The organism is Streptomyces sp. NPDC090088, assembly GCF_044747345.1.
Classification (GTDB): domain Bacteria; phylum Actinomycetota; class Actinomycetes; order Streptomycetales; family Streptomycetaceae; genus Streptomyces.
On sequence record NZ_JBIVDZ010000008.1, the window covers coordinates 416520 to 473116 of the forward strand.

The following is a 56597-nucleotide window of genomic DNA, read 5'->3' on the forward strand; positions in this document are numbered from 1 at the left end:
AACGGGAGCCGCAGTCGCATGGCCGGAAGCCGCGGCCGTCTGGACGGGAGCCGCAGTCGCATGGCCGGAAGCCGCGGCCGTCTGGACGGGAGCCGCAGTCGCATGGCCGGAAGCCGCGGCCGTCTGGACGGGAGCCGCGGTCGCGTGGACGGTTGCCGCGGTGGCAAGGACGGTGGCTTCGGTGGGCCCGTACGCGTTGAGTATCCGGGTGCCGGGCATCGCCTCCCGGATCCGTGCGGCGAGGGTCGCGGGGAGTGCTTCGCCGGTCATCGAGAGCGTCGTGGCCGACACCTGGAGACCGCCGGTCCGCAGCAGCTTGGCGAACACCGAAGGGATGGCGCAGAGCAGGCCGCCCGACCAGCGCGGCGGGTCGCCGTCGAGCAGCGACAGCAGACTGTCGACCACCTCGACGCTGCCGCCGCCCGCCAGCGCCGGAAAGATCTCGGCCACCGACACGTCGAAGCTGAAGGAACTCGCCGCCAGCACGTGTGCCAGCGACGCGGCGCCGAACTCGGCCGCCGCCCAGTCCACCAGCGCGACCACGCCTCGGTGCTCCACCACGACCCCCTTGGGCGTCCCGGTGGAGCCCGAGGTGTAGATGACGTACGCGGGATGCGAGGGCCGCAGCGGCTCTGGGCGGTCGGCGTCGGACGGTGCCGTGGGCGGGAAGTGCTCCAACTCCCCCGTGATCGCCGGGTCGTCGAGCCGGACGGTCGTGGTGGACCGGTGTACGGCGTCCGCGAGAAAGGAGCCGGTGGCGGTGTCGGTCAGCACGCAGACGGGTTTCGCGTCCTCGATCATGAAGCGGAGTCGTTCGGCCGGGTAACCGGGGTCGAGCGGCAGATACGCGGCACCGGCCTTGAGCACCGCGAGCATCGCCACGAGTGTCCCGGCACGCCGAGGGAGCAGCAGCCCGACGACCGACTCCGGCCCGGCACCCCGGGCCAGCAGGAGCCGGGCCAGCCGGTTGGCGCGCTCGTGGAGTTCCGCGTAGGTGAGGCTGCCGTCGGCACCGATGACGGCGATCGCGTCGGAGTGGCTCCGGGCCGCGCTGTCCAGCAGGTCGGTGACCGTTCGGCGGGGTGCTCCGGAGGCCGGGCCGCCCGTCCGGGGGCGAACGGCCGCCCGCTCGTCCGCCGCCGGCAGGTCCCAGGTGGCCGGCGGGTGCCCCGGACGGGCCGCGGCCAGCGCCAGCAGGTGTCCGAAACGGCGGGCGTGCGCGTCGAGTTCGGCGGCGGAGTAGCGGTCCGGGGCGCCGCTGAAGACGACCCGCAGCCGCTGGTCCACGGGGTCGTCGTCGAGTACGACGCGGATGTCCTGGACCGGCTCGGGAACCAGGTCGTGGACCGTCGCGGACAGTTCACCGAACCGCACCGGGGTCCCCGGGGCGCGGAGGTCGGCGATCGGCCCGGACAGCCGGGGCCGGTCGTCCGCCGCCCCGGCCTCGCGACCCGGCTCCCGGTGACCCGGCCGCTGGTGCCGGACCGCCTCCCGTGCCTCCCGGGCGACGTCCTGGACGAGTTCGGCGAAGGTGGCGGTGGGCCGTACGGTCAGCCGGAGCGGCACGAGGTACTCGCTCGCGTCCGGGACACGCCTGCTGACCCGGGTCGGCCGGCCGTCCGTGGGCATGCCGATCACCATGTCCGTGGCACCGGTCAGCCGGTGGGCGTAGGCCGCCACGGCGGCGCACAGCACCGACCGGGCCGGCACCCCGTGGTACCGGGCGGTGGCACGTACGCGTTCGGTGGCGGCGGTGCCGAGCGTCACCGGGCGGGAGTTCACCGGTGCCCGCAGCAGGTCGGCGTCCCGGGCGGGAGCGGACGCGAAGGTCACCGGCTCGGGGAGGTCGGCGTACCGCCCGTGGGCGCGGTCGGATTCCCGCGACGCGGAGGATCCGGCGTACCCGGCCGCTGCCGAGGCCGACCGGGCCCGGGTGGCGGCCAGGGCACCGGCGGCGGCCGGGCGGCCCTCGGCGAGCGCCGTGTACACCTCGGAGACCCGACGGGTGAGCAGCGCGCAGCCGAAGCGGTCGACAGCGGCCCGGTGGTGCCGGTGGAACCAGTGATGCCGGTCCGGGCCGAGCCGCAGCAACGCCTGGGCGGACCAGAGCCGCCCGGTCTCCTCGCCGCCCCGGGCGAGCGCCGCACGGGTCCACGCGTCGGCCGCGCCCCGGGGGTCCGCCTCCGCGCTCAGGTCCACCACGGGCAGCGGCGGGGGGTCCGGGAGGCCGGGGCCGGGCGGTCCCCCGTCCGGGAAGCACGTGGTGGTCTCGGCCACGACCTGGGCGACCGCCCTGCCCAGCGCGGAGACGTCCAGGGCGCCGCGGATCTCCACGAGCTGGGCGAGGTGGCCACCGGGGGCGGCGGGCGCACCCTGGCCGTCAGCCACGGCCGGTTCCTCCCCGTGCGCCGAGGTGCCGGGACGAGTACGGGTAGAAGCCGCTGCCCGACTTGCACCCCACGTTGCCCTCGGCGACGAGACGGGCCAGCAGGGAGCAGGGCCGGAAGCGTTCGTCGCCGGTGTGCCGGCGCAGCACCTCCAGCGAGTCGGCGATGGTGTCCAGACCGATCAGGTCGGCCGTGCGCAGCGGGCCCATGGGGTGGCCGAAGCAGTCCTGGAAGACGCGGTCCACGGTCTCGGCGTCGGCGGTGCCCTCGCCCAGCACGGCGGCCGCCTCGTTGAGCGTCAGCATCAGCACCCGGTTCGTGACGAAACCGGGGGCGTCGCGGACCACGAGGGCGTGCTTCCCGAGACGGGCGAGGAATGCCACCGTCCGCTGGACGGTCCGCTCGCTGGTCTCCGGCGCGCGGATCACCTCCACCGCGTCCTTGAGCGGCGCGGGGTTCATGAAGTGGGTGCCGATGACCCGGTCGGGGCGGGCGGTGAAGGATCCGAGGTGACCGATCGGGATGCAGGAGGTGTTGGACGCGAAGATCGTCTCGGCCCCGCAGATCCGGTCCAGGTCGCGGAGGACGCCCTCCTTGACGTCCTCGTCCTCCCGGGCGCACTCCACCACCAGGAGCGCGGGCGCCAGGTCGGCGAGCTCGGCGGACCAAGTCACGAGGGACTCGGCGCGGCGGGACGCGGACGCCCCCTGCGGCTGCCGGTACCCCGGGCGCAGCAGCGCGGCCGTCCTGGTCCCGGCGCGGAGCCGGGCCGGCCCCGAGGCCAGCGCGCCCGGGTCGTTGTCGACGACGACCACGGGGTGGCCGGCCTCGGCGAAGCACTGCGCCACTCCGGTCCCCATCGTGCCCGCGCCGACGATGCCCACCAGGGACCCGGCCGGAGCGGTCTGCGCGGTCTCTGCGGTCTCCGCGGTCTCCGCGGTCTTCGCCGTCCGCCGGACGTCTGTCTGATCGCTCACTGTCGCAGGTCTCCTTCGTCGGCCGAGCCGGGTCGGTCGGTGTGCGCGGACCACGCCGTGGCCGGGTCCGCGGAGCTGTCGGCGCCGGTCGTCGGGTGGCGGGGCGAGAGGGTGGACAGCGGGGCACCGGGGGCACAGGTGGCCGCACGCACCATGGCGAGCAGTCCTTCGAGGAGAGCCAGGGCACTCGACCGGTCGAAGAGCTCGGTGCGGTAGTCCAGCGAGACGGAGAGTTCGTCTCGTCCCGGCCCTTCGACGACGGACCAGGCGAGGTCCAGTTCGCTGTGGAGGGGCGGCGGTGTGAGCCGTCCCGCGTCCGTGCCGGGCCACCGCACGGGGGCCGCCGCCGGGCCCGCCTCCGGAGCCGCCGCCGATCCGGGTGCCGCCGGCAGCGCCTGGTAGGTGTACGCCACGTCGAACAGCGGTGCCCTGCCGGGCTCGTCGGGCAGTCCGGCCGCGCGCGCGATGTCGGCGAGCGGTACGTCCCCGTGCTGTTCCGCTTCGGTGACGGCGCGCCGTACCCGGTCGGTGAGCGCGTCGAAGGACGGGTCGTCGGCCAGGTCCAGACGCAGCGGCAGACTCCGTGCGAAGGAACCCACCCGGAGGCGGGCCGCCGCGAGGGGAAGCGCCATGCCGGTCAGCCCGATGAGCACCTCGTCCGCCTCGCTCTGCCGGGCGAGCAGGGCGGTGAGGGCCGCCAGCGCGCTCTCCCTGGTTCCGGTACGGCTCAGCTCGTGGGCGAGGTCGTGGGGGATCCGGGACCCGACGGTGGCGGTGGCGCGGGTGCCGTGGGCGGGCCGGGCCCGGTCCGGCCGTGGCGCGCCGTCGGCCAGTCCGGTCAGGGTCTCTCTCCAGTAGGCGAGTCGGTCCTCCCTCCGGCGGCCGGTCCAGGGCTCGGTGTGCTCGCCGGACGGCGTGGGAAGCTCGGGCAGCCGGGCCCGGCGTCCGTCCGGACGCGCGTCGTACAGAGCGAGCAGGTCGCGGAAGAACACCTCCGGCTGACCACCGTCGTAGGCCCGCGGGTGCGTGCTGACCAGCAGGACGTGTTCGGCCGGGCCCGTCGTCGCGAGGAGGGCGTGGAGCCGGCGGCCGGACGCCGGATCGAGTACGCGTGCGGACTCGGCCCGCGCGATCTCCCTGGCCACGGAGAGGGGCTCGCTCTCGCCGGACACGTCGGCGGTGGTGAGGAAGCCGTCGCCGAGCAACGAGCCGGACCCCGCCGCTTCGGCGGTCCCGGCCCGCAACACCTCGTGCCGCGCGGCCAGTTCCTCCAGTGCCGTGCGGAGCGCGGGGAGCCGCACCTCACCGCGCAGCTCGACGCAGCCGACGACAGGGGTGGCGGCCGGGGCCACCGGGGCAGGGCCCGCGGGAAGGTCACCGAAACGCGTGTCCGCGTCCTTCGCGACGGCGTGCAGCAGGTCCAGGAACGCCTCGCACAGGGCGGCGATCGTGTCGGCGTCGAAGAGCCGCGTCGCGTACTCCATCATGACCACGATGTCGTCCTCGTCCGCCAGTTCGCCGACGACCATCGAGAGGTCGAACTTGGCGGTGCCGGGGGGCAGTCCGGGGAAATGCGGGATGATCTCCGGGTCGTGCGCGGGACCCGTGCCGATCCCGCCGAAGTCGGCGGCCGGTGGCAGCGTCTGGTGCACGTACATCACGTCGAAGAGCGGGTTGCGGCTCGGATCGCGGTCGGCCGCGACCTCCCGCACCACCCGGTCGAACGGGATCTCCTGGTGGTCGAGGGCGCCGAGCACCACCCCGCGCACCTGGCGCAGCAGCTCGCGGAAGCCCGGGTCACCGGACAGGTCCGAGCGCAGTGCGACGGTGTTGTTGAAGAAGCCGAGCAGACCCCACAGTTCGGGCCGGTTACGGCCGATGGTCGAGGTGCCGACGACGATGTCCCGCTGGCCCGACCAGCGTGCGAGCAGCACCTTGAGCGCGGTGAGCAGCACCATGAACAGCGTGGCCGTCTCCTGGGCGCCCACCTCGCGCAGCCGCCGTACCAGCGCGCCCGGGACGGTGAACCCGTGGGTCGCCCCGGCGAAGTCCATCCGGCCGGGGCGCGGCCGGTCGGTGGGCAGCTCCAGCGCGGGCGGGTCGCTCAGCCGCTCCACCCAGTAGTCCAGTTCACCGTCGAGGCGGGAGCCGGCCACCAGTTCCCGCTGCCAGCGCGCGTAGTCCGGGTACTGCACCGGCAGCGGCTCGACGCCGGGGGCCCGGTTCTCCAGGCGGGCCGTGTAGAACTCCGACAGGTCCTGTTTCTGGATCTCCGGGGCCCAGCCGTCGTTCACCGCGTGGTGCATGCACCAGCAGACGATGTGGTCGTCGTCGCCGAGCCGTACGACGGTCACCCGGACCAGCGGATCGGCGGCGATGTCGAAGACCCGGCGCATGGCGGCGGTGACGACCGGGCCCGCCGCGGCCTCCGGGTCGTCCTCGCCCGAGACGTCCAGGTAGCTGAAGAAGTCGCCCAGTTCGGGCCGGATCACCAGCTCGGGCCTGCCGTCGGCCTCGACGAGGTTGGACCGCAGCACCTCGTGGCGCCGGGCCAGGTCCTCCCAGGCGAGCCGGAACGTCCCGACGTCCAGGGGGCCGCGGTACCGGGAGGCGCCGGGGAGGTTGTAGAGCGTGGTCGCCGGGTCGAGCTGGTGGTGGAACCACATGCGCTCCTGCCCGTACGACAGCACCGGCTCGCCGCCCCGGACGATCGGCGGCAACTCGGCGTCGGGCGCCTCGTGGACGGCCGGGGCGGTCGGGGCGGTCGGGGCGCCGGCGCCGTTCGGCGGTTCGGGGGTGGGCGTGTGCGGCGCCCGGTCGTGAATGGCCTCCGCGAGCGAGCTGACGACGGGGTGGTCGTAGACGTCCGCCAGCTTGAGGCGGACCCCGTGCCGCCGTCGTACCCGCTCCACGAGCTGGAGCGCGATGACGGAGTTGCCGCCGATGGAGAAGTAGTCCGCGTCGGCCGGGACCTCCTCCGCGTGCAGCAGTTCGACGAGGGTGCCCCGCAGCCAGGTCAGTACGTTCCCGGGTGCTTCGGTCCGTTGTCCGTCGGATGCGCGGACCGGCTCCGCCTCGGCCGGAGCCGAAGTCGGGGCCGTGGGGCGCTGGACCTCGTCCGAGAGCACTTCACCCAGTGGCCTGGCCCAGCAGCGAACGCCGGTGAACGGATGTCCCGGCAGCGGCACCCGGCCGGCCGACGGGTCGGCCCGCAGCGCGGACCAGTCCAGGTCGACGCCCTCCTCGTACAGCCGGCCCAGCAGTTCCAGGACGGCATCGTCGACGGGACCGGACCGCAGCCGGAACACACGGGCGTCCGCACGGTCGTGGAGGTGAGCCGTCAGCCGGTCGCTCAGTCCGCCGCGGGCGGCCAGTTCCACGAACACCACGGGACCGTCGGAGAGTTGCTCGTCCGCCGCCGCGTGGAGCTGCTCCACCCGCAGGGGGTCGCCCGCCACCGCGGGGTCCTGACCGCTGTCCGCCCGCCGCAGGGCGGCGGTGTCCTCGGCGCCGAGACCGCCCCGCAGGTAGCGGGCGGTGTAGCGGGAGATCCCCGAACTGATCAGCCCGTCCGGTGAGACACCGGCCCGGACCAGCCGCCGGTGGGCCGCGAGCTGTCCGCCGACCATCGCGGCGCAGTCGGCCGGTGCGGGCAGTTCGTCCGGCAGCCCGTCCCCCGCCCGGTCGTCCGGCTCCGCGGGTACGGCGTCCGCGGAGAGCAGGAAGACCACCCGGGGTGCGGCCACGGCCCCGGTGCCGGCCGGCTCGGCCGGCTCCCCCGGACCGGGCCGGCGCCAGGTGACCTCGGCGGCCAGCCGGGCCGCGAGCTCGGAGGTGTCCCGGGCGACCACGGACGCGCGGTGGGCGTCGTGGTCCCTGCCCTCGTTCAGCGTGCGCGCGACGTCGGCCAGCGGGTGTACGGCGTGGCGCAGTTCGCGCGACAGCCGCTCGCACTGGGCGAGCAGGTCCGCCCGGCTGCGGGCGGACACCGCGACCAGTCGCGGGGAGCCGGCGGCGGGGCGTGCCGGAGCGGTCACCGGGGGCCGCTCCACCACGCAGTGCGCGTTGACACCGCCGAGGCTGAACGAGCTCACGCCCGCCCGGCGCGTCTCGTCGTCCCACCGTTCCAGCGAGGTGACGACCTCCAGGCGGGCGCCTTCGAGGTCGACCTCGTCGGCGGGCGCCTCGAAGTGCAGCGAGGGGTAGAGCTCGCCGTGGTGCACGCTGAGTACCGCCTTGACCAGCCCGGCGATCCCCGCCGCGTGGTCCAGGTGCCCGATGTTGGTCTTGACCGAGCCGACCTTCACCGTGCGGTCGCCGTCGGGGCGGGCCAGGGCCAGTCCCTCGGCCTCGACCGCGTCACCGAGCCGGGTGCCCGAACCGTGTGTCTCGATGTATCCGGCGGTCTCCGGGTCCAGCGCGGCGTCGCGCCACGCCTTGGTGATGACCCGGGCCTGTGAGCGGGCACTCGGGGTGCTGATGGTCGCGGAGTGCCGGCCGTTGTGCACCACGGCGCTGCCGCGGATCACGGCGTGGATGAACGAGCCCTCCGCCACCGCCCGTTCCAGCGTGGTGAGCAGCACCACCGCGCCGCCCTCACCGGCGCCCGCGCCGTCCGCGGCGCGGTCGAACGCGCGCGACCGGGCGGTCGGCGAGGCGATGCCGGGGAAGTCGGCCACCGCGGCCGCCGGCTGGACGACGTGGCGCAGCTGCACCCCGCCCACGACGGCGTAGTCCGCGTCGTCGTCGGCGAGTTCCCGGCACGCCTGGTGGACGGCGACGAGTGAGCCGTTGCAGCCGGTGTCCACGCCGTAGCAGGGGCCGGTGAAACCGAAGAGATGGGAGATCCGGGCGGGCAGGGCGCAGGGGATGTTTCCGCTCATGCCGAGGGTGCCGTGCTCGCGCACCAGAGGCGCGTAGCCGTTGCTCGGCGAGCTGAAGATCACCGCCGTCCGGCTGTCCCTGAGCCCGGACGGGGCGTATCCGGCGTTCTCCAGCGCCTCGTGGGTGAGCTGGAGTGCCAGCCGGTGCTGCGGGTCGGTCACCTCCGCCTCACGGCGGGACATCCCGAAGCGCTCGTGGTCGAAGAGGTCGATGCGGTCGAGGTAGCCCTGTTCCGGATAGTCCTGCCGGGGATCGAGCCCGGTGCTCCGGATCCGTTCCGGAGGGATCGGGCGCACCGAGTCCCTCCCCGCCCGCAGGTTCGCCCGGAAGGCGGTGAGGGAGTCCGCCTGCGGGAATCTCGTGGCGATGCCGATCACCGCGACGGCCGGCCTGCGCGGTGTCACGCCCGTACCGCTCATGTCACCTCTCCGTTTTCTCCGTTCACGCGTGTCAGAGCTCGTAGGTGGCCGGTGGGGCGGGTTCCGCGTCCTGGGCGCGCTCGCCGAGGCGGTCGGCGATGCGCTGTGCCTGGGTGGCGATGGTGATGTGGTCGAACAGCTCGCCCACCCGCAGCGCGCCGGGCCATCGGCTGTCCAGCCTGTCGTGCAGCTCGACGACCTTGATCGAACTCCCGCCGACGGCAAAGAAGTTGTCGTCCGGGCCCGAGCCGGAGTGCCCGAGGACCTCCGCCCAGATCCGGCGGACGGCGAGCCGGTGGCCGCTCCAGTCCCCGCCCGGGGTGCCCCCGGAGGCCCGCGGGTCCGTCGGGATCAGCGCGCGGAGCGCGGCCCGGTCCGCCTTGGTGCTGCGGTCGAGCGGTATGCGGTCGACCGGTACGAACAGGGTCGGGGTGGCCTGCTCCATCAGCCGGCCCCGGCAGTGTTCGCGCAGCTCCGAGGCGTCCGGCGGCTCGTCGCCGGGGGTCGGCAGTACGAAGGCGACCACCTGCGGCCCGTCCTGCCCGGCACGTTCGCAGAGCACCACGGCCTGTTCCACACCCGGATGGCGTTCCAGCACGCTCTCGATCTCGCCGGGTTCGATCCGCACCCCGCGGACCTTGGCCTGGTCGTCCGTTCTGCCGTGGTAGTGCAGCGCGCCCTGCCCGTCGGCACTGGCGATGTCCCCGGTGCGGTAGAGCCGCCCGCCCGGCCGCCCGTACGGGTCCGCGACGAAGCGCTCGGCCGTACCGGCCGGCTGGTTCGCGTAGCCGAGCGCCACGAGGGGGCCGCCGACGTAGAGTTCGCCCCGTTCCCCGGCCGGGACCTCACGCAACCGCTCGTCCAGTACCAGGGTCCGCGTCCCCGGCCAGGGCCGTCCGATGGGGACACGTTCCCGGGCCGGGTCCGGATCGGTCGCCACCGTGCAGGCGATGGTCGTCTCGGTGGGCCCGTACTCGTTGGCGATCCGGACCCCTGGCAGTCGCTCGTGGTGCGCGCGTACCACCTGCGGGGTGCACGCCTCGCCCCCGACGACCACCAGCCGCAGGGTGTCGGGCAGGCCGCCGGGATCCCGGAGCACCGCCCGGTAGTAGGAGGGGATGTTGAACAGGTGTGTCACCCGGTGTTCCCTGGCCAGCCGGGTGAACTCCGCCACCCGCGGCAGCTGCCGGGCGTCGGGGAGCACCAGCGTGTGGCCGCCGGTGAGCGACCAGAACATGCCGCCGAGGATCCCGTCGAAGGACAGCCGCAGCGCGATCAGGAAGACGGACTGCCCGGTGCCGTACACCGGCCCCCGGCAGCCGATGGACGCCGCGAGCTGGCCCCGGCTGACCATCACGCCCTTGGGCACACCCGTGGATCCCGAGGTGTAGGCGACGTAGGCGGGGCTCTGCTCGGGGACCGGTGGGCACGGGACCGCCGACGGGTCCCTGCCCGCCTCGACGAGCCGGGGCAGCGGGAGGTCCGCCGCGTCCACGACCTCCGGCGGGGCGGGCATCGCCGAGAGCGCGGAGGCCGGCACGGCGTCGGCGCCCTCGCTCACCACCACCGCGCAGTCGACGTCCCGGCACAGCGCCTCGAACCTGCCGACGGGCAGGTCCGGTTCGAGGACCGCCCAGGCGGCACCGGTGCGCAGCGCGGCGAGCATGGCGACCACGGACAGCGCGCTCTGCCGCGTCCGGACGCAGACGACCCGCCCCGGCCGCAGCCCGTGCCGCCACAGCAGCCGCGCCAGACCGGCCGAGGCGTCGTCGAGCTCGCGGTACGTCAGCGTGTCCCCGCCGATGACGAGCGCGGTCGCCTCGGGCGCCCTGACCACCTGGCTCCGGAAGGCGGCCCACACCGGCCGTGCCTCCGCCGGGGCCAGGTCCTCGGTGTCACCGGGACGTCGGGTCATCGGGGACTCGCCTCCTCCGCGGCCGGCACCGCACCGGCGATCACCCGTGTGTGGCCGGGAGCCGTGGGCAGCGGGCGCTCCGGGTCCACGGCGAGGACGAGGCGGTCCGCGTCGCCGCCCGTCGCCTCGTAGCCGGCGAAACGCATCGTGACCAGCAGATTCCGGTTGGCCTCGGTCGGGATGAAGTGCGCGACGGGGCGCCGGCCCGCCGCCCGTGCCCGCTGGATCAGATGGTGCAGCAGCACGCTGCCCGCACCGCGCGAGGCGACTCGGCAGGACATCAGCATCAGCCGCAGGACCGCGTCCCGCCCGACGAGCGCGGTGACGGCCAGGCCGATGATCCCGTAGTCGCCGAAGCGGTCGCGGAGCGTGGCCAGCAGCACCTGGTGGTCCGGTGCGCAGCTCAGCCGGCGCAGTTGGTCGATGTCGTACGTGAGTCCCGTGCTGTTGAGCTGGTGTGTGCGGACGGTCAGCTCGCTGGCCCGGGACAGGTCCTCCTCGGTGGCCGGGCGCACCTCCATGACCAGGTCGAGGGAGTCGAGGAACGCCTGGCGCCCGTCACCGAACTCCTGCTCGGCCTCGTGCCGTTTCCACTCGGCCTGGTAGAGCCGGCGCCGCCCGGTGGCCTCCGCGGTGATGTGCGCGGGCCGGAACTCCCGGTATTCCGGCAGCCGTCCGACCTCCGCCGCCGCGTAGCAGCGGACCATGGGGAGTTCACTGGCGACCTCCGCCCGCTCCACCGGGTCGTTGTCGACGAACGCGACGGTGTCCAGGCCGATGTTGAGGGCCTTCGCGATCCGGCGCACCGCGGCCGACTTGGCGCCCCAGCCGACCTCTGTCGCGCAGAACCAGTCCGTCAGCCGATGCTCCGTCAGATGACGTTGCGTGACGTCGTGTTCGCCGCGGCTGGCGGCGGCGTGCAGGATGCCGCGACGGTCCAGCTCGGCCAGGGTCTCCAGCGCCGCGCGGAAGGGCGCGGGATCGTCGCCCTCCAGCACCACCCCGTCCCACAGGGTGTCGTCCAGGTCCCACACCAGGCACTTGACGGTGGGCGTGCCCGCTGCCGCCGTCACGGCGACTCCTCGGGACGCCGGGGTCCCGCGGTGCGGTCCGTGCCCCGCGCGGCGGCACCGAAGCGCCGCAACAACCGTTCGGCTATGTGAAGTTCGGACACCTGCTGCGCTCCTTCGATGATCTCCATGACCTTGGCGTCCCGGAAGTGACGGCCCGCCCTGCTGTCGGGCGCGCAGCCGGCCGAGCCGAGCACCTGCACGGCGGCCCGGCTGCCCTCGGCCGCCGCGGAGGCGGCCGCGTACTTGGCCATGAGCGTCTCGGACACCCCGTGACCGGGGCCCGCGGCCCGGGCCTTCGCGGCCCCGCGGGCGAGTTGCCGGGCCCCGGCGGCGTCCACCGCGGCCCGGGCCAGCAGGGACCGCACCAACTGGTGGTCTCCCAGCGGGATGCCGCCCTGCCGACGGACCGCGGCGTGGGTGGCGGCGTCCTCGACACACGCCTCCGCCATGCCCACGCATCCCCAGGCGACCGTGAACCGGCCGTGGTCGAGCGCGGTGCCGACGACATGGGAGAGGCCCAGGCCGGGAGGGGCGACGAGCTGGCGCCGGGGCACCCGCACACCGTCGAAGGACAGATGGGCGATCCGGGCGGCCCGCATGCCGAGCTGTCCGTGCACCGGCTCCCGCTCGACTCCGGCGCGGTCCGCGTCCACGAGCACGGCGGCCGGTTTCCCCTCGAAGGTGCCGAGGACCAGGAACACGTCGGCGACCGCACCGAAGGTGACCCACCTCTTGTGGCCGCTCACGACCAGTTCCTGATGGTCCGACCGGCCCGGCGCCTCGATCCGGGTCTCCACCGACCCCAGCGCGCTCCCGGCGCCCTGCTCGGTCGCCGCGAAGCCCGCGGTCAGCTCCCCGCCGGCCAGCCTGGGCAACCAGTCGGCCCGCTGCGCCTCGGTGCCCCAGCGCAGCAGCGCCGCCGCGACCATGCCCTGCACGGTCAGCAGCCCGCGCAGGGCACTGCACTCACCACCGATCCGCGCGGTGATCTCCCCGAGGGCGAGCGGGGCGAGGCCGGCGCCGCCGTACCGCTCGGGCAGGTCCGCGGCGAGCAGTCCCGACGCGGCGACCTCCCTGCGCACCGAATCGGGCAGTCCGCCGTCCTGGTCCCAGCGGGAGGCGCGGTCATGCGCGTCGGCCGCCAGCTCGGCCGCGACCCGGAAGAGGTCCACGGGCTCCGCGGCCGGCGGATCCGTCGTCGCGGCGCCGGGGCCGCTTTCAGAACCCCTCGGCATGGGCCTCCCCCCGCTCGGGCGCCGCGGTCTTGCGCAGGACGAACTCCGTGACGCGGTGGGCGGTCCTGAAGCTGTCCAGATCCAGGTCCTCGACCTCGACGGTGAGGGCGAAGCGGCTCTCGACGAAGGTCACCAGCTCCAGTGCGAACAGTGAGTCGGCGAAGCCCTGTGCGAAGTAGTCGTCGTCCGGCTCCACCTGCCGGCGCAGAGCCGTGCTCAGAAAGCCGGTGATCTGCGAGGTGATGTCGTTCATGCCGTGTCCTCCTGTGACCCGGTCTCGACCAGCAGCAGACTCCAGGCGGCCACCGGGCTCACGTTGATCAGCACCGCGAGGTCGCCGGGGACCAACTCCCCGCGGTCCACCGCGGTGCGGAGATTGAGGAAGACGTCATTGGGGCCGAGGTGTCCGTACTGCCGGAGGTTCTCCCGGCACGCCGGGAGCAGTTCGACGTCCAGGGAGTCCTCCAGGAAGGTGAAGCTTCCGGCGGACAGGTTCTGGCTGACGAAGCCGGCGACGTCCCCCCGGCCGATTCCGTTGCGACGCAGCAGGTCGTCCAGCATCGCGGCGAGGCGGTTGCGCGTCTCCATGGCCAGGCGGAAGGAGTAGGTTCTGGGCTCCGTGCACTGTTCGCGCCACTCGGCGGTGGGGCGGTCCCGGTAGTCGATGTGGAAGAGGTCCCAGTAGCGCCCGTTGGTCAGTTGGGCGATGTCGAGGATCCGGGTGCTCCCGCCGCGGGAGAGCAGCAGCGCCTGCCCGCCGTCGCCGTTCACGGTGACGGGGTGGCGGTAGCGCAGGGCCGTGGCCGGTTTGCTGCCGTGCGCGACCAGGACATGGTCCAGGGCGGGGTCCGCGGCCAGCAGCCCGCGGGCCGTCAGCAGGGCCGGGGTGACCGAGACGCAGCCGAGCCCGCCCACCGAGAAGGTGGTGGCGTTGTCGGCGCCGAGCAGGTGCTGGAGCCTGGTCGCCTCGGAGCTCAGCAGCGTCTCCTGCGCCCGCGACTCCACCATCACCAGAGCGCCCAGGTCCCGGGCGTCCAGCCCCGCCCGTTCGAGCGCCCGGCGCGCGGCGCGTTCCGCGAGAGCGACGGAGTCCAGCCGGTCGTCCGCCCGGACCGTGTCGATGCCCAGGGCGTCGCGTGTGGCGCGCTCGGTCTCGTCCAGCGTCCGCACATCGGTGATCGGCAGAGCGTGCTCGGGCAGATACCAGGCGGCGCTGCGGATGGCGACGGGCGCCGAGGCGTGCTTGAACGCCTGCTGGGACACGGTCATTCCCTCTCGTCTGCGGCAGGAAGTCCGGACTGTCAGCCGATCTCCGCGACGTACCGGGCCGAGGCGGAGTCCTGTCCCAGGGGCCCTGCGACGGCCATATCGCCTCCAGATGAACGCGTTCGTCGGGACGCCCCTGATTCTCCCGAGGGCAGCTGACGCCGAACTGACGCGTCGCTGACGCGGACCCGCCGACCGGCCGGTAGTGCGCGAGCACCAGATCACGTGCGTGACCGGTCCCGTCGCACCAGAGCGGGACGGTGACTTGGCACGATGCCGGGTGGGACACCGGAGGGAAGGGTGGGAGGCGCGTGCCTCTCACGCGTCCCCTTCCTCGACGGTGTCCGGAGTGATCAACAGATGGCGACGCCTCTCCACCGGCTCGTGGCTGGGCAGCGGCTGGATGTCCTTGGTCGCCGGACCGGACCGGTCATGGGCATGGACTACGAGGTCTTCCGCCTCACCCGGATGCGAGAGGCGTACGTCCATGGCGCGTCCCCCGGCGAGGCGATCACCGTCGGCCTTCGGTACGGCGGACGTGTGGTGGCCTCGGCGGCGGTCATCATGATCGGCGTATCGCCGGACGCGTCGGGATGAGCGCCACCTTCGCCTCCTTCGCCTCCTTCGCCTTCATCGCCTCCTTCGCCTTCATCGCCTTCATCGCCTTCGTGGTCCGGAGGGCGATCGCGCCTGCGCTGCCGGAACCGCTCGGCGGCCACCGGGCCTGGTGGCCGCCCCGTATCCTGAGGCGCGTGCTGCCGAATGCCGATAGCGAGGGTGAGGCACTGGGACGGGGGCGTGTCCCGGCCCCCGCGACCGAGCCGGACGCGGCGATGTCATGACGCACACAGGTGGCGACGGCCCACGCGCACGCGGCGCATGGCGGCGGGAGGCGGCGGTCACGGCGACGGCGTTCGCCCTCTGTCTGCTCGGCGGCGTGGTGCGGGTCGACGACACGTTGGCACCGCCGCCCGCCGCCGCCTACGTGGTCGCCGTGGTGTCCTGTGCCCTGCTGCCGATACGGCACCGGGCACCCCTGGCCGCCCTGGCGGCCACGACCGCCGTCGGCGTGCTGGTACCGACCCTGGGTCTCCTGCTCACCCCGCTCATCGTGGCCCCCGCCGTCATCACCGCCTACGCCTACGCGCTCGCCGCGCGTTCCGAACGACGTGCGGCGAGCGCGGTGTTGCTCACTTCCGCCGTACTGGTCGTCTGCATCCCGCTGTTCGGGGACTTCTCGTGGAAGGACGCGAGCCGGATGGGTGTGGTGGCGGTGTTCCCCCTGGCCGCCGGGGTACTCGGGCACTCGGTGCGGAACCGACGGGCCTATCTGGCGGCCGTGGAGGAGCGGGCCCGGCGGGCCGAGGAGAGCCGGGACAGCGAGGCGCGCCGGAGAGTGGCCGAGGAACGCGTACGGATAGCCCGTGAACTGCACGACCTGGTGGCCCACCAGATCACCCTGGCGAACGCGCAGGCCATGGTCGCCGCCCATCTCTTCGACGCCCGTCCGGAGCAGGCCCGTAGGAGCCTGGGCGAACTCGTCGAGACCACCGGCGACGCGCTCGACGAACTGCGGGCCACCGTCGGTCTGTTGCGTCAGTCCGGCGACACGGCCGCGCCCGCCGAACCGGCACCCGGGCTGTCCCGGCTTCCCGCGCTCGTCGAGTCCTTCCGCCGCGCGGGGCTGGACGTGTCGGTGCACCGGGAGGGGACGGCCAGGCCGCTGCCGCCGGGAGTCGACCTCACCGCCTACCGCATCGTCCAGGAGGCACTGACCAACGTGACCAAACACGCCGGAACCGGTAGCGCCCGGGTGGGCTTCGTCTGGAACCGCGATCACGTGACCGTCACCGTCGCCGACGACGGAGGAGGCGCCACCGCCCGTACGACGCCGACCGCGTCCCCGGCACCGGACCGGCCGACCGCGTCCCCCGTGCCGGACCGGCCGCCCGGTTACGGTCTGATCGGGATGCGGGAGCGGGCCACGGCGGTCGGGGGACAGCTCTCCGCGGGCAGGCGGCCGGAGGGCGGCTTCCTGGTCTCCACCCACCTGCCCCTCCCGCCAGCGCGAGACACGACGCGGACGGCCGACGGAACGACGGTTGACGGAACGACAGTTGACGGAGAGACGGTTGACGGAGAGACCGGGGGTGCGCCGTGACGCTGCGGGTGCTCCTCGCCGACGATCAGGCCCTGCTGCGCGGCGCCTTCCGGTTGCTTCTGGACAGCGCCGACGACATCACCGTGGTCGGCGAGGCCGGCGACGGCCGGGAGGCGGTGCGGCTCACCCGGGAACTGCGCCCGGACGTGGTGCTCATGGACATCCGGATGCCCGAGGTGGACGGTCTCACCGCCACGTCGGAGATCTGCGCGGATCCGGAACTGCGGGCCAGCCGCATCCTGATCCTCACCACGTACGAGACCGACGAGTACGTCGCCCGGGCGCTGCGCGCGGGGGCCGGCGGATTCATCGGCAAGGGCATCGGTGCCGATGATCTCCTGGACGCCGTACGTACGATCGCCACCGGCGACACCCTGCTGTCCCCCGCCGCGACCCGCTCCCTGGTCGCCCGCTTCCTGGCCGCACCGGACGACACCCCACCGCACCACGCCGGACGCCTCGCCGTGCTCACCCCGCGCGAACGCGAGATGGTGTCCCTGGTCGCGACCGGCCTGTCCAACCAGGAGATCGCCGAGCGGATGTTCCTCAGCCCGTTCACCGTCCGCGCCCATGTGCAGCGCGCCATGACCAAGCTGGAGGCCCGCGACCGCGCACAACTCGTCGTCATCGCCTACCGGACGGGCCTGGCCCGGGCCACGCCCGACGCCCCGGAGTAGCCCGCCCCCTCCGGCACAAGGGCCTGCCCCGCTGCTTGCGTTCACTTCTGGGCGAACGCGGGCAGCGCAAGGGCCGAGTGGGCCGGTCGTGCCGTCGCGGTGGGCAGCGTGTCGAGGTCGCGCAGCAGGGCGTCGCGTCGTTCCAGGGCTCGCTCCGTGGTGGGGAAGAGGGTGGCCGCGCTGTCGTCGACCAGTGCCTGGTTCATGGCCACGAATCCACGAACGGCGTGCTCGTAGGCGGCGAAGGCGACGGTGTGGTCCCGATTCGCGGCCAGGGCGTGGGCGAGCATGTAGGCACCGACCAGTGCGAGGCTCGTGCCCTGTCCGGTGAGGAACGAGGGGGCGTACGCGGCGTCGCCGACGAGCGCGACGCGGCCGCTGGACCAGTGGGGCATGCGGATCTGACCGGCCGTGTCGAAGAACAGGTCGTCCGCGTCGCGCATGGCGTCGACCATGCCGGGGACCTCCCATCCGGCGCCCGCGAAGACGGTGGCGACCAGGTCCCGCTGGGCGTCGGGGCTCCGCAGGGCGTCGAACGGCGGTTCCGGTCGGTGGAAGTTCAGGAAGGCGTGCAGTTCGTCGTCGTCCCCGACGGCGTAGAGGGCCGCGGCTCTGCCCGGGGTGTTCCACAGCACGAGTTCGTGGGAGAGCCCGACGGTGTTCGGCATGGTGAACAGGGCGAAGCAGTGGCCGAGGTAGCGGTGGAACTGCTCTTCGGGGCCGAACAGGGACTCCCGGGTACGTGAGTGCGTGCCGTCGGCACCGACCACCAGGTCGAACGTCCGCCGTCGCCCGCCGCGGAAGGCGACGTCGACCCCCGCCGCGGACTGGTCCAGGGCGTCGACGGAGTCGTCGAACACGAACTCCACGCCGTCGCGAACCAGCGCGTGGAGGGTCGCGGTCAGATCCCCCCGACGCACCTCCAGGTCCGGTCCCTCGACACCACCGGCAACGGCGCGGGTGGGGACCGAGGCCACCGCACTGCCGTCGGCCCTGAGGAAGGTGCAGCGCCGCGAGTCGACCTGCGCCTCCCGTAGTTGCGGCAGTACGCCCATCCGCCGGACCACCTCCACGGCGGTTCCGCGGACGTCGATCGGGTAACCGCCGTCCCGCAGTGCGCAGGCCTTCTCCACCACGGTGACCGCACAGCCGGACCGGTGCAGCCAGTACGCCAGCGCGAGTCCGGAGACACCGGCCCCGGAGATCAGGACTTCACGCCGCACGGCGGTCCTCACATCCGTCGTCCCGCCCACCGAGGTCATGCCTGCGCTCCCTTTGTCGTGAGACGGACGACGAACAGCGACAACACGGCGACGAGGCCGGCGGCCGTGAACCCGGTGACGAAGGCCGATTCGGCCGGCAGGCCCGTCATCGGCTCGGCGCCGGCGTCGAGGACCGCGCCCGCGGCCTGGGCGCCCAGGGCGACGCCGATCACGCGCGTCACCACGAGCAGGCCGGTGGCGATGCCGATGTCGGTGGTCTCGATGGCGGTGGCGGTGCCGGCCAGCAGCGTCGTGGTACCGGCACCCGCGGCGAACGCGGTCAGCACCTTCGCGAGGACGAGCTGCCACTCCGCGGTGTGCAGCGACGCCAGGGCGATCATCGTGCCCGCCGTGACGACGGCACCCACGACGACCACGGCACGCGGACCGAAACGCCGCGCCGCGATCCCGCCGACCGAATCGCTCACCGCCCCGGCGATCGCACCGGGCAGCAGGAACAGTCCGATGTCGGTGGTCCCGGCGCCGAAGCCGTACCCGTCGCCCGACACCCCGAACAGCTGGGGAAGCAGGAAGGCCGCCATGCCGAAACTGGTGGTGATGACGAGGGTGAGCACGCACGCATGCCACATCGCGGGCTTCGCCAGCATGCGCAGATCGACCATCGGCGAGACCGCCCGGCGCTCCACGGCGACCCATCCGGTCGCGAGGGCGGCCACGAGCAGCGCGACGGCGCAGACCGCGAGGGGCGGCAGGCCGCCGTCCCGCGTCGCCGTCACGAGCCCGAGCATGAACGCGAGCAGTGTGCCGCTCAGCAGCAACACACCCGGCCAGTCGATCCCATGGCCCGACCGGAGCGGCGGATCGTGCGGCAGCAGCCGCGCCACGGCCGCCGTCGCCACGACGACAGCGAGCGTCGGCAGCGCGAACATCCCGTGCCAGGAAAGGCTTTCCGCGATCGGCCCGGCGATCAGCGTTCCCACGATGCCGCCGCCCGTGAACAACGCGACGACCAGTCCGATCGCCACCTGTGACGCCCCCGCCGGGAGGTGTTTGCGCACCAGGATGAACGAAAGGGGCAGCGCCCCCACCATGGCGCCCTGCAGTACCTGACCGAGCAACAGCACCGGCAGGTTCGGTGCCAGGGCCGCCGCCACACCACCGGCCGAGACCACCGCCATCAGCCGCACCAGCACCCGCTTCCCGCCATAGCGGTCGCCGAGCTTGCCCGCGACGGGCGTGACGACCGCGCCCGTGACGAGTAACGCGTTGCCGACCAGCGCCCCTTCGGCAGGACTCACCCCCAACTCACGCTGCAGCAGCGGGAGCGCGGGCTCCACCACCGACTGCAGCGTGCCGAGGGCGAGTGCCAGGATGCCGAGGGCACCGATCGACAGCCTCCCGATACGGACCGGCGCGAGTACATCGCCGGACCTGGACATCGTTTTCCTCACGTGCTGATCACTCCAGACACCGCTGGGACAGGGAAACGCGTGAGATTCACGCACCCCCCACCCTCCCCTCCGACGCCCCACCGGACGTCGTCCCCAGCCCCCGTCCTCCCCTGGTGCGACCGGACCAGCCCCTCACCCCACCTGGTCTCCGCGCACTACAGCTCATCCCCGGTGTTCCTCCGCGTAGCCCAGGAGGTCGTCGCCGTGGAGTCGCTTGGTGGCGTTGCCGACCCGGACCCAGAGATCGGTGGCGCCGTCGCCACCCTCGGCCGGGTTCAGCGTTCCGCCGGCTCGACTGCGGACAGCCTGGAATTCGGCCGCCTCTGCCCGTCCCCTCACTTGCATGCCAACTCCCGTACTGCGCAAGGTAATCTCGCCGAGGTGAACGCTCTCGCGCCCATTGGTCCACCGGAGTTGCTCGCTTCGCAAGGTGTGTCCTCCCGGCTGCACGAGCACCCTGACGTGACCTGTCCGTGGGAGATCCGCGCCGCGTTGGGCGCTCCCCCGCGACGGACCGCCAAGACCTTCGCATTCATCACCCCCGAGGACCGTCTCCTACTGGCGGCGCGGGCGGGGACGGGGACGCGGCCGATCGCCGGCCTCCCGGCGGACGTGTCGGCATGACGGTCGTCCGCGATGCCACGCCCTCGGACGCCGATGACGTCTACGGTCTGCTGATCGGGTTCGTGACGAGCTACCGGCCCGACCGGGCGGTCTTCGGCGACGTCACGTTCCCCCGGGTCATCGAGGCCGCCTCGGACGGCAGGGCCGAGTTCCTGGTCGCCGAGCAGGACGCGTGCGTGGTCGGATACCTGCTCGCGCCGCGCATGCCCACCCTGTTCGCCGGCGGAACGGTCCTCGAACTGCTCGAACTCACCGTGGCCGAGCCGCTGCGGGGCCGCGGTACGGGTTCCGCGCTGATCCGGGCCGCACAGGCGAGGGCCCGGGAGGCGAAGGACGTCGAGGTGACCGTGCCGACCCGCAGAGCGGCCGACTTCTATCGCGCTCTGGGCTTCCGTGAGACCGCCGTTCATCTCAAGTGGTCCACCGCGTGACCGGGAAACCGCCGACGAATCGGCCGGACGAGACGGGGAATCCATGCGGATCCAGGGGGCAACGGCACTGGTGACCGGCGCGAACCGGGGCCTCGGGCAGGTGATGGCCCGGCTGCTCCTGCAACGCGGCGCCCACCGCGTCTACGGCGGGGCCCGTGACCCCCGGTCGGTCCGCGAACCCGGCGTGCTCCCGGTTCCCCTCGACGTCACCGATCCCGCCCAGGTAGCCGCCGCGGCCGAGACGTGCTCCGGCGTGACCTTGCTGGTCAACAACGCCGGCGTCCTCACCGACAGCCCCCTGCTGGCCGCGCCCGACCCGGACGCCGCCCGCGCCGAGATGGAGGTCAACTACTTCGGCACCCTCGCGATGTGCCGCGCCTTCGCCCCACTGCTCCACAACAACTCGCCCGGCGCCATCGTCAACGTGCTGTCCATCGCGAGCTGGCTCACCAACCCTGCGATGGGCTCCTACAGCGCCTCCAAGGCTGCCGCCTGGGCCCTCACCAACGGAATTCGCGGCGAACTCCACGACACCGGCGTCCTCGTCGTCGGCGTGCACTGCGGTTACATCGACACGGACATGGCCGCCCATGTCACCGGCCCCAAGAACCCTCCGGAAGCCATCGCCGAGCAGACCTTCGCCGCCGTCGAAGCGGGCCGGACGGAGGTCCTCGCCGACGAACGCACCCGGCAGGCCAGGGCGGCCCTGGGAGCCGTTCCCGGTGCGGCAGATTCCGTCCGGCGTCCGTAACACCCCGCGCGGGGTGGGGAACGAGATCGGGCGCAGGGACCTGGCCAAGCACCGGTGGGGAATTCCATCGGTCGCGCCCCCGATGAAGGAGAGGTCCGTCCCGACCTCGGCGAGGACGATGTCATGTCCGGCCCTGATTGACGCCGCCCGCGCATCCCCAGCCCTGTACGGGCCGGCCGTCCTGTCCGGAGGTGGGAGCATCGGCGTCGCGCAGTTCAGGAGCTCTTCCCCACCGGCCGAGTCGGTAATCGCCACCGACACCCACCAGCGGTTCACTTCAGCCTCGTCACCGCACTCGGCAACAGCAAGCCCTCAGGACCCGGCTGACCATCCTGGAGACCGTCTCCGCCCTCGGCTGAGCCGCACGTCAGCGCAGTGCGATCGCGTTGGCGGGTGATCCCACGCCACCGACGATCGACAGCGGCGCGGCGGTGAGGAGGAGGGACCAGCGGCCGTCGGCGGCACAGGCCGCGGCCAGGGCGTCGAGGTCCCAGAGCTCGCCGAGCGGCATGCCGAGCAGGCCGATCAGCGCCCGGTGCATGATGCCGGAGTGCGGATCGCGGTGGCCGTCCTCGCGTTCGGCGCGGGTGAGGAACGGGCTGTCGGATCTGGCCGGCCAGCACTCGAAGGCGAAGTTGTCCGCCGCGGCGAGGCTCACGCGCCGGTCCCACAGCCAGGCGAGGACGTCGTGCGACTGGTCGAGGCCGGGGTGCACCAGGGTGTGCCTCAGGTTGGCGCGGGTCTCCTCGGTCGCCGTCTCGCGGTACCAGGTCAGCCAGCCGAACCGGATCAGCACGATGTCGCCGGGGTGAAGGGTCGTACCCTGTGCAGCCCGCGTGTTCTCCAGGTCCTCGGCGGTGACGGCCTGGCCGCCCTCCTGGTCCAGCGGACGCCCCGCCTGCCGGAGGAACCGGTCGACGTCGAGCAGCACGGCGCGGCCCGCGATCGGCACCGCGGCGAGGTGATGGATGCTCAGCAGGCCGTCGCCGGGGGTGAGGCGGGCCGGGTCGGCGCCGTTGTAGAAGCCGTGTTCCGGGTGCGCGATGTGGCGCAGGCCGTCGAGCTGGGAGCCGTACTGCGGGTAGAAGCGGTCGAGCCACTCGTCGCGGTGGAAGGGGGTCCGCTCGAAGATGTGGTGCTCCGCGGGGCTGCGCGTCGGGGCCAGTGAGGTGGAGAGCGCCGTGGACGGCAGGTCCAGGGAGAACGCCTCACCCGTGCGGACCTCGGCCGCGGCGGCGGGCAGTGAGTTGAGCCGCAGCAGATTCAGGGTGCCGAGCTGGTCGTCCGTTCCGAACAGGTGCCAGCTGGACCCGGGAGGGCCGTCGGTGCGGGCGAGCAGCTGCTCGTAGGTCGGCAGATCACTCAGGTCGGGTGTCACGTTCACCAACTCCGGTTCATGCGGGCGGATGTGGATCCGTGACGGGCGTCCGGCCGCCGCCGATGGCCTCGCTGATCCGCCGGGCGGCGCTCAGCAGGGGCGGCAGCAGCTCGTCGACGAGCCGGTCCATCGAGCACTCGACGGTCCCGCAGGACAGGGCGAGCGCGGCGACGACCCGGCCGTCGGCGTCGACGACGGGCGCGGCGGCGGACCGTCGGCCGATCTCCAGCTCCTGGTCGACGGCGTCCCAGCCGCGCCGCCGGACGAGTCCGAGACGGGCGCGCAGCGGCTCCGCCTCGGTGACCGTCCGGTCGGTGAGCGCCGCACGCGGCGTTCCGGCCAGGTACTGCTCCAGCCCGGCCGGTGCCAGGTCGGCCAGCAGGACGTGCCCCATGGAGGTCGCGTGCGCCGGAAGCCGGGTCCCCACGGCGAGATTGATGCTGGTGACCCGCTGCCGTTGCACACGGTCGACGTAGACGACGTCCGCGCCGTCGAGGGCGGCGAGCGAGGTTCCGATGCCCAGCTCGTCGGTGAGGGACTCCATGATCGGGCGGGCCACGTCCGTGAGCCGCACCGACGACAGGTAGGCGTACCCCAGGCCGAGCACCTTGGGCGTGAGCGCGTACAGGTTGTCCTCGCCGCGCGCGTAGCCGAGGTGCTCCAGGGTGAGCAGGATGCGCCGGACCGTCGGCTTGGTCAGCCCGGTCAGTGCCGCCAGTTCACCCAGTCCGAGCCGGGGTCCCCGGCCGGAGAACGCTGCGATCACCGACAGGCCTCGTTCCAGGGTCTGCAGGTGGTCGCGCCGCTCGTCTGCCATGCCCACTCCTTGACAACCACGTATCCACACGGTGACGCTGACAGCGTTCGCAATGCATGTCAACCGTACGCATAGCGTACACCACTCTGGGGCGGGTCGCCCCAGGAAGGTGAGACCCCATGAGCAACGAACGCGCCCGTCTCCTCGTCGAGGACTTCGAGAAGACCGTCGTCGAGTTCATCCGCCGGCACGGCGTCACCCACGACGAGTACCGGGTGGCCACCGACTTCGTCATCAGCGAGGTGCGGGCGGGCGAGGCCAGCCTCGCCTTCGACGTCCTCTTCGAGGCGGAGGCGACCGACAACGCCAACCAGGGCCGGAAGGGCAGCATCGAGGCGATCGAAGGGCCCTTCTACCTCCCCGGCGCGCCGCTGCTGGAGGGGCCCCGGTCCGTGATGCCGCAGCGGTCCGACGAGCGGGGCATCCCGCTGGTCTTCCACGGCCGGATCACCACGACCGACGGAGAACCGCTGGCCGGCGTGGAACTCGACATGTGGCACGCGGACGCGGAGGGCAAGTACTCCCAGATCCACCCGGGCATCCCCGACTGGAACCTGCGCGGACGCTTCACCAGCGAAGCCGACGGCACCTTCGTGGTCACGACGATCGCGCCGCCGCCGTACGAGATCCCCAAGGACGGGCCCACCGGCCGGCTCCTTTCGGTGCTCGGCAGGCACTGCTTCCGGCCCGCCCACCTGCATGTCAAGCTCCGGCACCCGTACTTCGGGGAGCGGACGTCCCAGCTCTACTTCGAGGAGGGCGAGTACCTGGAGAGCGATGTCGCGAACGCCGTGCGGGACGGCCTGGTCCTCAGGCCCGTGCTGGTCGAGGCGCCGGACCGGATCAAGGCCCACGGCCTGACGGAGAGCTTCGTCGACGCGCGCTACGACTTCGTGATGTCGCCGGCGCGCGCCGCGTCGGGAGTGTGACATGCCGGCGAGTCCGCGGCGGGACCGGCCCGCCCTTCCCGTCACCGCCGTCGAGACGACGGTCCTCGACATCCCGCTGCGCCGGCCGCACCGGTTCTCGGTGGCCACCATGGACACGCAGGGCGTCCTGCTGGTCCGGCTGACCACCGCGGACGGGATCACCGGCTGGGGCGAGGGCGTCGTCCCGGGCGGGCCGTGGTGGGGAGGCGAGTCGATCGAGGGCATGCAGGCGCTCGTCGAGCGTCACCTCGGCCCCCTGCTCGTCGGCGAGGACGCGTTGCGGGTGGATCGTCTCGGGCGCCGTCTGGACAGACTCGTCTCGGGGGCGCCGTTCGCCAAGTCCGCCGTGGAGATGGCCCTTTGGGACGTCGCCGGGCGGGCCCTGGGCGTCCCGGTGTACCAACTCCTCGGCGGTGTGCACCGTACGACGCTGCCGGTCACCTGGGCGCTCGGCGCGGAACCGGCCGGCGTGGTCGTCGAAGAGGCCCTGTCCAGGATCGAGGACGGCTCCCACCGCTCCCTCAAGCTGAAGATGGGGGCGCTCCCCCCGCCGGAGGACGTCGCCCGGATCGCGGAGATCGCCGACGCCCTGGCCGGCCGCGCGCCCCTCGCCGTCGACCTCAACGGCGCGTGGGACGAGCGGACCGCCCGGCGCCGGCTGCCCGCACTCGCCGCGGCGGGGATCAGCCTGGTCGAACAGCCCCTGCCGGCGGCCGACGTCTCCGGCGCGGCCCGCCTGCGCGCCGGTACGACGGCCGCGCTCATGGCGGACGAGTCGCTCCGGACGCCCGCGGACGCGCTGCGTCTGGTGACCGAACACGCGGCGGACGTGTTCGCCCTGAAGATCGCCAAGAGCGGCGGCCTGTCCACCGTGCGGCGGATCGCCGCCGTCGCCGAGGCCGCCGGCATCTCCTGCTACGGCGGTACGACGATCGAGACGTCGCTCGGCACGGCGGCGGCCACCCACCTGTTCTGCGCCACCGCGTCCCTGACGGCGGGCACCGAGCTGTTCGGTCCGCTCCTGCTCGCGGACGACATCGTGGAGAACCCGGTGTCCTACGCCGACGGCGAGCTGCTCCTCGGCGACGGACCGGGCTTCGGGGTCACGGTCGACGAGGCGAAGGTGGCGAAGTACGCACGTAGGTGACGCCGTATGCCGGGCCGGCGAACGCCACAGGCCGGGCGGGCGAGGCCGTGCATGTGCTGGTGGCTGCCCGTGCACCCAGCGGCACCTTCCCGGCGGCGGTTGGCGCGAAGGTCGTGGGAGTCCCGTACCGACACCGGAGCGGGCGCCGGATCGCCAGGAGAGTACCGATGGACCATCGCCACGAGCACCTCTACATCGGCGGGGAGTGGGTGCGCCCCTCCTCCAGCCGCGTCATCAGCCCGGTCAACCCGAGCACGGAAGCCGTGCTCGGCAGTGTGCCGGAGGCGCTGGAAGCGGACGTGGACACCGCGGTCGGCGCGGCGCGCCGGGCGTTCGACGAGCCGGGCGGCTGGGCGAGTTGGGAGCCGGAGCGCCGGGCCGACGTGATGGAACGGTTCGCCGCCGAACTGGAGGCACGGGCCGAGCGCATCGCCCGGCTGGTCAGCGGCCAGAACGGCATGCCGGTCGCCATGTCCCGGCAGCTGGAGGTGGGTTATCCGACCGCGGTGCTGCGCTACTACGCCGGTCTTGCCCGTACGACGGAGTTCTCCGAGGTCCGTTCCGGGCTCCTCGGCGGCTCGATCGAGGTGCGCCGGACGCCGGTGGGCGTCATCGCGGCGATCGTCCCGTGGAACTACCCGCAGGTCCTGTCCATGTTCAAGATCGCACCGGCGATGGCGACCGGCTGCACGGTGGTGCTGAAGCCCTCCCCCGAGGCGGTGCTCGACTCGTTCGTGGTCTCGGAGGCGGCCGAGGTCGCCGGTGTCCCGGCCGGGGTGCTCAACATCGTGCCGGGCGGCCGGGAGGCGGGTGCCCACCTCGTCTCGCACCCGGGCGTGGACAAGGTCGCGTTCACCGGCTCCACGGCGGCCGGCCGGGCCATCGCCGAGACCTGCGGGCGGCTGCTGCGGCCGGTCACGCTGGAACTCGGCGGCAAGTCGGCCGGCATCGTCCTGGACGACGCCGACCTGGACCCGGCGAAGATCGGGCAGGACCTGGTGGCCGCGACCCTGACCAACAACGGCCAGACCTGCTTCCTCAGCACCCGCATCCTGGCCCCGCGCAGCCGCTACACCGAGGTCGTCGACCTGTTCACCGCGCTGGCCGGCAGCCTGCCCGTCGGTGACGCACTCGACGAGAACACCCTCATCGGCCCCATGGCCACCGCCCAGCAGCGGGACCGGGTGGAGCGCTACATCGCGAAGGGCGTCAGCGAAGGAGCCCGCCTCACCACCGGCGGCGGCCGTCCCGCCGGCCTGGATCAGGGGTGGTTCGTGGAGCCCACGGTCTTCGCGGACGTCGACAACCGGTCCGTCGTCGCGCAGGAGGAGATCTTCGGCCCGGTGCTGTGCGTGCTGCCGTACGACGACGTCGACGACGCCGTGCGGATCGCCAACGACTCCGACTACGGCCTCGGCGGCACCGTGTGGACCTCGGACCCGGACCGCGGTGCGGGCGTCGCGCGCCGCGTGCTCACCGGCACGATCGGCGTGAACCGCTACCTGCCCGACCCGGTGGCGCCCTTCGGCGGTGTCAAGGGCAGCGGCCTCGGCACCGAACTCGGCCCGGAGGGACTGGAGTCGTACCTGCGGACGCAGTCGCTGTACCGCTGACGCGCACCACGAGGGCGGCCGGGAGGAGCAACTCCTCCCGGCCGCCCTCGTGTCGGGGTTCAACCGCTGATCGGGCGCTCCCCTCGGACCGCCCGCTCCAGCAGACCGGTCAGCTCCTCGGCGGTGGGGGTCCGCGGGTTGGCGTAGGGCGCTGCCACGACCTGGCGGACCGCCTCCTGGATGTTCTCCTCGCCCATGCCGATCTCGGACAGGGACGTGGGTGCCCCCAGGCTCCGTGCCAGGTCCCGGAGCGCGGTCGCCGGGTCGCGGGTGCCCAGCACGCGCTCCATGGCCATGGCCGCTCCGGGGGCGGCGGGAGCGTTGTAGGCGAGGACGTGCGGCAGTACGACCGTGTGCACCTCTGCGTGCGGCAGGTCGAAGGTGCCGCCCAGGACATGGCAGAGCTTGTGGTGCAGCGACATCGTCGTGGCGCCCAGGACCGACCCGCACAGCCAGGACCCGTACAGGGCCCGGGTGCGGGCCTCGATGTCCGCGCCGTCCTCGGCGATCCGGGGCAGCGCCTCGACCAGGGCCTGTGCCCCCTCCCGCGCCAGCAGCGAGACGACCGGCGAGGCGTCCGGGGCGTAGAGTCCCTCCACCGCGTGGGCGAGTGCGTTGAAGCCGCTGGTCACCGAGAGGGCGGTGGGCAGGGTGAGGGTCAGCTCCGGGTCGTAGACGACGCTGCGCGGCAGGACGGCGGCATCGCGTCCGGTGCGTTTGACGCCGTCCTCGGTCAGGCCCCAGATCGGGGTCATCTCCGAGCCCGCGTAGGTGGTGGGTACGGCGATGACCGGCAGCCGGTGCTTCAGGGCGACGGCCTTGCCGAGGCCGACGGCGGAGCCGCCGCCGACCGCCACACAGCCGTCCGCGTCCAGTCGGCGCGCGGTCGCCCAGGCCGCCTCGGCCGTCTCGGCGGGCACGTGCATCCGGGCCTCCTGGAACACCCCGGCCGTGTGCCGCCCGAGGGCGTCGGTGACGAGCCGGACGTGCTCCTCCTGGCCGGGGGTGGCCAGCACCAGGACCCGTTCCAGGCCCAGCCGTTCGGCCTCCTCTCCCAGCACGGCCAGCCGGCCCGCGCCGAAGGCGACGCGCATCGGCAGCGCCTGGTAGGTGAACTCGTTCCACATGGGGTGAACTCCTGTGTACGCGCGAAGCGTTACGGCCGCATCAGCACCGACGCCGAGGGGAAGCTCTCGGCGAAGTGCGTCGGCAGCGGGGTGATGAAGACGTTCTCGGTGCGGGTGCGGGTGATCTTCCAGACGCCGTCGATCCGGCGGAAGGCGTTGTTGAGCCGGCTCGACCGCAGCAGGGACCTGCCGTCGGAGAAGAGCCAGGGCTGCATGTGGATCCACTGGCCGGTCGCCTCGTCGCCGTCGACGTGGATCTGCTCGGAGGTGAGGTAGTGCGCGTTGAGCAGCAGCGCCGGATCCTGCTTCTGCCCCCAGAAGCCCTCGAAGTGGGTGCGGATCGCGGCGGCGCCCTCGGCCCGGCCGAACTGGTTGTCGTAGTACTCGCCGACGCCCTCCCAGACGGCGTCCTCGGCGTAGAGGTCCATGATCAGGTCGATGCGGTGGCTGTCGTCCCGGACGCCGAACTCCGGGCAGGGTGTGTCGCACAGGAACATGTAGCGCGCCTGGAGGCGGCGGATCTCGGCTTCGGACTCCAGGACCTCGACTCGGCGGGCCAGTGCGGCGAACGTGGCTGGTGTGGCTTCTTCGGTGGTCGTCATGGGGGTTCCTTCACAGGGCCGACGGGTGCTGGGCCAGCGGGGTCACGGTGACCGTCAGGTAGGGGAAGAGCGGCAGGCCCCAGAGGACCTCGTTGAGCCGGTCGTTGTCGGCGACGTCGAAGACGCTGAGGTTGGCGTACTGACCGGCGCAGCGCCACAGGTGCAGCCACTCCCCGGCATGCTGGAGCTGCTGCGCGTACTCCTTCTCGGCTGCGAGCGTTGCCGCACGGACCTCGGGGTCCATGTCGGACGGCAGGTTCACGGTCATCTGGACGGCGAAGAGCACGACCGGCTCCCCTTCTTCTGCACGTGCGGTCAGGAGGCCGGGGCGAGGACGAAGTCGTAGGTGACCTCGTTGCGGCCGTCGGCGACCTGCTGGGGGTCGAGGACCAGCTCCGGCTTGACCGCGGAGGCCACGTCGTCCCCTATGTGCTCGCCGTTCTTGAAGTACAGCTGCGTGGTCAGCGACTCGTGGCCCGGGGCCGACACCTTGAGGTGGAGGTGGGCGGGGCGCCAGGCGTGCCAGCCCGCGGCGGCGATGAGCCGGCCGCAGGAGCCGTCGGTGGGGATCTGGTAGGGGGCGGGCTGGACGGTGGTCACCGCGAACCGGCCCTCGGCGTCGGCCACCACGCTGCCCCGCAGGTTCCACTCCGGGATGCCGGGCGCGAACTGGGCGTAGAACCCGGCGTCGTCGGCCTGCCACATCTCCAGCAGCGCACCGGCGATCGGCGCGCCCGAGACGTCGGTGACCTGGCCCTGGAAGAGCAGCCGGGTGCCGGGCTCGTCCTCGCGCATCGGCAGGGTGGTGACGCCGGGCAGCGTCGGGGCGCCCGGAGCGTAGTACGGGCCCTCGATGGTCCCCTTGCTGCCCTCTCGGCCGGCGTGGGCGACCTCTTCGACGACGTGCTCGACCCACACGTCCAGGAAGAGCGGCCACTCGCCGTCCTGGCCGACGGCGATCAGCCAGGACTTGAGGACGTTGTACTCGTCGTACGTCACCTCGTGGCGGCGGATCACGTCGTGCAGGGCGGTGATGACCTCGGTGGCCAGGGTGTTGACGCGCGCGGTGTCGGCTGCGGCCGTCGCGGGTGTGCCGGTCTTGTCGGCGAGGAAGCGCTGGGTGGCCGAGGCGCCGGATGCGGCGGCGGTGGCCTTGAGCGTGGTGTCGGTCATGATGTGCGGCTCCTTCGGAGGGAGTTCCCGTGCGGGGCTGGTCAGTCGTCCTGGCGGTAGCGGGACAGCTTGTCCTCGTCGATCGCGACACCCAGGCCGGGCCGGTCGCCCACGGCGAGCGTGCCGCCGCTGATGACCAGCTGCTCGGTGAGCAGGTCGTCGCTCATGTCGAGGAAGTTGGAGAGTTCGCCGGCCCGGCGGGACGAGGCGGCGTGGGCGGCGCCGAAGGCCGCGGTGCACACGGTGCCCAGCTGGCCGTCGACCTGGTTGCCCATGACGACGTCCACGCCCATCCCCTCGCACTGGAACAGCACGCGCTGGGACCCGGTGAAGCCGGTGCGGGCCGTCTTGATGCTGATGGCGGTGGCCGCGCCGTCCAGGAGGGAGCGGGTCACCTCGGCGGGCGTGGTGGCGGACTCGTCGGCGACGAAGGGGACGGGGCTGCGCGCCACGAGCCACCTGCGTCCGAGCACGTCGTCGGCGGGGCACAGCTCCTCGGCGAGGGTGATCCCGAGGGGGTCGAGTTCGCGCAGGGCCGCGGCCGACTCCGCCGCGGTCCAGCCCCGGTTGCCGTCGACGTACAACTCGGCCTCGTCGCCGAGGGTTTCCCGCAGGATCCGGCACACGTCCAGGTCGAGCCGTACCGGGCGGCGGCCGACCTTCACCTTGAACACGGTGATGCCGTAGGTGTCGCGCATCCGCTCCGCCTCGGCGGCCATCCGCTCCGGTGCGTCGAAGCCGAGCATGTGGCTGACGCGCATCCGGTCGGTCCAGCCGCCCAGCAGCCGGGTGACCGGCTGCCCCAGGGCCTGGCCCGTGATGTCCCAGAGCGCCATGTCGATCGCGGACTTGGCGGCCGGGTTGCCGACGGTGCGGTGCAGCCGGGCCCGGACCTGCTCGCGGGTGAACACGTCCGTTCCGGTGAGCTGCGGGGCGAAGACCGTCTCGATCACGCCGATCACGGACGCCTGGGTCTCGCCGTAGGTGTAGGGGCGGGGTACCGCGTCGGCGGCGCCGGTCAGCCCTTCGTCCGTGTGGACGCGCACGAGGACGTGTTCGGCGACGTGCACCTCGCCGCTGGCGAACTTCACCGGCCTGGCGTAGGGGATCGCGTACGGGACGGTCTCGATCCTGGTGATCTTCATCCCGCGCTCTCCTCGACGACCCTCTCGGTGTGCCGGGCGATGCCGAGCAGTCGGCCCACGCGGCCGGGGTGGCCGATGAGCTGGAGGCCCAGCGGCAGGCCGTTCTGGTCGCGGTGGCCGGGGACGGTGACCACGGGCAGGCCGAGCAACTGCCAGGGGCGGCTGAGGATCGGTGTGCCGGTGGCGCCGAGTCCGTGCGGGGCGGGGCCGGGGGCGGCGGGGCCGAGGATGGCGTCGACGTCTTCGAGTACGTCGAGGATCCGGGCGCGGGCCGAACTCCTGAGGGCCAGTGCGGCTTCGTAGTCGGCCGTGGGGGTGTCGCGACCGCGCCGGATGAGGTCGTTGAGGTGGTCGCTCAGGGATTCGGGGTGCTCCGCCTCGGGGGCGAGGGCGCGTGCGGCCTCGTACGCCATGACGGTGGCGTGGGTCTCGGCGAGCAGCGGTGTGCGGGCCTGGTCGCCGAGTTCGCCGGCGGCGAGAGCTTGCCCGGTACGCCGTAGTGCTTCGAGCATCTCCGGGGCGACTTCGGTGAGTTCGGTGCCGGGCCAGAGCAACACCCTCGGCGCTGCCGGCGGATCTTCGGTCCGCGTGCCGTCGACGGCCTCGATCACTGAGGCAAGGTCAGCGACGTGGGCGGCGAGCAGCCCCGGGGCGTCGAGGGTCTCGCTGAGTCCGGCGAAGCCCGTGGTGGGCCAGGCGCCGACGGGGGCGACGTACCCGGCGACACCGCAGAAGGACGCGGGCCGGGTCAGCGAGCCCGCCGTCTGCGAGCCGAGCGCGAGGGGGACCACACCGGCCGCGACGGCGGCGGCGGAGCCGCTGGAGGAACCGCCCGGGGTGTGGTGGACGTTGTGCGGGTTGCGGGTCGGGCCGGGCTGGAAGTACGCGAACTCCGTGGTGACGGTCTTGCCGAGCGGTACGGCACCCGCCCGGCGCAGCCGGTCCACCAGCCAGGCGTCGGCCGCGGCGATCCGCCCGCGGCGCAGCGGGGAGCCGCACTCGGTGGGCAGGCCGGTCACGTCGATGATGTCCTTGACGCCGAACGGCATGCCCCGGAGCGGTCCTTCGGGTGCCCGCCCGGCCGCCGCGCGGGCACCGTCGGCGTCGACGCGGACCCAGGCGTGGATCTCGGGTTCGGTCTTCGCCAGCCGGCGCAGTGCCTCCTCGACGGCGTCGGGGCCCCTCACGAGACGGCTTCCGGGAACGTCGTGGCGTCGAGGCGGTGGAAGGCCCGGTTGTAGTAGACGAGGCTCTGGCCGCCCGAGCGGGTGCGGAGCTGCTCGACACCCACGAAGAGCACGCTGTGGGAGCCCCTCGGGACGGCGTCCTTGATGGTGCCGACGGCCGTGACCAGGGCGTCCTTGAGGACCGGCACATCGTGGGAGTGGTCCCAGATGTCCCAGGTGAAGCGCTCGGCCATGGGCACCTTCGTGGCCCCGGCGAAGTGCATCGCCAGTTCCTGCTGTTCGCCGCCGAGGACGTTCACGCACACCCGGCCGTTGGCCTGGAAGACGTCGTGCATGGCGCTGGAGCGGTTGACGCAGACGAGCAGGGTGGGCGGGTCGTCGGTGACCGAGCAGACGGCACTGAGGGTGATGCCGCAGCGGCCGTTCGGGCCGTTCGTCGTCAGGATGTTGACGGCCGCCGGGAGATGCGCCATGGCCTCCCGGAACTCGGCCTGGTCGGGATTCATGGCGGTTCCTTTCCTCTCCTGTTTCGGTCGGGTCTCGTCCTGGTTCCTTCGGCTCTCGCTCACCACAGCTCCACCACCAGCCGGGGTGACTTCGCGCGCGAGACACAGGCGGCGATCTGGTCGCCGGCCGCCTTCTCCTTGGCGGTCAGGCAGTGGTCGCGGTGGTCGGGTTCGCCCTCGATCACCCGCAGGACGCAGGTTCCGCAGATGCCTTCGCGGCAGGAGGTGTCGAGGGGGACGCCGTTCTCCTCCAGCACCTCGGCGATGCTCTTGTCCGGCGGCACGGTGTAGACCTCGCCGGTCTCCAGTGCGACCTCGAAGCTCGCGCCGCCGACCGGGAGTTCACCGGCCTGGAACAGCTCGCGGTGGACGTGGTCCGCGGGCAGCGCCCGGGGCGCGAGGGCGGCGACCTGGTCCATGAAGCTCTGCGGGCCGCAGGTGTAGACGTGCGCGTCGGCCGGGAGCGCGGCCAGTTCCGCGGCGAGCAGCTCGGCGGCGGCCTCGCGGCCGAGACCGAAGTGGAAGACGGCACGGTCCGCGAAGGCGCTGCGCTCGATCAGTTCGGCGAAGGCCGCTTCGGCCCGGCCGCGTGCCACGTAGTGCAACCTGAACTCCGCGCCACGGGCGTGGAGTTCGTACGCCATCGCCAGCAGCGGGGTGATGCCGACCCCGGCGGCCACCAGGTGGTGCTGCCCCGCCTCCTCGGCCAGGCCGAGGAGTTGCCGGGGGGCACCGACAGTCAGCCGTGTGCCCGGCTCGACCTTGTCGTGCAGGGCCTGGGAGCCGCCCCGGGAGTTCTCGTCGCGCTTGACCGCGACGGTGTACGCGCCGGTGTCCTCCGGTGGGCCGCACAGCGAGTACGGGCGGGTGATCCCGGTGGGTCCGGTCACGTCGACGTGCGCGCCCGCCGGGTACGGGGGCAGGGGCGTGCCGTCGGTGGAGACGAGCCGGAGGACCTTGATGGTGTCCGTTTCGTCGGTGATCTCGGTGACGGTGACAGGGAACATCGGTCCGCCTTCGCGTTCATGAGGGTGGAGCTGACCGCAGCGTCAGCGCATGTACAGGCCGCCGTTGGCGTCCCAGCAGGCTCCGGTCACCGCGTCCGCGTGCTCGGCCGCGAGCAGCAGGCACATGTCGGCGATGAACCCGGGGCGGCCGAGCCGGCCCACCGGGATCGACGCCTCGATCTGCGCGAGCCGGTCGGGGGTGACCGATTCCCGGACCACCGGAAGGTCCTGCGGTCCCGGCGAGACCGCGTTCACCGTCACCCCGTGCGGGCCGAGTTCGCGGGCGAACACCTTGGTCAGCGTCGCCACCCCGCCCTTGGCCGCCGCGTAGTGGGCGCCCGTCGCCGTACCGCCGTTCTGGCCGGCCAGCGAGCCGACGTTGACGATCCGTCCGTAGCCGCGTTCGGCGAAGTACGCGCCGAAGACCTGGCAGCCGAGGAACGGGCCGTCGAGGTTGGTCCGCACGACCGCGTCGAAGCTCTCGGGGCTGATGTCCATCAGCGGCTCGACCTTGGAGTGTCCGGCGTTGTTGACCAGGACGTGGACCGCGCCCCAGCGCTCGACGAGCCGGTCGCGCACCCGGACGAAGGCGTCCTTGTCCCGGACGTCCAGGGCGAGACCGACCGCGTTCTTCCCGGTGGGGTCGAGTGCGGCGGCCTCCTTGGCGGCGGCCTCCTCGTCGAGGTCGGTCAGCGCCACCCGGTAGCCGCGGTCGAAGAAGCGCCCGGCGATGCAGGACCCGAGGCCCCCCGCCGCGCCGGTCACCAGCACGACCCGGTGGGTGTCGTCCTCCCAGGTCGCTCCGAATCCCTGCGGGCTCACAGCAGGAACCCCGATGCCGTGACCGCCTCGTCGGAGTTGACGAGCCGCACGACCTTCCGGGAGATACGGGGCCCGTCCGCGCCGAACACGATCCGGTGGGTGACGTCGGCGGCGAGGACGAAGGTCTCCTCGCGCTTGTAGCCGACCAGGATCTGCGCCGCGCAGACCTCGATCGCGTCGTCCTCGCGGCCGGTGACCACGAAACGGGACACGGAGCGGACCGTACGGGCGGCCGCCGATGCCGAGATCGAGAAACCTCCGGTGAGGCGCTCGACGCGCATCCGGCGCATCCGGTCGTCGTCGTAGACCAGGTTGAGGGCGGAGGCGAAGTCGGTGGTCTCCCGGTCGATGGGGACGACGTACTCGCCGCCCTCGGCCCAGAGCCCGTCCCACTCCGCGTAGCGGCGGGCGTCGAGCAGGTGGGCCTCGCGCCAGATCAGGGAGACCGCGGCGAGTGCACGCGGGTCGTCCAGCGGGAGCTCGGCAACGGCCGGGCCGAGAGCCTCAGTTGTCATCGGTCATCATCCTCTTCCACATCGCGTACGCCTCCCGCATCCCGGTCTCGTCGGTCGCGTGGGAGGTGGGCTGTCCCAGGTCGTCGGGCTTCTCGCGGCCGAGGCCGCGGTTGACGAGGATCGGCAGGTCGGCCCCGCCGGCCACGCCGCGCTGGACGCGGTTCCACGCCTCGGCGTCGTCGGGGCTGCCGAATCCGAACGGGCCCTGGAAGTGCTCGTGGATGCGCAGCCGTTCGCGGTTGACGATCTCCGGGCCGCCGTCCAGGCCGAGCGCCATGTGCCGGATCTCCGTCTCCCCGACCGAGACCGGCCGCAGCACGCGGAAGAAGGCCATCGACATCGCGACGTTCGGGAACAGGTTGAGGTTGAAGCCCACGCCGTGCATGGCGCGCACGATGCGCCGGACCTGCTCGGGGGGCAGGTCCTTCGACAGTTCCTCGACGATGTGGGCGAAGCGGTCCTGGAGTTTCTCCGTGCCGTCGTCCGCGTCGAAGTCGACGTGGTCGGCGACGCCGACGGCGACGCTGTGACCGTTGCCGAGGGCATGGGTGACCGCGCTCTCGTCGGTCATGATCGACAGCATGCTCGCGGTCTCGGCGTCGACCGACGCCATCCAGGAGCGGTGCACGATCGGGAAGTGGTACCAGTCGGTGGTGTTCTCCAGCTGGATCTTCCAGTTGCCGTTGAACCGGAACCTGTGCTCGCCCTGCACCTTGACCGGGTAGCCGGCGCCCTGCTTCATGAAGCGGTCGATCCACAGGCGGGCCCCGCCGAGGAAGTCCTCCAGCGGCTCGATGTCCGGGTTGAAGCTGGCGAAGATCATGCCCCCGTACGTGCCGACCTTCAGGCGCAGCAGCGGCAGATCCTTCTTCTCCAGGACGTCCTCGTAGCCCTCCGGGTACGGGATGCCGCGCAGCGCGCCGTCCAGGGAGTACGACCACGCGTGGTACGGGCAGGTGAAGCCGTTGCCGTTGCCCTTGAGGGTCTCGCAGACGCTGGCGCCGCGGTGGCGGCAGCGGTTGAGCAGGACGTTGATGGAGCCGCGGCGGTCGCGGGTGACGATGACCGGGCGACGGCCCACCCAAGTGGTCCTGAAGTCACCGGCCTTGGGGATCTCGCTCTCGTGGGCGACCCACACCCAGGTGCGGTGGAAGATGCGGTCCATCTCGGACTCGAAGAGAGCCGGGTCGGTGTAGAGGGAGCCGGCGACGCGGTCGGACTGCACCAGGGAGGAGACCTCGGGGATCGTGGTCATCGGGCCACCTCCGGTTCGGGCAGCGGGCGGCCGACGCGCGCCTCGATCTTCATGTAGCGCCACAGTCCGTACTCGCCGACCTGGACGGTCCGGAAGAGGTTGCAGGCCGCGGCGACCGTGGGCTGGTCGACGACGTCGGCGAGGACGTAGCAGGTCCAGGGCCAGGAGTCGGAGGGGCCGACCATGTGCTGGTCGTCGTCGATGGTGCCGAGGACGGTCACGCCGGGCAGTTCGTACAGCTGCTTCAGCATGGTGACGGTGCCGTCCCAGACCGCCTTGCCCTGGCCGGTGGGCAGGTCGAAGAAGTTCTGGTTGACGCCGATGCAGAACAGCACCCTCAGTGGTGCGTCGGACATGGGGTTCCTGCCTTTCTAGAGGTAGCCGGGGAAGGGCTGGACGCCCATGAGGACCGCGCCGGCGCCGTCGTACATGCCCTCCTGGAGGAAGGCGTGCTGCGGGACCACCGAGGCGTCGCGCAGGTAGCGCTGCATGGGGCTGCCGTCGGCGATGGCGGGGATGCCGGCGAGCTGGTAGGCGGCCCGGACGACCTCGAAGGAGGTCTTGGCGAGGTGGGCCGAGGCGAGCCGCAGCAGGCTGGCCTGTTCGCGGGTCGCGGGGTCGCCGGCCGCGACCGTGGCCCAGACCTCCTCGGTGATCTCGTAGAAGAAGGCGCGCACGGACCGGAGTTGGGCCTCGGCCTGTCCCACCGAGATGCGGTAGGTGGCGCGTTCGGCGGGCCTGGGGGCGCCGGTGTAGCCGGCGCGGCCGCCCTGGGCGATGACGTGGTCGAGGGCGGCGCGGGCCACGCCGAGGCCGACGACGGCCAGCACCTGGGCGGCGTACGGGACGCTCGGGTAGCGGTAGAGCGGTTCGTCGACGGTGGGTTCGGAGCCGCGGACGAAGGTCCACTCCGGCGCCACGACGGCCCCGTCGACCACGAGGTCGTGGCTGCCGGTGCCGCGCAGCCCGATGACGTCCCAGTTCTCGGCGATCTCCACCTGTTCGGGACGGAGTACGGCGGTCAGGGGCCGGCCGGCCCGGTCCTCGCCGGCCTTGATGCCGACGCCGAGGATGTCCGCGCCCTTGCAGCCGCTGGCGAACTTCCAGCGCCCCGAGATCCGGTAGCCGCCGTCCACGCTTTCGGCGGGCTGCACCGGGAACAGACCGCCCGCGAAGGCGACATCGGGTCCGGCGGCGTACAACTCGGCCTGGGTGTCCAGCGGGAGCGCTGCCAGATAGATCAGCGACGAGCCGAAGCTGGCGACCCAGCCGGCCGAGCCGTCGACAGCCGATATCCGCTCGATGACGCGGAGGAATTCCGCCGGAGGCAGGGCGTCGCCGCCGAATTGCTTCGGCGTGCTCGCCCGATAGATACCGGCCTTCTTGAACTCGGCGATCACATCGCGCGGAACGTGCCGCTTCTCCTCGAATTCGGCCCGCCGCTCCGCCACCAGGGACAGTACGCGGTCCAGCTCCGACGGCGTCTGCGTCATGAGAAATTCTCCTCGCAAGACCAGGCGGTTTCCGTTTCCGCCTCGCTATTACGCTAGGCGGGCCAACTGCTGCCCGACAATTGGGAGTCGGCCGCATCGGATAGGGGATTTCCCCCATCGCTGAGGGGCAGCCGGAACCGGAAGACGGCTCCGCGCGGGGTGTTCTCGTGGGCCTCGATGGTGCCGCCGTGACGGGTGATGATGCGGTGGCTGAGGGCGAGGCCGATGCCGTGCCCGTTCTCCTTGGAGCTGAACGCCCCGTCGAACACGCTGCCCGACGGGAAGCCCGACAGCCCTTGGCCGTGGTCGCGCACCTCCACCTCGGCGTACGGTCCGTCCCGCCGGGTCGCCACGGTCACGACGCGCTCCTCGGCGGGCCAGCCGGCCATCTCCTCCACGGCGTTGAAGGCGAGGTTCATCACGACCTGCCCGATGAGCACCGCCTCGCAGTGCACGGGAAGCGGATCCGCCGTGAGTTCCCAGCGCAGTTCGACCGCGTTCTGCTGCGCGCGTACGTCGACGAAGTACGCGCAGTCGCCCACGATGCCGTTCAGGTCGGCCAGTTGCTGGGACTGCTCCAGCCGTACGACGTACTTGCGCAGGCTGGAGAGGATCAGGGCCGCACGGTCCAGCTGGCGGGTGGCGCTCTCCAGGCCCCAGTTCAGCTGGGCGGCCTCGCCGCAGTCGAGGCGTCCCCGTACGCCGGCCACGAAGTTGTGCGCGGCCGCGATCGGCTGGCTCACCTCGTGCGCGATGGCCATCGCCATGTCGCCCATGGCGTTGTAGCGGGCCAGATGGTTCAGGTACTGCGCGTCGCGGTGGTGCTCCGCCTCCGTCCGTACCGTGTCGGTGATGTCGTGGAAGAGCAGCAGCAGACCGCGCAGGTCGTTCTCGATGTCGATGTACTGGCAGCGGGCCGCGAACCAGCGGGCCGCACCGTCGCTCCCGCCCGGGACCGCCAGGCGGTAGCGGGCGTCTCTGGGCAGCCCGCCCCGCGAGGTCGAGGCGAGGGCGTCACGCAGGACCGCGTGGGAGTCGGGGGCCAGGAAGCCGGTGAAGTCGGCGCCGACGAGGTCCTCCGGGTCACGGCCGAGCAGTCGCCCCGCCGAGACGCTGGCGAACCGCATCCGCCCCGCGTCGTCGAGCACGACGATGCCCTCGTCGAGGTTGCGCAGAAAGGCGTGCAGCCGTCCCTCGGTGCGGAACAGGTCGAGCCGGGTGGCCTTCTCCTCGGCGATGTCGCGGAACTGCACCATCACCACCGGGCCTCGGTCCAGGTCCACCCGGACGGCGATCGCCTCGGTCAGGATGTCCTGCCCCGCCTTGGAGCGATAGCACCATTCGATGGCGCTGGTCCCCTGATCGACGGCGCTCTGCAGCCAGGCGACGCCGATCTCGCGGGCGTACTGCCGGGCGTTGGAGCTCATGTCGGGAGCCTTGAGCGGCCGGAGTTCGTCGAGGGTGAAGCCCAGTACGTCACAGGCGGCCGGGTTGGCCCAGAGGATCTCCTTCGTCGTGGCGTCGTGCACGAGCACGCAGTGCTGGAGCGCGGCGAAGAGGCGGCCGAGGTCGGACGGCGTGATCTCGGGAGGGCCGGACATGCCCGATCACACCCCGGCCGGTCCGAGACCGCAGCGCAGCAGGTCCCCGACCAGCTCGCCCAGGGTCGCGGCCCCCGTCTTCTCCCGGATCCGGGCCCGGTGCGCGTCGACCGTCTTCAGGCTGATGCCCAGCTGTCCGGCGATCGCCTTGCTGGGCAGTCCGGCGACCACGAGCCGCAGCGTCTCCTGTTCCCGGGGGCTGAGGGCTGCGAGCCGGGCCCGCAGCGCGAGCTGTTCGGCACGGCGGGCGTGGCGCTCCCGGGCCGTGCCCAGCGCGTTCTGCACCACGTCGAGCAGGTGCTGGGGGTCGTACGGCTTCTCCAGGAAGTCCACCGCCCCCTGCTGCAGGGCGCGTACCGACATCCGGATGTCGCCGTGGGCCGAGACGAAGACGACGGGCAGGGTCGCGCCCGTGGCGTTGAGCAGCTCCTGGACCTGGAAGCCGCCCGTGTGCGGCATGCGGACGTCCAGGACGAGGCAGGCGGGGCGGTCGGGGTCGAAGGCGGCGAGGAAGGAGCCGGCGTCGGTGAAGCAGGCCGTGCGGATGTGGACGGAGTCGAGCAGCCAGGCCAGGGAGGAGCACAACTGCTCGTCGTCGTCGAGGACATAGACCAGTTCGTCTCGTGCCGTGGGTGCCGTCGACGCGCTCACGCCGGCCTCCGGACTCATTCCGCCCAGGCCGCCGGGGCGGTCCAGTACTCGCTGCCGTCGGCGCTGATCCCGCGCCGCCACTCCGCGGTGCGGCGCAGGGCCGGCTCGACCCTGGCGGTCGCCGCGTCGGCGCCCTCGGGTCCGTCCCGCTCGACCTGCCAGTGCACCCAGTTGAGCTCCCGGCCCTCGCTGTCGTGGAGGAACAGGTCCACGTGGTGCCAGCCGTAGCCGTAGGTGTCGGCGTAGCAGGTGAGCAGGAGGGTGGTATCGGTCGTGGCCGCGTCGGTGTGCGTGGTCATGCGGGCCACGCTAGGTGGGCGGCCGGCTGCGGATGCGGCAGCGCGTGCACGGGGTTCCGCCAGTCAGTGCACCGGTGGGCGGCGGCGGTCGTGGGTGCTCAGGCGTAGGAGGCGAGCAGTCCTTCCAGCACCTCCAGCTGACGTTCCCCCGTGGTGGTGCCCGGTGTCAGCACGGCGCCGACCTGGAAGCCCACGACGACGGCGAACAGCGTCTCGACGATGCGCTCGTCGGGGACGGGGGTGGTGATCTCACCGGCGGATCTGGCCCGGGACACACAGTCCCGCATCAGGGTCCGCCACCGGTCCGTCGTCGACTCGTGCGCCGCCGACAGGCGCGGGTCGTGCACGGCCCGGTCCCAGAACGCGATCACGACCCGCGCCTCCAGCAGGCGGGTGTCGTCCAGCGGCAGCAGCTCGTGGCAGACCGCGCGCAGCGCGACCAGACCGCCGGCCCCGGCGGTGGCGGGCGCCAGCCGGCGTTCGGTGGCGTCGCAGGCGTACTGGAAGGCCGCCAGCAGGATCTCGTCCTTGTCGCGGAAGTACGGGGCGAGTCCCCCGTTGGCGAACCCGGCCTCGGCCGCCAGTTCCCTCATGGTCACGGCGGCCAGGCCGCGTCGGCCGACGATCTTCCAGACCGACTCGATGATCAGCCGCCGACGCGCGTCGTGATCGACGACCTTCGGCATGCGCTCCTCCCCGCCTTCCGGTTCTCGCGGCTCATACGAGCATGGCGGCCATGGCGCTGACCATCAGCACCGCCCCGGCCTCCCGGCAGACCCGCGAGCGGCCGGCGCACGGGGCGGGCCGCTCGGACAGGCTCCGGAACATGATCGCACCGGCCCTCGCCGTCACCCAGACCACGACGGTCAGCACGGCCGGGCCGACCGCCCCCGAAGCCATGTGCCGGTGCGCCCCTCCGCCGGTCATGAGGGCCATGAGCAGCGTCATCACGGCGAGATCGACCACTCCGGTCCAGCCCCGGCGTGCCCCGCCCGCCCGGCCGGCGCTCCACAGGCACCCCGCCCCGGTCGCGCAGGCACCCGCCAGGGGCCGGCCGCCGGCCATGAGCAGCATGCCGCTCAAGGCCGCCAGGTGCGGCCCCCACCCATGCACGGATCCGGGATGGCGGCCGGCCAGGCAGAGCAGCGCTCCCGCCAGGCCGGCGACGAACAGCAGGTCAGTCATGCGCACAGCAGCCGTGCGAACCCGCGGCGGTCGCGGGGACGTCCAGTGTGGGGTTGCGCTCGAAGAAACCGACCGGCTTCAGCTTGAAGCCGGTGTGGTCGACGGGCATGATCGGCCAGTCCTCGGGGCGGGGCGCGTGGGTGAGGCCGAAGGTGTGCCAGACGACCAGGGACTGCCCGTCGATGTCCCGGTCGGCCGCCGCGTACGCCGGCAGTCCGGCGCCGCCCGGGTGCTGGTTGACGAAGTCACCGGCCGGATAGCGCTCGGCGGGATCGTGGGCGGTGACCCACAGGTGCTTGGTGGCGAAGGCCGCACGGGCCGCGATGGAGGAGTCCGGGTCGGCGAGCAGCGCGGGCTTCCCCTCGGGGTGGAGCGCGTAACCGACCGGTTTTCCGAGCGAGTTGAGTGATCCCGGGTTGGTGATGTGCCACACCCGGTCGACCGCCATGTCGGCGGCGCGCTGGGCCTCGCTCTCCCGGGTGAGGGGCGTGCGCCGGTAGGTGAACGCGTTGCCGCGCGGATTCCCGGCCCCCATCGGGACGCGTACGACGTCGACTTCCTCCACCCGGTTCGCCGCTCCGTCCAGGGCCATGTCCAGGCGGGCGCAGAACAGGTGCTGGTGGTAGGGCGCGCCGAGGCCGGGGGCGATCTCGGCGGCGTACGGGTAGTCGCCACCGGGGTGCGCGGAGGTGAAGACGACGCCCGTGGCCTTGGCCTCGAACTCGATGGTGCCGTCGAGGTAGAGGTACCAGTAGAAGCCGTAGTCGTAGTTGCCGATGGTGGTGAAGAAGGAGAGCACCATGCGGCGTTGGCGGCGGGTCTCGCTGGAATGGGCCCACAGGTCGGTGTGCTTCCAGAGGATGCCGTGGTCCTCCTCGTGCAGGCAGACCGCGTTGGGCAGCGTCCGCGGGTGACCCGATTCGTCGGCGATCACGGCGTCGAGGTAGGTGATGTCGCCGAGGCAGTCGCAGCCCAGCCGCAGGGCGTTGGCCGCGCGGCCGATCAGGTACTCGCCGGTGTCGAAGTAGTTCTGCCAGGAGCGGACCGGGGAGGGGTCGGCGTAGGGCACGACCATCTCGGCGATCGAGGCGCGGTGGATGATCGGGCGCTCACGGCCCTTGTCCCGGTCACGGAAGGCGATCTGATGAAGGGTCAGGCCCTCGCGGGCGTCGAACCCGATGCGCAGGGACCAGTTCTCCCAGGTGAGGAGATTGCCCTGGAGGGTGAAGCTGGGCCCTTCGGGCTGGGTGATCTCGATGGGCCTCTGGGTGGTGCGGGCCGGTCCGGTGACGGCGTCGTCGTCGAAGTTCCCGGTGCCGGCGGGGATCGGGACCGGACCGAGGTCGACGACACGGTGGACGCTGCGGCTGAGCACGTCCACGTAGCCGACCAGGCCGTCGACGGGGTGGGCCCAGGCGTGGTCCCGGTCGTGTTCCTGCACGAAGGCCAGCCCCCGGAGGATGCGGCGGCCGGCCTCGTCCGGGTATTCGTCGGCGTAGACACCGGCGGACAGCGGGGCGACCCGCACCCGGGCCACGTCCAGGCCCCGGTTCTTCAGGGCGGCGAGCCACTCGTCGTCCTGGGCGAGCACCTCCTCGACGACGGCGAACTCCTCTTCCAGGACGGGAAGTTGACCGTCCTTGGCAGCGTCCAGGGTGCGGTCGGACACGACGTTCCCCGCCCCGAGGGAGACGACGAGGTCCCTGCCGGGCGCCCCCGCGACGTCGTGCAGCAGCACGCGCGCCCGGCGTTCCACCGCGTCGCCGGGCGTGAAGGTGAGCACCTCGCTCTTGGCGGGTTCTTCGAGGCCCACATAGACGAAGCGCGAGGTCTCCCGAAGGACGCCGGCCCGGTCCAGGACGGAGCGGACGTCTTCGATCTCGTTCGCGGTGAGTTGGTCGAGCGGGTGCACCGGGGCGGTTGCCATGGCGTTCCTCCAGGATGGGTTTTTCTACATTCGTAGAGGAAAACGCCGCGAGCCCCGCCGGTCCAGACCGTGCCGGGAAGTTTCCGTCGCGCACGCCGACTCCGGGCATGGAAGGGAGAGACGCGGTGCACGGAATGGCACATCACCGAGCGATCGGGCCCCTCGGTACGGGCGCGGACGGGCGCGGACGGTCAGTGCTCGCCGAGCACGGACGGTCAGTGCTCGCCGAGCACACAGCTCCCGTCGTAGGAAGCGGCGTAGGAGGCCGCGAACCCGGCCGGCGCCCGGTCGCGGAACTCGCGCGGCGTCACCCCGTAGGCCGCCTTGAACGCCCGGCTGAAGTGCCGGCTGTCGAGGAGGCCCCAGCGTGCGGCGATCAGGGAGATCGTCTGGTCCTTGCCCTGTGCCCCGGAGAGTTCGCGGGCGCATCGCTCCAGGCGGCGCTCCCGGATCCAGCCGGACACCGTGGAACCCTCGGCCGCGAACAGCTTGAAGAGGTAGCGGCGGGAGATTCCGTGCGCGGCGGCGATGGCATCCGGTGTGAGGTCGGGGTCGGGGAGATTGCGCTCGATGTAGTCGCGGATGCGCAGTGACATCGCCTGGTGGGGTGCCGTGGGCACGGCCCGGTCGAGCCGCTCGGCGACCAGGGCCGTGACCAGGGAGACCGTGCCGTCCATCAGGCGTCCGGCGACCGCTCCGGTACACACGGCGCTCTGGTCGACGAGTGAGCGGAGGTAGGGCCCGACAACCGGTGCGATCCCCTCGTCACCGGCGAGGCGCCGGGCGTACAGCGGCCGCAGGGCGTCCGGCCGCACCGGCAGCATGGGGCGCGGCAGCATCATCAGCACGGTGCGGAAGTCGTTCTCGTAGGTGAACGTGTACGGCCGGGAGGCGTCGCAGATGGTGATGTCGCCGGCCGTGAGGCGGTCGCGGTTGCCGTCCTGTTCGACCACGACGGTGCCGGTGACCTGGAGAGCCACCTTGTAGCAGTCCTCGCCGTTCTGCGCGGCGAGGGCCGACGTGCGGCGGACGGCGATGGGGCCGGCGTTGATCGCGGTCAACTGCAGGAGCCCGATCGTGCCGGACGCGGCGCTCCCGTGGAAGGGCTGCGGAGACGTGGGACGGGAGTCCAGGGCGACGAACATCTTGGACATCTCGTCGGCCCAGTGGTCGAAGCGCTCCGGCGCGGACACGCTCTCCGTGGTCACGACAGTCTGCATGGCTGCGCTCCACCTGTTCGAGATCTGACGTTCACGATAGCCCCGCGTCACCTTCCGGGGAACAGTTGAAATTTTCAAGAACTCCTCATGCATCCAGCCATGCATCCAGTGGCGGAAACGAGTGCACCCATTGGCACCCACCCGGCTCTTCTCGGGGCCACAGTGCTGGTCACCACTCTGCGAAGGAGCATCAGGATGTACAAGACCACCGTCGACACCGAAGACTTCCAGCCGTACGGTGAGGGCGACCAGCAGGTCGGTGACGTCCACTGGATCCGTGAGGGCGTGTCCGGGATCTGGCGCGTCACGACCGGCCAGCTCCCCGAGACCGCGCCGTACGACTTCCAGGAGCAGGAGACGATCCAGGTCCTCGAAGGCTCCGTCCGCATCGTCACGGAGGACGGCGACGACGTGGCGCTGAAGCCCGGGGACGTCGCCCACTTCCCGCAGGGAACGAAGTCCGTCTGGCACTTCGAGTTCCCGTTCCGCAAGCTCTTCGTCCACGCCTGAGCCCACACCCCCGTTCTCATCTTCACGCAAGGAGAGTCATGACCGAGCGTTATGACGTGATCGTCGTCGGGGCGGGCTTCGCGGGGCTGGCGGCGGCCCGCGAGCTGCGGCACAAGGGCGCGTCCGTCCTGGTCGTCGAGGCCCGCGACCGCGTCGGCGGCCGTACCTGGACGGACCACCGGCTGGGCCGGGACGTGGAGCTCGGAGGCACCTGGGTGCACTGGGCGCAGCCCCATGTGTGGGCCGAGGTCCAGCGCTACGGACTGGAGATCATCGCCAGTCCGACCCCGCAGCGGGCCGTCTGGCGCGCCGGCGGCCAACGGCACGAGGGCACGCCCGACGACCTCTTCGGCCTTCTCGACCCGGGCATGGCGCGCTCGTTGGAGGACGCCCGTCAGTGGTTCGAGCGGCCCTACGAGCCCCTTGCCTGCGCGGGTCCTGACCTGGACAAACTCGACGGCCAGTCCATCAGCGACCGCATCACCGAACTCGGCCTGCCGCCCGTCGAGGACGAACTGGTCCGCGGCATGTGGGCGTTGAACTTCAACGGGCCGATCGAACGCGGCGCGGTGACCCAGGCCCTGCGCTGGTGCGCGGCCGCGTCCGGCAGCTGGCAGCTGCTGTTCGAGGCGTGCGGCACCTACAAGCTGCGCGCGGGGACCCGGGCGCTGGCCGAGGCGATGGCCGCCGACGTCGACGCCGAGATCCGGCTGGACACCACCGTGACCCGGATCGAGCAGGACGCCGACGGAGTCGTCGTGCACACCTCGTCCGGCACCTCGCCGGCCGCCTCCGATGTCGTGGTCACGCTCCCCCAGAACATCCTCGGCTCCGTGGAGTTCGAGCCCGCCCTGTCGCCGGTCAAGCAGCTGGCCGCCGAGGAAGGGCAGACCTCGGAGGGGATCAAGGTCTGGATCCGGGTGCGGGGAGAAGTGGAACCGTTCGTCTTCTTCGGCGGTCCCGACGAGCCGCTCACCTACGGCCAGGCCGAGTACACGGTGGACGGCGACACGCTCCTGGTCGCCTTCGGGCCCCAGAGGTCCCGGCTCGACGCGTCCGACCGGTCGGCCGTCACGGAGGCGCTGCACCGCTATGTGCCCGACCTGGACGTCGTCGACATCGACTGGCACGACTGGGTCGGCGATCCGCTGAGCGGCGAGACCTGGGGCATGCAGCGTCCCGGCCAGCTGACGAAGTCCCTGCACGACCTCCAGACGCCCGAGGCCCATGTCCACCTGGCCGGCTCCGACTACGCCACCGGCTGGGCCGGCTTCATCGACGGAGCCATCGAAAGCGGAGTCAAGGCCGCACGAAGGATCTCCGCGAACCGCTGACACGGCGCGCTCCACGACGCGGCGCCCGAGCCTGACATCGCGTCCGGCGACCTGCTCCGCTCGCACCGTCCGCGCACACGTTCCGGGGTCCGCTCCCCCGCGGTCCCGGTCCACGCGCCGGCGCACGGCCACGAAACCGGCCGACACCACACCCGGGAAACACGACGGCCCGCACACGTCGCGCCCGGCACTCGTCCCTTCCCTCAGGGAGTCCCCATGACCGAGCAGTCCCCGAACCCGGGGCACAGCACCGACCTTCGCCGCGGGGCGATCGGCGTCACCGGCATCCTCTTCTTCGTCCTGTCCGCCCAGGCCCCCCTGACGGGCATCGCCGGCACACTGCCCGTCCCCCTGGGGCTCGGCAACGGCGGCGGGGCCCCCGCCGCCTACCTGCTGGTCGGCGTCATGATCAGCCTGTTCGCCGTCGGTTTCATCGCCATGAGCCGTCACGTCACCGACGCGGGTGCCTTCTACGCCTATGTCTCCCGGGGCCTCGGCCGCCCCGTCGGTGTGGGCGCCTCCCAGGTCGCCATCCTCTGTTACAGCGCGACCCAGGCCGGCATGTACGGCCTGTACGGCGTCGTCGTGAAGGGCCTGTTCCAGCAGTACGCCGCCGTCGACCTGCCCTGGTGGTTCTGGGCGCTGGCCACGATGGTTCTGGTGGAACTGCTGGGATCGCTGAACATCGAGTTCGGCGCCAGGCTGCTGGCGGTCCTCGTCACGGCCGAGATATCGCTGCTCCTGGTCTTCGCCGTGTACGAACTCTTCACCGGCGGCGGCCCGCAGGGGCTCGACCCACAGGACTCGTTCAGCACCACCGCCTTCTTCGTCGGTGCGCCGGGCGTCGCCCTGACCTTCGCCATCGCCTCGATGTTCGGCTTCGAGTCCACGGCCATCTACTCCAGGGAGGCCAAGGACCCGGCCCGTACCGTCCCCCGGGCGACCTACCTGTCCGTCGGGTTGATCTCGGTCTTCTTCGCCTTCGTCTCCTGGATGTTCGTCAGCTACTACGGTCCCGACAAGGTGCAGGGCGTGGCGCTGAAGGCACTTGAACGCGGTGACGCCACATCAGTCGTGTTCGCCCCGATCACCAGCACGCTCGGCACCTGGGCCACGGACGTCATGGGCTTCCTGCTCGCCACGTCGCTGCTGGCCGGGATCCTCGCCTTCCACAACGGCATCAACCGCTACTTCCACTCCCTCGGCTCCACGGGAGTCCTGCCCGCGTGGCTGTCCCGGACCAACCGCCAGGGCGCGCCGTACACCGCCAGCCTGACGCAGACCGCGGTCACCGTCTGCATGGTCATCCCGTTCGCGCTCACCGGCCAGGACCCGGTCCTCACCCTGCTCACCTGGGGCGGCGGCGTCGCCGTACTCGCGCTGATGCTCCTGTACGTCCTCACGTCCGTGTCCGTGATCACCTTCTTCCGCAGGACCCGGCTGGACACCCGCCCGTGGAACACCCTGATCGCCCCGGCCGCCTCGGTGGTCCTGCTCCTCGGCGCCACCGCGCTGGCCCTGAACAACTTCACCATCCTCATCGGCGCCTCGGGCACGACCGCACTCGTCCTCGAACTGTCCGTCGTAGCCGTGTTCGCCGCCGGCGTCGCCCTGGGCTACGCCCGCCGCACGGACATGACGACGACACCCCGGTCCACGACAGTGCCGGGCACGGAGGAAATACCGGCCTCCGCCTGAGCCACCGGCACCTGACCGTTCAGAGCGGACCGCAGCGCATCATGCCCACGAACAGAACCGCAGCTCAGGAACCCTTGGCCACCGGCTCCAGGATCGCCACGCACTCCACGTGGTGCGTCATCGGAATGACATCGACCCAAGCGAAGCACAGAAAGTCCCTGTTCAGAGCCATATTTTCGGCTCGTTGCCCCGCGGGCAGGCGCCCGCAGCGTCAAACGAGCGTCATGACCATCAATCCATCCGCCCTCTCCAGGCGACAGGCTTCCACGATCGGCTCACCTGCGATGGAGTGCACACCACCCGGTCCGAGCGACCTTCTCGGCCCAGTCGCCGAAGGCCTTGCGCTGTACCAGGAGACGTTCCCGCGGTGCCTGCCGAAGTTGCCCGACGAGTTGCAGAGCCCCGCTCAAAAGGCTGTGAAGCGACCACTGCACACGACGTGGCCGGGATACCTTCGTACGCCATGAACAAGCCTCGCCGGTGCATATCTGGTGAGCGGTTCGCTGCGCGATCCATCACCGTCGCTGTCGCCGTCCTCGGAGTGATCAGACGCTGAGACGTACGTCCCGCGCCTCGACCGTCACGCCTACCGCCACCGGATGCACACAACTTGCCGCATAGACATCCACCGACGAACACCGGATGAACGCGGCGCCGACCGCCCTCGATCTTGACTTCTCCGGTGAAACACCGGTCCCGGACCGCCAGCTGGCGTTGCCAGTATCAGGCAGCCAGAACCGATCGCCTCGAAGATGGTGAAGAGCCTTGGCCAACCTCTGACTCTGTCGTTCACTCAGGATTCCGACCCCGTCAGATCCCGCATTGACGCGGCCGCGATAGATGTAGCCGTCACGGTCCCCAATCGTGGAGTGCGTACCTTGATGGGGCCACGTGTGACCAGGCTCGGTGTGGCCGGTTGCGATGCCGAGAGCTCGACCGGACTACCGCCGCGCGCAGATCTCTCTCTTCGAAACGTCCCAGCGCGTGGACCAGGTAGTGCGCAACGTCCATTTCCTCGTGCGCCCTGCCCGGGTCGGCGCCGTGGGGATGCCCGCATCATGAGCCGACGGCGTCCTCGGTGATGATCCCTGTCCGGCGGTCCGCGCGGAGTACGGCGCGGGCCGCCGTGAGGATCTCCTCGTCCTTCTCCGTCCCGGAGGCTGTCAGGACCTGGAGCAGACGGGTCCACCACACGTCGGGGTCCGTCTCGTACGCGTCCAGCACCCGAATGCCGTAGCCGCCCCGCAGGCCGCCACCGCTCAACCGTCGGCGGACCGCCTCTCGCAGCGCGACATGGAGGTCGTCGATGACCCCGCGCGAGGTGCCGGGGCGTCCGGCCGCCGCCCCTGTGGCCAACGCGGTGGCCACCAGTTCCACTTCGATCACAAGGTCCCCTTCGATCGGCTGTGCAGGTTGTGCGATGTCGCTTCATCACCATGGCCGGGGGTGCTGCAATGCTGATGAAATTTCGATGGCTCACGGGAGCGGAGGCTTCGCGGTGGACGGGGGATCTCCTCAGCTGCTTCGTTTCGAGGTGCTCGGGCCGTTACGGGCCTGGCGGGTCGGGACGCCGCTGGAGCTGGGTCCGGTCAAGCGGCAGGCCGTGCTGGCCGCGCTGCTACTGCGCCGAGGGGCTCTGGTGAGCCATGAGCGGCTGCTGGACGCGGTATGGGGGTCGGAGCCGCCCGCGGGCGGTCGCAAGGTGCTGCCGACTCACGTCAACTCGCTGCGTAGGGTGCTCGATCCAGAAGGCACCCCTCCCGCGGAGTCGGTGATCCGCAGTGGCAAGGGCTGGTACCGCTTCGTCCTGGAGGAGGTCAGGCTCGATACGACGGATCTGGACGAACGGGGTGATGACGCGCTGCGTACCGTTGCGTCGGGCGACCTGGCCACCGCTGCGGACCAACTCTCCGCGATTATCGGGCTGTTCCGGGGAGAGCCCCTGTCCGGGATCCCGGGACCGTTCGCGCAGGAGGAGCGGCAGCGGTTGGAGGAGCGCCGACGGACGTTCCGGCTGGAGCGACTCACCTGCCTGGTCCTGCTGGGCCAGTTCGGTGATGCCCTCGACGACCTGAGCGGGCTGTCCGCATCCGACCACTACGACGAGTCGCTGACTGCCTTGCGCATGCGGGCACTGTACGGCCGCGGACGTCAGGCAGAAGCGCTCAAGGCCTACGAGGAACTGCGCAGACAACTGCGTGACGAGCTCGGAGCCGATCCCGGTGAGGAGTTGCGCCGGGTGCACGAAGCGGTACTGCGGCAGGACGACGCCTTCCTCCTGCGCCCGCGCCCGTCGGTGCTCACCACACGGCGCGAGAGCACCGTTCCCGCCGAACTCCCGCATGACACTGCGGGGTTCGCCGGACGCACCGCGGAACTCGACCGCCTGCACTCGCTGCTTGAGTCCGGGCGGGCGCCAGGGGGAGCGAACACCGTGGTCATCTCCGCCATCGGGGGCGCCGCCGGCATCGGCAAGACCGCGCTGGCCGTGCACTGGGCACATCAGGTCCGCGACCGCTTCCCGGACGGCCAGCTTTACGTCAACCTCCATGGCTTCGACCACGACCGGAAGCCCCTCCAGCCCGGCGAAGCCCTTGAGCTGCTGCTGCGCAGTCTGGGGCTCACGGCGTCGGAGATCCCCCCGGACCACGAGGCCCAGGGGCGCGTGTTCCGGACCCTGCTGGCCGGCCGGCGCATGCTCGTCCTCCTGGACAACGCGGCCTCGGCCGAGCAGGTACGTGCGCTGCTGCCGTCGAGCCCGACCTGCTGTGTCGTCGTCACCAGCCGGAACCGCCTCGGCGACCTTGTCGCCCGCGACGGTGCCCATGCCCTGCCACTGGATCTTCTCCAGCCGGACGAGGCCCGCGCACTGCTGAGCCGGACTCTCGGCAAGGAACGGGTGGACGACGACAGACTCTCGGTCGAGGAACTGATCCGGCTCTGCGGCAGCCTTCCCCTGGCCCTGCGTGTGGCCGCCGCCAGGCTCGCGGGCGATCCGGCTCTGCCGACGGCCGACCTCGTTGCCGAGATGACCGAGGGCAACAGGCTGGAGGCGCTGGAGCCGGACGGTGACGCCAATTCGCCTTTGAGTACGGCTTTTTCGGCGTCGTACCGGGTCCTGGCACCAGGTGCACGCCGGCTGTTCCGCCTGCTCGGCCTGTTCCCGGGAACGGAGTTCACCCCCGAGGTCGCGGTGGCGCTCCTGGACGCCCCGCTGTCGCAGGCCCGGCGTCTGATCGGTGCGCTGGTCTCGGCCCACCTGATCGAGCCCGCGACGGTGGGGCGCTACCGGTTCCACGATCTCCTCCGTGAGTACGCACAGGAGCGTGCGCTGGTGGAGGAGAGTGCGTCGGACCGTGGAACCGCCCTCGAACGACTACTGATCTGGTACCTGAACGCCACCCGGACCATGGCGGGGGCCGGACTCTTTCCGGAGCTGCCCAGCCGCCTCCGTCCAGGCCGGCATCTGGGCATGCCATCGGCCGGCGCGTCCGGACCGTGGCTGGATGCGGAACGGGAGAATCTGCTTGCGGTCATCAACCATGCCGCCCACCACGGCCCCCGCCCTGTCGCCTGGCACCTGGCTTCCGCACTGTTCAGCAACTTCTGGACCCATCTGCCTCGGAAGACCTGGCAGAGCGTCGCGCAGGCGGCACTGGACGCGGCCGCGGCCGAGGGCGATCTGTTCGGCCAGGCAGCGATGCATTCCAGCCTTGCGGCGGCACGGTGGGACCGGGGGCATGTCCGACAGGTGATGGAGCACGCCACACGCGCGCTGGAGATCAGCCGGGAACTCGGCTGGGCAACGGGCGAGGCGTCGGGTCTCGGCCTGCGAGGCTTCGCGCGTTGGAGCATGGCGCGCCTCGACGACGCGCACGACGATTTCACCGCCGGCCTGCGCATGTTCCGTGAGACCGGGAATCGCTACTTCGAAGGATTCGGGATGGTCGGCCTCGGTATGGCCTGCCGGGACCTGGGCCGACTGCACGAGGCCGCAGATCACCTCGAACGTGCCGTCGGCCTTGAGACAGAGGTCAGATGGTGGGACGCCAGTTCGGCCCTGCAGATCCTGGGCGGGGTGTACTGGGAACTCGGCCGTCTCACCGACGGACTCGATCTCCTCGGCCCTGAGGTGGCCTCCGACAAGCGGGCAGGTTACCGCGACGGCCATGCGATGATGCTCGGTTCCATTGCGAAGATCAATGTCGAACTCGGCCGCCCCAGCGAAGGGCTGGAGCAGGCCGAGCGAGCCTTCGCTCTGGTCGAGGACACGAAACGACATTGGGTTCAGTCCGGCATCCTCAACACGGTCGCAGCCGCGTGCCGACGACTGGTCCAGCTCGACCGGGCTCTTCAGGTCGGCGAACAGGCTCTCGCCCTGGCCCGCGAGGCGCAGTTCCGACGAGCCCAGGCGGACAGCCTCCTGTGCCTCTCCCTCACCTACAAGGCAGCGGGCCGGTACGACGCGGCCCGCACCCACGCCGAACAGGCGCTGACCCTGTCCCTCCACCACTCGTTCCGCGTGGTGGAGGGACAGGCCCTGACAGCCTTGTCCGAGACCGCAGAGGCCGAGGAAGCACACGGCACGGCCGTCGAGTTCGGCCGGAAGGCACTCGCCGTACACCGGGCGACCGGCCACCGGCTCGGCGAGGCCCGCACCCTCATGGCGCTCGCACGCGCCCATCGGAAGACGGACGTCCTCGCAGCCGACCTGATGAAGCGACAGGCGTGGGCCATTTTTTCGGACGTCGGTGTGCCCGAGACGGAGTACGCGGATCGCGGCCGATGACCGGCGGAGCGGTGGACTGTCGGCAGCGCCGCTCAGCTCACGGGCAGCGCCGCTCAGCTCACGGGCAAGGCTGCGAAGCCCCGTCGAGCAGCGCACCCAGGACCTCACAGCCGTTGGACTGTGCCCACTGGTCCGCGGCGATGCACATGCCCCTCCACATGCCCCTCCGGCGATCACGGCTGGGGCGGCAGCAGGGTCATCGGAAGTGCCGGTTCAGTGACGGCGAAGGCGCATGACACCGCTACCGGAGGCCGCGAGTCGATCGAACGGGCGCCCCGCCGCTGGGGTCGATCAGTGCACGGACTTGGCGGCGGCGACGATCGCGCGGTCGACCGCTCCCGGGCTGATCGAAGGAACGTCGTGTCCCGAGCGGGTGTAGATGATGTGGGCGCCCACTCGGTTGGCCTCGAACTTCTGGGCGGCCGTCGGCACGGCGTGGTCCTCGGTCGAGATGACCGCCCACTTCGGGGTCTTCGCCGGCGGATTCACGGTGGCCTTGTCGGTGAACGCCGAAAGGGCGACCGGCTCCTGGGTCACCGAGGCGGTACGGATCGCCGACTTCGACAGCCCGTTGCCGTACACGGTCCCGAACTTGTCGGCCTTGAGGTACACGTCGGTGTCGCCGCCGGGCAGGGGAACGGTGCGGAAGTTCTCCGCGACGAGCTGCGACCCGGGGAACTGCCCGATCAGGGAGCCGGCGGTTTCTCCCGCCTTCGGGATGAGAGCCGCCACGTACACGAGGGCCTTGACCTTCGATGTCGTCGCGGCGACCTGGCTGACGACCTCGCCCGCGTAGGAGTGGCCGACCAGCACGACGGGACCCTTGACGGTCTTGAGCTGTGCCTCGACATAGGCGCTGTCGAAGGCCAGGCCGCGCAGCGGGGTGTCGATCGCGAACACCGGGTAGCCGTTGCGTCGCAGGTATCCGATCTCACTGTTCCAGCTGGAGGAGTCGGCGAACGCCCCATGGACCAGGACCACCGTCGGCTTCGCGCGGTGCGCCGTCTGCGAGGCGACGGAGTGATCGTTCGCCGTGGTCGTGACGGCGCTGGCGTTCGTCACGGCCAGCGAGGCCACGACCGCGCCACTCACGAGCCCGGCGGCCGCCAGCGCTTTGATTCGAGCGGTGGACTTCATGTGGTGGTGTTCCTCTCGGATTGTCGAGCATAAAAGGCAGAGGAAGCGGCGTGGTTCGCAGGGACACGGAAACCGTATTTGTTGCGGTCGGCGGCGCTTCGCAGAATCGACTATGGCGGCCGCATCGGCGGAAGGCTAATGCCAATCCTGCTTCTTTCCATGTCGATCCGGCATGAGCCGATGGGCTCGGTGGGCTCTCCCGCCGTTCTTCGGCATTTTCGGCGCCGAATTTCTGGCGCTCAAAGCGGTGATAGCTGCTGGGAATGCAGTTGTGGGCACTGCGACGTGTACGAACGGGCACGGTCGCCAGGGCGCGGCCGTCATCGCCGTGACCGGACGACGAGCATGTCAAGACGGTGACGTCGTCGGCATGCCGAGATCCGATCTCGTGAGGGCGAACCCCTGCCTTCCGTCCAGTACTTGGAGCTTCAGTGCACTACAGAGCCATCGCTCCGGGCGCGCTCGCCCCCGTCTCCCTCCTGCTCGCCGTCCAGGCATCCGCGGCGACCTACACGCCCGGCGGCGTGGACGTGGGTCGAGGCCACGAACGGCATGCGCGAGCAGTGGGCCACTGACGGCTGGTGTCTTCCCCAGTTTTTCCGGTTGCGACGACGGTGCGTCGGCCCCGGCGACCGCCCAGGCCGCGTCGGGCACCACGGTCACGCCACAGCCCGAACGCGGGTACCGCCATAAGCACATCCAGATAGGACAAGTAGTGCGCATACACAAGCTGAGCTCTGCCCTGGTGGGGATCACCGCCGTGCTGGCGCTGACCACCGGGACACCTGCTTCCGAAGCGGCGCCCCCCGCCGGGCCTTCCGGGGCGGCGGCCTCCGCCCGGACGGACTCCGGCTCACCCGCACCCGGTGCCCGGCACAGCGAGCGCGTGGTCCCCGGCACCACGGGGGCGGCGGCGCGGAAGAAACTGCCTGCCGAGGTCTCCCGGCGGTTCTACGAGCTGAACGCCTCCGGGCACGTCAGCCCGGGCGATGTCGCCGAGGACGCGCCGTCCGTCACGGATTCCACCGCCAGCGCCTTGTCCTCCTGGACCGGGAAGTACCACGCCTACTGGGGTGTCTTTCCCACCGGCGGGACCATGCACGGTGCGCAGGCCACCCACAGCGTGAATCTCTCGGCCCCGGTCACCGGCGACGACACCGTCTATGCGCCGACTCTGGACCCGAGTAATGCCACCTGCATCGAGATGACCACGATCTACTCCGGGGGCACGGTCTGGGTCGGTGCGTGGGACTGGTGTGCGGCAAGCCCGGGCTGGGGGAAGTACGTGGTGGTCAATTCCGCCTTCCTGGACACCTATACCAAGAAGGTGAACGGCCGGCCGTCGTACTCGGTCCAGGACGTCCAGACCAATGTGACGACCAACGAGTGGACCTCGTACCTCTACAACTACGACACGCACGAATGGGAGACCTTCTTCAAGAGCGCGGACACCAGCAAGCTGAGCAATTCAGGCGGAGGCTGGGACATGATGGAGGTCTACACGCACTACGACCCCACGACCGGCGAGGGCCAGTACTGCGCGGAGACCAAGGGCGCGGTGTTCCAGACCACGGGACTCAAGTACCAGACCTCCTACGGCGGCGGCTGGACGGCCGCCACGGAGGCCAACTCGAGCGTGGCGACCACGGTGAAGTCGTCCGACCTCGGCTGCTCGGATCTGTCCTACGCGGTACTGACGCCGAACAGTGGGTTCTCGTTGACCAACGAGAAGAACCCGACGGGCCCCATCAGCAACTCCGCCGGGATGTGCGTGGACAACCGCCTGGGCAACACCGCGAACGGCAACCCGGTCCAGCTGTACTGGTGCAACGACACGAACTCGCAGCAGTGGACGCTGCAACTCAACGGCACGATCATGGCCGAGAGCAAGTGCATGGCCGTCAAGGGCGGGGGCACAGCCGACGGCACCCTCGTGGAGCTGTATGACTGCGACGGCTCCGGCGGCCAGAACTGGCAGGCGCGTGCCGACGGCACGATCTACGACCCGCAGTCCGGCAAGTGCCTCGACGGCACCGCCGACTACACCACCGTTCTC

At 71.7% G+C, this 56597-nt stretch carries 50 protein-coding genes (1 of these 50 only partly in view); 15 read left to right on the forward strand and 35 right to left on the reverse strand.

The window, feature by feature from the left end:
• From ACIPSJ_RS35790 to ACIPSJ_RS35825, 8 genes are all read right to left on the reverse strand, one after another.
• On the reverse strand, positions 1 to 2388 hold a 2388-nt coding region (locus tag ACIPSJ_RS35790; protein WP_401352095.1), incomplete at its 3' end, for an AMP-binding protein.
• The gene (locus ACIPSJ_RS35795) at positions 2381 to 3364 is read right to left on the reverse strand and encodes a 3-hydroxyacyl-CoA dehydrogenase family protein (RefSeq protein ID WP_401352097.1); all 984 of its coding nucleotides are present in this window, start codon (positions 3362 to 3364) and stop codon (positions 2381 to 2383) included. The genes ACIPSJ_RS35790 and ACIPSJ_RS35795, both read right to left, overlap by 8 nt.
• The gene (locus tag ACIPSJ_RS35800; RefSeq protein WP_401352100.1) at positions 3361 to 8667 is read right to left on the reverse strand and encodes a condensation domain-containing protein; all 5307 of its coding nucleotides are present in this window, start codon (positions 8665 to 8667) and stop codon (positions 3361 to 3363) included. The genes ACIPSJ_RS35795 and ACIPSJ_RS35800 overlap by 4 nt, the downstream gene beginning before the upstream one ends.
• Before the next feature lie 31 nt (positions 8668 to 8698).
• Positions 8699 to 10582, reverse strand: a complete 1884-nt coding sequence (locus ACIPSJ_RS35805; RefSeq protein WP_401352103.1) for an amino acid adenylation domain-containing protein — start codon at positions 10580 to 10582, stop codon at positions 8699 to 8701.
• Entirely contained in the window at positions 10579 to 11655 is a 1077-nt protein-coding gene (locus ACIPSJ_RS35810; protein ID WP_401352106.1) for an HAD-IIIC family phosphatase, read from the reverse strand. Before ACIPSJ_RS35810 ends, ACIPSJ_RS35805 begins: the two co-directional genes overlap by 4 nt.
• Positions 11652 to 12890, reverse strand: coding sequence for an acyl-CoA dehydrogenase family protein (locus ACIPSJ_RS35815; RefSeq protein ID WP_401352108.1), 1239 nt, complete (start codon positions 12888 to 12890; stop codon positions 11652 to 11654). Before ACIPSJ_RS35815 ends, ACIPSJ_RS35810 begins: the two co-directional genes overlap by 4 nt.
• A complete protein-coding gene (locus tag ACIPSJ_RS35820; protein ID WP_359210972.1) occupies positions 12874 to 13143 on the reverse strand; it encodes an acyl carrier protein in 270 nt (89 codons plus the stop codon). Before ACIPSJ_RS35820 ends, ACIPSJ_RS35815 begins: the two co-directional genes overlap by 17 nt.
• Positions 13140 to 14159, reverse strand: coding sequence for a 3-oxoacyl-ACP synthase (locus ACIPSJ_RS35825; RefSeq protein WP_401352112.1), 1020 nt, complete (start codon positions 14157 to 14159; stop codon positions 13140 to 13142). Before ACIPSJ_RS35825 ends, ACIPSJ_RS35820 begins: the two co-directional genes overlap by 4 nt.
• Positions 14160 to 14516: 357 nt before the next feature.
• On the opposite strand from ACIPSJ_RS35825, the gene ACIPSJ_RS35830 reads away from it, so the two are divergent.
• From ACIPSJ_RS35830 to ACIPSJ_RS35845, 4 genes are read left to right on the forward strand one after another with little or no spacing between them, the layout of a single operon-like run.
• A complete protein-coding gene (locus tag ACIPSJ_RS35830; protein ID WP_401352115.1) occupies positions 14517 to 14753 on the forward strand; it encodes an MMPL family transporter in 237 nt (78 codons plus the stop codon).
• Complete coding sequence (locus ACIPSJ_RS35835; protein WP_401352118.1) at positions 14750 to 14998, forward strand: hypothetical protein; 249 nt, start codon at positions 14750 to 14752, stop codon at positions 14996 to 14998. The genes ACIPSJ_RS35830 and ACIPSJ_RS35835 overlap by 4 nt, the downstream gene beginning before the upstream one ends.
• Entirely contained in the window at positions 14995 to 16317 is a 1323-nt protein-coding gene (locus tag ACIPSJ_RS35840) for a sensor histidine kinase (RefSeq protein WP_401352120.1), read from the forward strand. The genes ACIPSJ_RS35835 and ACIPSJ_RS35840 overlap by 4 nt, the downstream gene beginning before the upstream one ends.
• Entirely contained in the window at positions 16314 to 16994 is a 681-nt protein-coding gene (locus ACIPSJ_RS35845; RefSeq protein ID WP_401352123.1) for a response regulator, read from the forward strand. The genes ACIPSJ_RS35840 and ACIPSJ_RS35845 overlap by 4 nt, the downstream gene beginning before the upstream one ends.
• A 41-nt stretch (positions 16995 to 17035) precedes the next feature.
• Here ACIPSJ_RS35845 and ACIPSJ_RS35850 read toward each other — a convergent pair whose 3' ends face one another.
• The 3 genes from ACIPSJ_RS35850 to ACIPSJ_RS35860 form a co-directional block, all read right to left on the reverse strand.
• Complete coding sequence (locus tag ACIPSJ_RS35850) at positions 17036 to 18256, reverse strand: FAD-dependent monooxygenase (protein ID WP_401352126.1); 1221 nt, start codon at positions 18254 to 18256, stop codon at positions 17036 to 17038.
• Positions 18253 to 19656, reverse strand: coding sequence for an MFS transporter (locus ACIPSJ_RS35855; RefSeq protein ID WP_401352128.1), 1404 nt, complete (start codon positions 19654 to 19656; stop codon positions 18253 to 18255). The genes ACIPSJ_RS35850 and ACIPSJ_RS35855 overlap by 4 nt, the downstream gene beginning before the upstream one ends.
• 174 nt (positions 19657 to 19830) lie before the next feature.
• Entirely contained in the window at positions 19831 to 20007 is a 177-nt protein-coding gene (locus ACIPSJ_RS35860) for a hypothetical protein (RefSeq protein ID WP_401352130.1), read from the reverse strand.
• A gap of 281 nt (positions 20008 to 20288) precedes the next feature.
• Here ACIPSJ_RS35860 and ACIPSJ_RS35865 point away from each other — a divergent pair, with 281 nt between their 5' ends.
• Together ACIPSJ_RS35865 and ACIPSJ_RS35870 are read left to right on the forward strand one after the other, a co-directional pair.
• Positions 20289 to 20723 (forward strand): GNAT family N-acetyltransferase, encoded by a 435-nt coding sequence (locus ACIPSJ_RS35865; RefSeq protein ID WP_401352133.1) that lies wholly within the window; start codon positions 20289 to 20291, stop codon positions 20721 to 20723.
• A 43-nt stretch (positions 20724 to 20766) separates the two neighbouring features.
• A complete protein-coding gene (locus tag ACIPSJ_RS35870; protein WP_401352136.1) occupies positions 20767 to 21474 on the forward strand; it encodes an SDR family oxidoreductase in 708 nt (235 codons plus the stop codon).
• 367 nt (positions 21475 to 21841) lie between these two features.
• Here the strand turns inward: ACIPSJ_RS35870 and ACIPSJ_RS35875 are convergent, their stop codons facing one another.
• Both ACIPSJ_RS35875 and ACIPSJ_RS35880 read right to left on the reverse strand, forming a co-directional pair.
• Entirely contained in the window at positions 21842 to 22852 is a 1011-nt protein-coding gene (locus ACIPSJ_RS35875) for a cyclase family protein (protein WP_401352138.1), read from the reverse strand.
• Positions 22853 to 22868: 16 nt separating this feature from the next.
• Positions 22869 to 23669 carry an IclR family transcriptional regulator C-terminal domain-containing protein gene (locus ACIPSJ_RS35880; protein ID WP_401352140.1) on the reverse strand — a complete coding sequence of 267 codons (801 nt, stop codon included), beginning with the start codon at positions 23667 to 23669 and terminating at the stop codon, positions 22869 to 22871.
• Positions 23670 to 23788: 119 nt separating this feature from the next.
• On the opposite strand from ACIPSJ_RS35880, the gene ACIPSJ_RS35885 reads away from it, so the two are divergent.
• The 3 genes from ACIPSJ_RS35885 to ACIPSJ_RS35895 all read left to right on the forward strand — a co-directional run bounded on the left by ACIPSJ_RS35885 (position 23789) and on the right by ACIPSJ_RS35895 (position 27358).
• Positions 23789 to 24598: a catechol 1,2-dioxygenase gene (locus ACIPSJ_RS35885; protein ID WP_401352143.1), complete on the forward strand. Its 810-nt coding sequence runs from the start codon at positions 23789 to 23791 to the stop codon at positions 24596 to 24598.
• A 1-nt stretch (position 24599) separates the two neighbouring features.
• Positions 24600 to 25745, forward strand: coding sequence for a muconate cycloisomerase family protein (locus ACIPSJ_RS35890; protein ID WP_401352145.1), 1146 nt, complete (start codon positions 24600 to 24602; stop codon positions 25743 to 25745).
• A gap of 167 nt (positions 25746 to 25912) precedes the next feature.
• On the forward strand, positions 25913 to 27358 hold the full coding sequence (locus ACIPSJ_RS35895) for an aldehyde dehydrogenase (protein ID WP_401352148.1): 1446 nt from the start codon (positions 25913 to 25915) through the stop codon (positions 27356 to 27358).
• Between the two features lie 59 nt (positions 27359 to 27417).
• Here the strand turns inward: ACIPSJ_RS35895 and ACIPSJ_RS35900 are convergent, their stop codons facing one another.
• From ACIPSJ_RS35900 to ACIPSJ_RS35995, 20 genes are all read right to left on the reverse strand, one after another.
• Positions 27418 to 28485, reverse strand: coding sequence for a maleylacetate reductase (locus ACIPSJ_RS35900; protein ID WP_401352151.1), 1068 nt, complete (start codon positions 28483 to 28485; stop codon positions 27418 to 27420).
• 29 nt (positions 28486 to 28514) lie between these two features.
• Positions 28515 to 29087 (reverse strand): nuclear transport factor 2 family protein, encoded by a 573-nt coding sequence (locus ACIPSJ_RS35905; protein WP_401352154.1) that lies wholly within the window; start codon positions 29085 to 29087, stop codon positions 28515 to 28517.
• A gap of 10 nt (positions 29088 to 29097) precedes the next feature.
• Positions 29098 to 29373 carry a muconolactone Delta-isomerase gene (catC, locus tag ACIPSJ_RS35910; protein ID WP_401352157.1) on the reverse strand — a complete coding sequence of 92 codons (276 nt, stop codon included), beginning with the start codon at positions 29371 to 29373 and terminating at the stop codon, positions 29098 to 29100.
• A 29-nt stretch (positions 29374 to 29402) separates the two neighbouring features.
• Positions 29403 to 30260, reverse strand: coding sequence for a catechol 1,2-dioxygenase (gene catA / locus ACIPSJ_RS35915; RefSeq protein ID WP_401352160.1), 858 nt, complete (start codon positions 30258 to 30260; stop codon positions 29403 to 29405).
• A gap of 41 nt (positions 30261 to 30301) precedes the next feature.
• Positions 30302 to 31405 carry a mandelate racemase/muconate lactonizing enzyme family protein gene (locus ACIPSJ_RS35920; protein WP_401352162.1) on the reverse strand — a complete coding sequence of 368 codons (1104 nt, stop codon included), beginning with the start codon at positions 31403 to 31405 and terminating at the stop codon, positions 30302 to 30304.
• On the reverse strand, positions 31402 to 32592 hold the full coding sequence (locus ACIPSJ_RS35925) for an amidase (RefSeq protein ID WP_401352165.1): 1191 nt from the start codon (positions 32590 to 32592) through the stop codon (positions 31402 to 31404). Before ACIPSJ_RS35925 ends, ACIPSJ_RS35920 begins: the two co-directional genes overlap by 4 nt.
• Complete coding sequence (locus ACIPSJ_RS35930) at positions 32589 to 33098, reverse strand: flavin reductase (RefSeq protein WP_401352168.1); 510 nt, start codon at positions 33096 to 33098, stop codon at positions 32589 to 32591. The genes ACIPSJ_RS35925 and ACIPSJ_RS35930 overlap by 4 nt, the downstream gene beginning before the upstream one ends.
• A gap of 59 nt (positions 33099 to 33157) precedes the next feature.
• The gene (locus ACIPSJ_RS35935; RefSeq protein WP_401352170.1) at positions 33158 to 34105 is read right to left on the reverse strand and encodes a PDR/VanB family oxidoreductase; all 948 of its coding nucleotides are present in this window, start codon (positions 34103 to 34105) and stop codon (positions 33158 to 33160) included.
• A 42-nt stretch (positions 34106 to 34147) separates the two neighbouring features.
• Positions 34148 to 34927 carry an SDR family NAD(P)-dependent oxidoreductase gene (locus tag ACIPSJ_RS35940; protein ID WP_401352172.1) on the reverse strand — a complete coding sequence of 260 codons (780 nt, stop codon included), beginning with the start codon at positions 34925 to 34927 and terminating at the stop codon, positions 34148 to 34150.
• On the reverse strand, positions 34924 to 35442 hold the full coding sequence (locus ACIPSJ_RS35945; protein WP_401352175.1) for an aromatic-ring-hydroxylating dioxygenase subunit beta: 519 nt from the start codon (positions 35440 to 35442) through the stop codon (positions 34924 to 34926). The genes ACIPSJ_RS35940 and ACIPSJ_RS35945 overlap by 4 nt, the downstream gene beginning before the upstream one ends.
• Complete coding sequence (locus ACIPSJ_RS35950) at positions 35432 to 36697, reverse strand: Rieske 2Fe-2S domain-containing protein (RefSeq protein ID WP_401352177.1); 1266 nt, start codon at positions 36695 to 36697, stop codon at positions 35432 to 35434. Before ACIPSJ_RS35950 ends, ACIPSJ_RS35945 begins: the two co-directional genes overlap by 11 nt.
• The gene (locus ACIPSJ_RS35955; protein WP_401352180.1) at positions 36694 to 37053 is read right to left on the reverse strand and encodes a hypothetical protein; all 360 of its coding nucleotides are present in this window, start codon (positions 37051 to 37053) and stop codon (positions 36694 to 36696) included. Before ACIPSJ_RS35955 ends, ACIPSJ_RS35950 begins: the two co-directional genes overlap by 4 nt.
• 15 nt (positions 37054 to 37068) lie before the next feature.
• Positions 37069 to 38190 (reverse strand): acyl-CoA dehydrogenase family protein, encoded by a 1122-nt coding sequence (locus ACIPSJ_RS35960; protein WP_401352183.1) that lies wholly within the window; start codon positions 38188 to 38190, stop codon positions 37069 to 37071.
• Between the two features lie 53 nt (positions 38191 to 38243).
• On the reverse strand, positions 38244 to 39791 hold the full coding sequence (locus ACIPSJ_RS35965) for a PAS domain S-box protein (RefSeq protein WP_401352186.1): 1548 nt from the start codon (positions 39789 to 39791) through the stop codon (positions 38244 to 38246).
• Positions 39792 to 39797: 6 nt separating this feature from the next.
• The gene (locus ACIPSJ_RS35970; protein ID WP_401352189.1) at positions 39798 to 40442 is read right to left on the reverse strand and encodes a response regulator transcription factor; all 645 of its coding nucleotides are present in this window, start codon (positions 40440 to 40442) and stop codon (positions 39798 to 39800) included.
• 14 nt (positions 40443 to 40456) lie between these two features.
• On the reverse strand, positions 40457 to 40741 hold the full coding sequence (locus ACIPSJ_RS35975) for a hypothetical protein (RefSeq protein ID WP_401352192.1): 285 nt from the start codon (positions 40739 to 40741) through the stop codon (positions 40457 to 40459).
• A 98-nt stretch (positions 40742 to 40839) separates the two neighbouring features.
• Positions 40840 to 41427 carry a TetR/AcrR family transcriptional regulator gene (locus ACIPSJ_RS35980; RefSeq protein WP_401352195.1) on the reverse strand — a complete coding sequence of 196 codons (588 nt, stop codon included), beginning with the start codon at positions 41425 to 41427 and terminating at the stop codon, positions 40840 to 40842.
• A 31-nt stretch (positions 41428 to 41458) separates the two neighbouring features.
• A complete protein-coding gene (locus ACIPSJ_RS35985) occupies positions 41459 to 41926 on the reverse strand; it encodes a hypothetical protein (protein WP_401352197.1) in 468 nt (155 codons plus the stop codon).
• Positions 41919 to 43853: a primary-amine oxidase gene (locus ACIPSJ_RS35990; RefSeq protein WP_401352200.1), complete on the reverse strand. Its 1935-nt coding sequence runs from the start codon at positions 43851 to 43853 to the stop codon at positions 41919 to 41921. The genes ACIPSJ_RS35985 and ACIPSJ_RS35990 overlap by 8 nt, the downstream gene beginning before the upstream one ends.
• 215 nt (positions 43854 to 44068) lie before the next feature.
• A complete protein-coding gene (locus ACIPSJ_RS35995) occupies positions 44069 to 45073 on the reverse strand; it encodes a helix-turn-helix domain-containing protein (RefSeq protein ID WP_401352202.1) in 1005 nt (334 codons plus the stop codon).
• A gap of 195 nt (positions 45074 to 45268) precedes the next feature.
• Between ACIPSJ_RS35995 and ACIPSJ_RS36000 the strand changes: the two genes are divergently transcribed.
• The 3 genes from ACIPSJ_RS36000 (at position 45269) to ACIPSJ_RS36010 (ending at position 48615) form a co-directional block, all read left to right on the forward strand.
• Positions 45269 to 45583, forward strand: coding sequence for a cupin domain-containing protein (locus tag ACIPSJ_RS36000; protein WP_401352204.1), 315 nt, complete (start codon positions 45269 to 45271; stop codon positions 45581 to 45583).
• A 38-nt stretch (positions 45584 to 45621) separates the two neighbouring features.
• Positions 45622 to 46917 carry a flavin monoamine oxidase family protein gene (locus ACIPSJ_RS36005; RefSeq protein WP_401352206.1) on the forward strand — a complete coding sequence of 432 codons (1296 nt, stop codon included), beginning with the start codon at positions 45622 to 45624 and terminating at the stop codon, positions 46915 to 46917.
• Positions 46918 to 47133: 216 nt separating this feature from the next.
• On the forward strand, positions 47134 to 48615 hold the full coding sequence (locus tag ACIPSJ_RS36010) for an APC family permease (protein WP_401352208.1): 1482 nt from the start codon (positions 47134 to 47136) through the stop codon (positions 48613 to 48615).
• A 1056-nt stretch (positions 48616 to 49671) separates the two neighbouring features.
• Here the strand turns inward: ACIPSJ_RS36010 and ACIPSJ_RS36015 are convergent.
• Entirely contained in the window at positions 49672 to 50001 is a 330-nt protein-coding gene (locus ACIPSJ_RS36015) for a hypothetical protein (RefSeq protein ID WP_401352210.1), read from the reverse strand.
• Positions 50002 to 50113: 112 nt separating this feature from the next.
• Between ACIPSJ_RS36015 and ACIPSJ_RS36020 the strand changes: the two genes are divergently transcribed.
• Positions 50114 to 53404, forward strand: a complete 3291-nt coding sequence (locus tag ACIPSJ_RS36020) for a BTAD domain-containing putative transcriptional regulator (RefSeq protein ID WP_401352212.1) — start codon at positions 50114 to 50116, stop codon at positions 53402 to 53404.
• Positions 53405 to 53695: 291 nt separating this feature from the next.
• Here the strand turns inward: ACIPSJ_RS36020 and ACIPSJ_RS36025 are convergent, their stop codons facing one another.
• Positions 53696 to 54541, reverse strand: coding sequence for an alpha/beta fold hydrolase (locus tag ACIPSJ_RS36025; RefSeq protein ID WP_401352214.1), 846 nt, complete (start codon positions 54539 to 54541; stop codon positions 53696 to 53698).
• 431 nt (positions 54542 to 54972) lie between these two features.
• Between ACIPSJ_RS36025 and ACIPSJ_RS36030 the strand changes: the two genes are divergently transcribed.
• Together ACIPSJ_RS36030 and ACIPSJ_RS36035 are read left to right on the forward strand one after the other, a co-directional pair.
• A complete protein-coding gene (locus tag ACIPSJ_RS36030) occupies positions 54973 to 55116 on the forward strand; it encodes a hypothetical protein (protein ID WP_401352216.1) in 144 nt (47 codons plus the stop codon).
• 140 nt (positions 55117 to 55256) lie between these two features.
• A protein-coding gene (locus tag ACIPSJ_RS36035; protein ID WP_401352217.1) for a ricin-type beta-trefoil lectin domain protein crosses the window boundary here: on the forward strand, positions 55257 to 56597 show its 5' portion. Its footprint extends 63 nt past the window's final position; 1341 of the gene's 1404 nt are visible here — the first part of the coding sequence; it begins with the start codon at positions 55257 to 55259; its stop codon lies beyond the right edge, outside the window.

Bases quoted from the DNA above. Each gene is read 5' to 3' on its own strand.
- ACIPSJ_RS35800 (WP_401352100.1), bottom strand. From the start codon at position 8,667: ATGAGCGGTACGGGCGTGACACCGCGCAGGCCGGCCGTCGCGGTGATC.
- ACIPSJ_RS35805 (WP_401352103.1), bottom strand. From the start codon at position 10,582: ATGACCCGACGTCCCGGTGACACCGAGGACCTGGCCCCGGCGGAGGCA.
- ACIPSJ_RS35815 (WP_401352108.1), bottom strand. From the start codon at position 12,890: ATGCCGAGGGGTTCTGAAAGCGGCCCCGGCGCCGCGACGACGGATCCG.
- ACIPSJ_RS35820 (WP_359210972.1), bottom strand. From the start codon at position 13,143: ATGAACGACATCACCTCGCAGATCACCGGCTTTCTGAGCACGGCTCTG.
- ACIPSJ_RS35825 (WP_401352112.1), bottom strand. From the start codon at position 14,159: ATGACCGTGTCCCAGCAGGCGTTCAAGCACGCCTCGGCGCCCGTCGCC.
- ACIPSJ_RS35830 (WP_401352115.1), top strand. From the start codon at position 14,517: ATGGCGACGCCTCTCCACCGGCTCGTGGCTGGGCAGCGGCTGGATGTC.
- ACIPSJ_RS35835 (WP_401352118.1), top strand. From the start codon at position 14,750: ATGAGCGCCACCTTCGCCTCCTTCGCCTCCTTCGCCTTCATCGCCTCC.
- ACIPSJ_RS35840 (WP_401352120.1), top strand. From the start codon at position 14,995: ATGACGCACACAGGTGGCGACGGCCCACGCGCACGCGGCGCATGGCGG.
- ACIPSJ_RS35850 (WP_401352126.1), bottom strand. From the start codon at position 18,256: ATGACCTCGGTGGGCGGGACGACGGATGTGAGGACCGCCGTGCGGCGT.
- ACIPSJ_RS35855 (WP_401352128.1), bottom strand. From the start codon at position 19,656: ATGTCCAGGTCCGGCGATGTACTCGCGCCGGTCCGTATCGGGAGGCTG.
- ACIPSJ_RS35865 (WP_401352133.1), top strand. From the start codon at position 20,289: ATGACGGTCGTCCGCGATGCCACGCCCTCGGACGCCGATGACGTCTAC.
- ACIPSJ_RS35870 (WP_401352136.1), top strand. From the start codon at position 20,767: ATGCGGATCCAGGGGGCAACGGCACTGGTGACCGGCGCGAACCGGGGC.
- ACIPSJ_RS35880 (WP_401352140.1), bottom strand. From the start codon at position 23,669: ATGGCAGACGAGCGGCGCGACCACCTGCAGACCCTGGAACGAGGCCTG.
- ACIPSJ_RS35885 (WP_401352143.1), top strand. From the start codon at position 23,789: ATGAGCAACGAACGCGCCCGTCTCCTCGTCGAGGACTTCGAGAAGACC.
- ACIPSJ_RS35890 (WP_401352145.1), top strand. From the start codon at position 24,600: ATGCCGGCGAGTCCGCGGCGGGACCGGCCCGCCCTTCCCGTCACCGCC.
- ACIPSJ_RS35895 (WP_401352148.1), top strand. From the start codon at position 25,913: ATGGACCATCGCCACGAGCACCTCTACATCGGCGGGGAGTGGGTGCGC.
- ACIPSJ_RS35900 (WP_401352151.1), bottom strand. From the start codon at position 28,485: ATGTGGAACGAGTTCACCTACCAGGCGCTGCCGATGCGCGTCGCCTTC.
- ACIPSJ_RS35905 (WP_401352154.1), bottom strand. From the start codon at position 29,087: ATGACGACCACCGAAGAAGCCACACCAGCCACGTTCGCCGCACTGGCC.
- catA (WP_401352160.1), bottom strand. From the start codon at position 30,260: ATGACCGACACCACGCTCAAGGCCACCGCCGCCGCATCCGGCGCCTCG.
- ACIPSJ_RS35920 (WP_401352162.1), bottom strand. From the start codon at position 31,405: ATGAAGATCACCAGGATCGAGACCGTCCCGTACGCGATCCCCTACGCC.
- ACIPSJ_RS35930 (WP_401352168.1), bottom strand. From the start codon at position 33,098: ATGAATCCCGACCAGGCCGAGTTCCGGGAGGCCATGGCGCATCTCCCG.
- ACIPSJ_RS35935 (WP_401352170.1), bottom strand. From the start codon at position 34,105: ATGTTCCCTGTCACCGTCACCGAGATCACCGACGAAACGGACACCATC.
- ACIPSJ_RS35945 (WP_401352175.1), bottom strand. From the start codon at position 35,442: ATGACAACTGAGGCTCTCGGCCCGGCCGTTGCCGAGCTCCCGCTGGAC.
- ACIPSJ_RS35950 (WP_401352177.1), bottom strand. From the start codon at position 36,697: ATGACCACGATCCCCGAGGTCTCCTCCCTGGTGCAGTCCGACCGCGTC.
- ACIPSJ_RS35955 (WP_401352180.1), bottom strand. From the start codon at position 37,053: ATGTCCGACGCACCACTGAGGGTGCTGTTCTGCATCGGCGTCAACCAG.
- ACIPSJ_RS35960 (WP_401352183.1), bottom strand. From the start codon at position 38,190: ATGACGCAGACGCCGTCGGAGCTGGACCGCGTACTGTCCCTGGTGGCG.
- ACIPSJ_RS35965 (WP_401352186.1), bottom strand. From the start codon at position 39,791: ATGTCCGGCCCTCCCGAGATCACGCCGTCCGACCTCGGCCGCCTCTTC.
- ACIPSJ_RS35975 (WP_401352192.1), bottom strand. From the start codon at position 40,741: ATGACCACGCACACCGACGCGGCCACGACCGATACCACCCTCCTGCTC.
- ACIPSJ_RS35980 (WP_401352195.1), bottom strand. From the start codon at position 41,427: ATGCCGAAGGTCGTCGATCACGACGCGCGTCGGCGGCTGATCATCGAG.
- ACIPSJ_RS35985 (WP_401352197.1), bottom strand. From the start codon at position 41,926: ATGACTGACCTGCTGTTCGTCGCCGGCCTGGCGGGAGCGCTGCTCTGC.
- ACIPSJ_RS35990 (WP_401352200.1), bottom strand. From the start codon at position 43,853: ATGGCAACCGCCCCGGTGCACCCGCTCGACCAACTCACCGCGAACGAG.
- ACIPSJ_RS35995 (WP_401352202.1), bottom strand. From the start codon at position 45,073: ATGCAGACTGTCGTGACCACGGAGAGCGTGTCCGCGCCGGAGCGCTTC.
- ACIPSJ_RS36000 (WP_401352204.1), top strand. From the start codon at position 45,269: ATGTACAAGACCACCGTCGACACCGAAGACTTCCAGCCGTACGGTGAG.
- ACIPSJ_RS36005 (WP_401352206.1), top strand. From the start codon at position 45,622: ATGACCGAGCGTTATGACGTGATCGTCGTCGGGGCGGGCTTCGCGGGG.
- ACIPSJ_RS36010 (WP_401352208.1), top strand. From the start codon at position 47,134: ATGACCGAGCAGTCCCCGAACCCGGGGCACAGCACCGACCTTCGCCGC.
- ACIPSJ_RS36025 (WP_401352214.1), bottom strand. From the start codon at position 54,541: ATGAAGTCCACCGCTCGAATCAAAGCGCTGGCGGCCGCCGGGCTCGTG.